At 45.4% G+C, this 53,532-nt stretch carries 48 protein-coding genes, 1 tRNA gene and 1 riboswitch; of the genes, 19 read left to right on the top strand and 30 right to left on the bottom strand.

What is annotated here, in order from left to right; all coding sequences use genetic code 11:
• The first annotated feature begins 744 nt into the window (after positions 1 to 744).
• Positions 745 to 1,011 carry a helix-turn-helix domain-containing protein gene (locus tag A4R26_RS27985; protein ID WP_081169837.1) on the top strand — a complete coding sequence of 89 codons (267 nt, stop codon included), beginning with the start codon at positions 745 to 747 and terminating at the stop codon, positions 1,009 to 1,011.
• A 66-nt stretch (positions 1,012 to 1,077) separates the two neighbouring features.
• On the opposite strand, the gene A4R26_RS27980 is transcribed toward A4R26_RS27985, so the two are convergent.
• Positions 1,078 to 1,785, bottom strand: a complete 708-nt coding sequence (locus A4R26_RS27980) for a head GIN domain-containing protein (protein WP_165760439.1) — start codon at positions 1,783 to 1,785, stop codon at positions 1,078 to 1,080.
• 101 nt (positions 1,786 to 1,886) lie between these two features.
• A riboswitch (TPP riboswitch) is annotated at positions 1,887 to 1,993 on the top strand.
• A 115-nt stretch (positions 1,994 to 2,108) separates the two neighbouring features.
• Between A4R26_RS27980 and A4R26_RS27975 the strand changes: the two genes are divergently transcribed.
• Positions 2,109 to 4,535 (top strand): TonB-dependent receptor, encoded by a 2,427-nt coding sequence (locus A4R26_RS27975; protein WP_081169835.1) that lies wholly within the window; start codon positions 2,109 to 2,111, stop codon positions 4,533 to 4,535.
• A 62-nt stretch (positions 4,536 to 4,597) separates the two neighbouring features.
• Here A4R26_RS27975 and A4R26_RS27970 read toward each other — a convergent pair whose 3' ends face one another.
• The 5 genes from A4R26_RS27970 to A4R26_RS27950 form a co-directional block, all read right to left on the bottom strand.
• Complete coding sequence (locus A4R26_RS27970) at positions 4,598 to 5,395, bottom strand: PASTA domain-containing protein (RefSeq protein WP_081169834.1); 798 nt, start codon at positions 5,393 to 5,395, stop codon at positions 4,598 to 4,600.
• Between the two features lie 118 nt (positions 5,396 to 5,513).
• A complete protein-coding gene (locus tag A4R26_RS27965) occupies positions 5,514 to 5,822 on the bottom strand; it encodes a rhodanese-like domain-containing protein (protein WP_081169833.1) in 309 nt (102 codons plus the stop codon).
• Between the two features lie 20 nt (positions 5,823 to 5,842).
• Positions 5,843 to 6,586 (bottom strand): PASTA domain-containing protein, encoded by a 744-nt coding sequence (locus tag A4R26_RS27960; RefSeq protein WP_242675040.1) that lies wholly within the window; start codon positions 6,584 to 6,586, stop codon positions 5,843 to 5,845.
• Positions 6,587 to 6,791: 205 nt separating this feature from the next.
• Entirely contained in the window at positions 6,792 to 7,778 is a 987-nt protein-coding gene (locus A4R26_RS27955) for a D-alanine--D-alanine ligase (RefSeq protein ID WP_081169831.1), read from the bottom strand.
• A 305-nt stretch (positions 7,779 to 8,083) separates the two neighbouring features.
• Entirely contained in the window at positions 8,084 to 8,431 is a 348-nt protein-coding gene (locus tag A4R26_RS27950; protein WP_081169830.1) for a 4Fe-4S dicluster domain-containing protein, read from the bottom strand.
• Positions 8,432 to 8,512: 81 nt separating this feature from the next.
• On the opposite strand from A4R26_RS27950, the gene A4R26_RS27945 reads away from it, so the two are divergent.
• Complete coding sequence (locus A4R26_RS27945) at positions 8,513 to 9,511, top strand: acyl-CoA reductase (RefSeq protein WP_081169829.1); 999 nt, start codon at positions 8,513 to 8,515, stop codon at positions 9,509 to 9,511.
• A 270-nt stretch (positions 9,512 to 9,781) separates the two neighbouring features.
• Positions 9,782 to 11,275 (top strand): trypsin-like peptidase domain-containing protein, encoded by a 1,494-nt coding sequence (locus A4R26_RS27940; protein WP_081169828.1) that lies wholly within the window; start codon positions 9,782 to 9,784, stop codon positions 11,273 to 11,275.
• Between the two features lie 164 nt (positions 11,276 to 11,439).
• Here A4R26_RS27940 and A4R26_RS27935 read toward each other — a convergent pair whose 3' ends face one another.
• Positions 11,440 to 12,720, bottom strand: a complete 1,281-nt coding sequence (locus A4R26_RS27935) for an alpha-amylase family glycosyl hydrolase (protein ID WP_242675039.1) — start codon at positions 12,718 to 12,720, stop codon at positions 11,440 to 11,442.
• A 238-nt stretch (positions 12,721 to 12,958) separates the two neighbouring features.
• On the opposite strand from A4R26_RS27935, the gene A4R26_RS27930 reads away from it, so the two are divergent.
• Both A4R26_RS27930 and A4R26_RS27925 read left to right on the top strand, forming a co-directional pair.
• Entirely contained in the window at positions 12,959 to 14,188 is a 1,230-nt protein-coding gene (locus A4R26_RS27930; protein WP_081169827.1) for a 4-hydroxy-3-methylbut-2-enyl diphosphate reductase, read from the top strand.
• Between the two features lie 189 nt (positions 14,189 to 14,377).
• The gene (locus A4R26_RS27925; protein WP_081169826.1) at positions 14,378 to 14,689 is read left to right on the top strand and encodes a hypothetical protein; all 312 of its coding nucleotides are present in this window, start codon (positions 14,378 to 14,380) and stop codon (positions 14,687 to 14,689) included.
• A gap of 104 nt (positions 14,690 to 14,793) precedes the next feature.
• Here A4R26_RS27925 and accC read toward each other — a convergent pair whose 3' ends face one another.
• The 5 genes from accC to A4R26_RS27900 all read right to left on the bottom strand — a co-directional run bounded on the left by accC (position 14,794) and on the right by A4R26_RS27900 (position 20,058).
• Entirely contained in the window at positions 14,794 to 16,131 is a 1,338-nt protein-coding gene (gene accC, locus A4R26_RS27920; protein ID WP_081169825.1) for an acetyl-CoA carboxylase biotin carboxylase subunit, read from the bottom strand.
• A 133-nt stretch (positions 16,132 to 16,264) separates the two neighbouring features.
• Positions 16,265 to 16,762, bottom strand: coding sequence for an acetyl-CoA carboxylase biotin carboxyl carrier protein (accB, locus tag A4R26_RS27915; RefSeq protein ID WP_081169824.1), 498 nt, complete (start codon positions 16,760 to 16,762; stop codon positions 16,265 to 16,267).
• Positions 16,763 to 16,933: 171 nt separating this feature from the next.
• Positions 16,934 to 17,500: an elongation factor P gene (efp, locus tag A4R26_RS27910; protein WP_081169823.1), complete on the bottom strand. Its 567-nt coding sequence runs from the start codon at positions 17,498 to 17,500 to the stop codon at positions 16,934 to 16,936.
• A gap of 166 nt (positions 17,501 to 17,666) precedes the next feature.
• Positions 17,667 to 19,625 carry a M56 family metallopeptidase gene (locus A4R26_RS27905; RefSeq protein WP_081169822.1) on the bottom strand — a complete coding sequence of 653 codons (1,959 nt, stop codon included), beginning with the start codon at positions 19,623 to 19,625 and terminating at the stop codon, positions 17,667 to 17,669.
• Positions 19,626 to 19,695: 70 nt separating this feature from the next.
• The gene (locus A4R26_RS27900; protein WP_081169821.1) at positions 19,696 to 20,058 is read right to left on the bottom strand and encodes a BlaI/MecI/CopY family transcriptional regulator; all 363 of its coding nucleotides are present in this window, start codon (positions 20,056 to 20,058) and stop codon (positions 19,696 to 19,698) included.
• Between the two features lie 233 nt (positions 20,059 to 20,291).
• Between A4R26_RS27900 and A4R26_RS27895 the strand changes: the two genes are divergently transcribed.
• From A4R26_RS27895 to A4R26_RS27880, 4 genes are all read left to right on the top strand, one after another.
• Entirely contained in the window at positions 20,292 to 20,795 is a 504-nt protein-coding gene (locus A4R26_RS27895; RefSeq protein WP_081169820.1) for a TlpA family protein disulfide reductase, read from the top strand.
• Between the two features lie 111 nt (positions 20,796 to 20,906).
• Entirely contained in the window at positions 20,907 to 21,836 is a 930-nt protein-coding gene (mdh, locus tag A4R26_RS27890; protein WP_081169819.1) for a malate dehydrogenase, read from the top strand.
• 346 nt (positions 21,837 to 22,182) lie between these two features.
• Positions 22,183 to 22,896 (top strand): discoidin domain-containing protein, encoded by a 714-nt coding sequence (locus A4R26_RS27885; RefSeq protein ID WP_133054803.1) that lies wholly within the window; start codon positions 22,183 to 22,185, stop codon positions 22,894 to 22,896.
• A gap of 305 nt (positions 22,897 to 23,201) precedes the next feature.
• On the top strand, positions 23,202 to 23,705 hold the full coding sequence (locus A4R26_RS27880) for a hypothetical protein (RefSeq protein ID WP_081169817.1): 504 nt from the start codon (positions 23,202 to 23,204) through the stop codon (positions 23,703 to 23,705).
• 82 nt (positions 23,706 to 23,787) lie between these two features.
• On the opposite strand, the gene A4R26_RS27875 is transcribed toward A4R26_RS27880, so the two are convergent.
• The 4 genes from A4R26_RS27875 to A4R26_RS27860 all read right to left on the bottom strand — a co-directional run bounded on the left by A4R26_RS27875 (position 23,788) and on the right by A4R26_RS27860 (position 28,692).
• Positions 23,788 to 24,798, bottom strand: a complete 1,011-nt coding sequence (locus tag A4R26_RS27875; RefSeq protein WP_081169816.1) for a glycosyltransferase family 9 protein — start codon at positions 24,796 to 24,798, stop codon at positions 23,788 to 23,790.
• Between the two features lie 17 nt (positions 24,799 to 24,815).
• A complete protein-coding gene (locus A4R26_RS27870) occupies positions 24,816 to 26,036 on the bottom strand; it encodes an MFS transporter (RefSeq protein ID WP_081169815.1) in 1,221 nt (406 codons plus the stop codon).
• Between the two features lie 3 nt (positions 26,037 to 26,039).
• Complete coding sequence (locus tag A4R26_RS27865; RefSeq protein WP_207625837.1) at positions 26,040 to 27,014, bottom strand: DedA family protein; 975 nt, start codon at positions 27,012 to 27,014, stop codon at positions 26,040 to 26,042.
• A gap of 166 nt (positions 27,015 to 27,180) precedes the next feature.
• Positions 27,181 to 28,692 (bottom strand): dicarboxylate/amino acid:cation symporter, encoded by a 1,512-nt coding sequence (locus A4R26_RS27860; RefSeq protein WP_081169814.1) that lies wholly within the window; start codon positions 28,690 to 28,692, stop codon positions 27,181 to 27,183.
• Positions 28,693 to 28,893: 201 nt separating this feature from the next.
• Between A4R26_RS27860 and A4R26_RS27855 the strand changes: the two genes are divergently transcribed.
• From A4R26_RS27855 to A4R26_RS27845, 3 genes are all read left to right on the top strand, one after another.
• Complete coding sequence (locus tag A4R26_RS27855) at positions 28,894 to 30,537, top strand: amino acid permease (protein ID WP_081169813.1); 1,644 nt, start codon at positions 28,894 to 28,896, stop codon at positions 30,535 to 30,537.
• Positions 30,538 to 30,727: 190 nt separating this feature from the next.
• Positions 30,728 to 31,450: a YebC/PmpR family DNA-binding transcriptional regulator gene (locus tag A4R26_RS27850; RefSeq protein ID WP_081169812.1), complete on the top strand. Its 723-nt coding sequence runs from the start codon at positions 30,728 to 30,730 to the stop codon at positions 31,448 to 31,450.
• Positions 31,451 to 31,947: 497 nt separating this feature from the next.
• Positions 31,948 to 32,358: a thiol-disulfide oxidoreductase DCC family protein gene (locus A4R26_RS27845; protein WP_081169811.1), complete on the top strand. Its 411-nt coding sequence runs from the start codon at positions 31,948 to 31,950 to the stop codon at positions 32,356 to 32,358.
• Positions 32,359 to 32,518: 160 nt separating this feature from the next.
• Here the strand turns inward: A4R26_RS27845 and A4R26_RS27840 are convergent, their stop codons facing one another.
• The 4 genes from A4R26_RS27840 to A4R26_RS27825 form a co-directional block, all read right to left on the bottom strand.
• On the bottom strand, positions 32,519 to 32,815 hold the full coding sequence (locus A4R26_RS27840) for a hypothetical protein (RefSeq protein ID WP_081169810.1): 297 nt from the start codon (positions 32,813 to 32,815) through the stop codon (positions 32,519 to 32,521).
• Between the two features lie 11 nt (positions 32,816 to 32,826).
• Positions 32,827 to 33,618, bottom strand: coding sequence for a PhzF family phenazine biosynthesis protein (locus A4R26_RS27835; RefSeq protein ID WP_081169809.1), 792 nt, complete (start codon positions 33,616 to 33,618; stop codon positions 32,827 to 32,829).
• A 132-nt stretch (positions 33,619 to 33,750) separates the two neighbouring features.
• Positions 33,751 to 33,969, bottom strand: coding sequence for a four helix bundle protein (locus A4R26_RS36155; protein ID WP_369332944.1), 219 nt, complete (start codon positions 33,967 to 33,969; stop codon positions 33,751 to 33,753).
• A 150-nt stretch (positions 33,970 to 34,119) separates the two neighbouring features.
• On the bottom strand, positions 34,120 to 36,513 hold the full coding sequence (locus A4R26_RS27825) for an alpha-ketoacid dehydrogenase subunit alpha/beta (RefSeq protein ID WP_081169808.1): 2,394 nt from the start codon (positions 36,511 to 36,513) through the stop codon (positions 34,120 to 34,122).
• Positions 36,514 to 36,739: 226 nt separating this feature from the next.
• On the opposite strand from A4R26_RS27825, the gene A4R26_RS27820 reads away from it, so the two are divergent.
• The 4 genes from A4R26_RS27820 (at position 36,740) to A4R26_RS27805 (ending at position 40,262) form a co-directional block, all read left to right on the top strand.
• Positions 36,740 to 37,189, top strand: coding sequence for a DUF1573 domain-containing protein (locus A4R26_RS27820; RefSeq protein ID WP_081169807.1), 450 nt, complete (start codon positions 36,740 to 36,742; stop codon positions 37,187 to 37,189).
• 13 nt (positions 37,190 to 37,202) lie between these two features.
• Positions 37,203 to 37,649: a DUF1573 domain-containing protein gene (locus A4R26_RS27815; RefSeq protein WP_081169806.1), complete on the top strand. Its 447-nt coding sequence runs from the start codon at positions 37,203 to 37,205 to the stop codon at positions 37,647 to 37,649.
• A 234-nt stretch (positions 37,650 to 37,883) separates the two neighbouring features.
• The gene (locus A4R26_RS27810) at positions 37,884 to 39,077 is read left to right on the top strand and encodes a pyridoxal phosphate-dependent aminotransferase (protein ID WP_081169805.1); all 1,194 of its coding nucleotides are present in this window, start codon (positions 37,884 to 37,886) and stop codon (positions 39,075 to 39,077) included.
• Positions 39,078 to 39,281: 204 nt separating this feature from the next.
• Positions 39,282 to 40,262 carry a phosphatidylinositol-specific phospholipase C gene (locus A4R26_RS27805; RefSeq protein ID WP_081169804.1) on the top strand — a complete coding sequence of 327 codons (981 nt, stop codon included), beginning with the start codon at positions 39,282 to 39,284 and terminating at the stop codon, positions 40,260 to 40,262.
• A gap of 60 nt (positions 40,263 to 40,322) precedes the next feature.
• On the opposite strand, the gene A4R26_RS27800 is transcribed toward A4R26_RS27805, so the two are convergent.
• The gene (locus tag A4R26_RS27800; RefSeq protein WP_081169803.1) at positions 40,323 to 40,553 is read right to left on the bottom strand and encodes a hypothetical protein; all 231 of its coding nucleotides are present in this window, start codon (positions 40,551 to 40,553) and stop codon (positions 40,323 to 40,325) included.
• A 591-nt stretch (positions 40,554 to 41,144) separates the two neighbouring features.
• On the opposite strand from A4R26_RS27800, the gene A4R26_RS27795 reads away from it, so the two are divergent.
• A complete protein-coding gene (locus A4R26_RS27795; RefSeq protein ID WP_081169802.1) occupies positions 41,145 to 42,152 on the top strand; it encodes an ARPP-1 family domain-containing protein in 1,008 nt (335 codons plus the stop codon).
• A gap of 83 nt (positions 42,153 to 42,235) precedes the next feature.
• Here the strand turns inward: A4R26_RS27795 and A4R26_RS27790 are convergent, their stop codons facing one another.
• The 7 genes from A4R26_RS27790 to A4R26_RS27760 all read right to left on the bottom strand — a co-directional run bounded on the left by A4R26_RS27790 (position 42,236) and on the right by A4R26_RS27760 (position 51,283).
• Complete coding sequence (locus A4R26_RS27790; RefSeq protein ID WP_081169801.1) at positions 42,236 to 44,755, bottom strand: lamin tail domain-containing protein; 2,520 nt, start codon at positions 44,753 to 44,755, stop codon at positions 42,236 to 42,238.
• An 87-nt stretch (positions 44,756 to 44,842) separates the two neighbouring features.
• A complete protein-coding gene (locus tag A4R26_RS27785) occupies positions 44,843 to 46,030 on the bottom strand; it encodes an exo-beta-N-acetylmuramidase NamZ family protein (protein ID WP_081169800.1) in 1,188 nt (395 codons plus the stop codon).
• 97 nt (positions 46,031 to 46,127) lie between these two features.
• Complete coding sequence (locus tag A4R26_RS27780; RefSeq protein WP_081169799.1) at positions 46,128 to 46,925, bottom strand: helix-turn-helix domain-containing protein; 798 nt, start codon at positions 46,923 to 46,925, stop codon at positions 46,128 to 46,130.
• Positions 46,926 to 46,955: 30 nt separating this feature from the next.
• On the bottom strand, positions 46,956 to 47,840 hold the full coding sequence (locus A4R26_RS27775; RefSeq protein ID WP_081169839.1) for an oxidoreductase: 885 nt from the start codon (positions 47,838 to 47,840) through the stop codon (positions 46,956 to 46,958).
• 99 nt (positions 47,841 to 47,939) lie between these two features.
• Positions 47,940 to 48,686 carry an SDR family oxidoreductase gene (locus A4R26_RS27770; protein WP_081169798.1) on the bottom strand — a complete coding sequence of 249 codons (747 nt, stop codon included), beginning with the start codon at positions 48,684 to 48,686 and terminating at the stop codon, positions 47,940 to 47,942.
• Between the two features lie 72 nt (positions 48,687 to 48,758).
• Positions 48,759 to 49,346 carry a TetR/AcrR family transcriptional regulator gene (locus A4R26_RS27765; protein ID WP_165760438.1) on the bottom strand — a complete coding sequence of 196 codons (588 nt, stop codon included), beginning with the start codon at positions 49,344 to 49,346 and terminating at the stop codon, positions 48,759 to 48,761.
• A gap of 83 nt (positions 49,347 to 49,429) precedes the next feature.
• Positions 49,430 to 51,283, bottom strand: coding sequence for a UvrD-helicase domain-containing protein (locus A4R26_RS27760; protein WP_165760437.1), 1,854 nt, complete (start codon positions 51,281 to 51,283; stop codon positions 49,430 to 49,432).
• An 813-nt stretch (positions 51,284 to 52,096) separates the two neighbouring features.
• Here A4R26_RS27760 and A4R26_RS27755 point away from each other — a divergent pair.
• Positions 52,097 to 52,170 (top strand) — tRNA-Met (locus A4R26_RS27755).
• 150 nt (positions 52,171 to 52,320) lie between these two features.
• On the opposite strand, the gene A4R26_RS27750 is transcribed toward A4R26_RS27755, so the two are convergent.
• Entirely contained in the window at positions 52,321 to 52,545 is a 225-nt protein-coding gene (locus A4R26_RS27750) for a hypothetical protein (RefSeq protein ID WP_081169796.1), read from the bottom strand.
• A gap of 103 nt (positions 52,546 to 52,648) precedes the next feature.
• A partial coding sequence (locus A4R26_RS35210) for a hypothetical protein (RefSeq protein WP_165760436.1) occupies positions 52,649 to 53,532 on the bottom strand: 884 nt, incomplete at its 5' end.

Below are 53,532 nucleotides of genomic sequence, written 5' to 3'. Positions count from 1 at the left end.
AAAAGGCTTCTGTAACAGGGAGCCTTTTTTTATTGGCCATATATCATACCTCCTGTAAAATAAAAATCCCCGACAAATCTGTCAGGGCTTATACAGAATAATATTATCTCCTGCTCTCCGGCCTACCCATGAAGGAACTTATTGATGCCTTCCTTATTGACTAATGCAAAATCAATGGCGGTCTTTACAAAATCGTTTAGTGAAATATTATGCATGGCTGCATATAAAGCAGTTTATGAAGTATGATCACATTACAATGATGATAACATAGCTATGATATGCCCAAGAATAAGGCCGCTATATCTGCAACCATATTTCAGTTGCGATTTAAGACTTTAATCCATTCCATCAAATTCTTATTGAAACTCTTTGTAACCCCTTGATTAAAAGCCGGCACCCCCAAAAATAAAAAGACCCGCCCCACTAAGAGACAGGTCATCATCGCCTTTTCCTTTTTTAATCGAACATTATCAGGGAAGGAAGCCCTGTCGCCTTTCTGGTTAAAAGTGCCGTGTATTGTCTGGTAAAATTGATTGTACGTGGAGGTAAGGTATCTATCGCAAACAGTATAGTATAAATGATATTAAATATTTCAATCATTACTTAGCCTGCGGTTATCCGTTATTGAAGTTACTGTTTTTTTTTCTTCACTGTACTTTTTTAAGGACATTAATTATAAGACACATAACTTAGCGCCCCTTTTCAAGGGTTTTAAAATAAGGGAATCCTATCTTAATTGCGTACATGCGAAAACGTAGAACGTCAGCAAAAAGACCTGTAGCCCAGGAACTGTCTGCTGCCGAAACCGAGAAGATGTTGAATAAAATTGGAAAACTATTGAAGAACAAACGCCAGGCAAGAACAACACTGGAGAGCTTTTCGTATGAAATCAATATCTCAAGAAGCGCCATGACCCGCTATGAAGCCGGCGGAGATATGTATTTAAGTACCTTCCTGAAACTATTGCACGGGCTCGATATAAAACCCGAAGACTTCTTTAAAGATATATAAACAATTATAGCAATAAATACATTTGCAATGTTGTTTCCCGGGTAATGATCCCGGTTTGGTTTCGTGTCAATCCCGCTTCGAAATACTTCCACCCCCACTGGCCGACCGGTATTTTATCACCGGATTGCCTTTATAGTTCACATCACCGCCGCCACTGGCAGTAGCCGCCATTTCTTTCAATACCGTTATCGACGCATCACTGCCGCCGCTGGTTTGCAAAATGGCATACTCCGCAATGAGGCCATATCCCCTGAAATCGCTGCCGCCACTGACCCCTACCTTTGCATTCACCGCATTGCCAGTCACATTTGCATCGGAACCACCGCTCTGTTCAACGGTTAAAAAGTTTGCCGTTATCCTTCCCGAAAAATCGCTGCCTCCCGATAATACAATATGCAGTTGATCGCATTTCAATGAATCTTTTACCACTATATCAGAACCGCCCGAAGCCCTGAGCTTTTTAATTTCCTTTACCGATACATATGCCCGCAGTTTTTTGAACTTCCAGTTCCATCCCTGTTCAAGAAAGATCTTCAACACGCCTTTTTCAACAACCGTTTTTATTTTATCGCGATGGCTGGTCTCATTGGCGCTTACCGCCAGCACTTCTTCACCGCCCTGCGACAGGTACAGGTCGATGCCATCCGAAACGGTAATGGCCTGAAAACTCTCCACCGGGCGCTTCACCACATTAGGGTCATAGATCACCTTCCCCTGGCTATATCCCATGAGGTTGATTAATAATAATATAGAAGTTAAAAGGCGACTGAACATAATGCTCATTTGATGTGAAACGGCCAAAGCGGCCAATATGTTACAATATCCCTAAAAAATATGTTCGTATCTTTGCCGCCTCTTTCAAAAAACAGAGAATTTCAGATTCCCCGGGGTGCTCCCCCGCCGTGTTGGCGGGGATGCTGAGAAAATACCCGTAGAACCTGATCAGGGTAATGCCTGCGCAGGGAAGGTAGTTCCGTCATTCGCCTACGCTTCACTTTCGCAGCATTTCTCTCAAACCATTTTTTCAACACAAGTGCACCAGGATAAATGTACCGCAAGGTCATTTTTATGTGGCGCTAAACAATGATGATCATCAAATGAAAAAAATGTTTTTGGGGATTTGCTACCTGTTATTCGTTCAGTACCTGTCTGCCCAGATAAGCGGAAAGGTAACAGATGCATCCTCTGCTCCCATTGCCTCCGCCACCGTAGAACTAAGCAATGGATTGTCGACACTTACCAATGAAAACGGCGCTTTTGAATTCGGGAAAGTGAAACCGGGTAACTATACCCTGCATGTTACATCCATAGGTTTTCGGGCCGCCGATCGGCCCGTAATAACCGGTACACCGGTTGAAATTACACTCGAACGCCTGAACCTCTTTTTACAACCTGTTGAGATCAAAGCCACCCGCGCCGACGACAAAGCACCTTTCACGAAGAACAACCTGTCGAAAAAAGAGATTGAAAAACTCAACCTTGGCCAGGACCTGCCGTTTATCTTAAATCAAACACCTTCGGTGATCGTGAATTCCGACGCCGGCAATGGCGTGGGTTATACCGGCATCCGCATCCGCGGCAGCGACGCATCCCGAACCAACGTTACCCTCAATGGCATTCCGTTTAACGATGCTGAATCACAGGGCACCTTCTTCGTTAACCTGCCCGATTTCACGTCATCGGTAAACAGTATCCAGGTTCAACGTGGTGTGGGCACATCCTCTAACGGGGCCAGCGCATTTGGTGCTACCATAAACCTCAGCACCAATGAAACCAATACCACGCCGTATGCTGAAATAAATAACACCTACGGCTCCTTCAACACCTGGAAACATACGGTTAAAGCCGGGAGTGGACTGATCAACGATCACTTTACACTCGACGCGCGGGTATCCAAAATATCCAGCGATGGATATATCGACCGTGCCTCCAGTTCGCTCAAATCGTTTTATTTGTCTGGCGCTTACCTGAATAAGAATACATCTATCCGCCTGAATGTGTTCTCAGGCAGTGAAAAAACATACCAGGCCTGGAATGGTATTCCCGAGGCCAAACTACGCGGTAACAACGACAAACTCCTTGAGCATTATTACAACAACCTGGGTACATTATATTTTACTCAGCGCGACTCCGTTAACCTGTTCAGCTCCGACCCGCGGAAGTATAACTATTTCACCTACGACAATCAAACCGATAATTACCAGCAGGACCATTACCAGTTGTTCGTCAATCATAATTTTAACGAGCGGTTGGCCGTGAACACCGCCTTCTTTTTAACACGGGGAAGAGGGTATTATGAAGATTACAAACCCGTACGCTCGTATAGTGATTATGGTTTGAATGATGTTATTGTTGGAACGGATACCATTCGCGAAACCGACCTTATTCAACAACAATGGCTCGATAATTATTTCTACGGACAAATATTCTCCGTTCAATATAAAGACGATATCGGTCAACTGATCGTTGGCGGTGGCTGGAACCGCTACGATGGCAAACACTTCGGCAATGTGAACTGGGCCGCTCAGGGCGGCATACCCAATGGCTATCGCTGGTACAATACCGATGCATATAAAACAGATATCAATGCGTATGTAAAATACCAGATCGATCTATTGGGCAGCCTGCGCGCATTTGCCGATCTGCAATACCGCCGCGTACTGTATTATATCGGCGGCTTCAAAAACAATCCCGATCTGTTCAGACGCAATACCTGGGATTTCATAAACCCCAAAGTCGGTTTGTCGTATTCAAAGAACAATTACCTGGCATACGCATCCTATTCGTTGGGCAGAAAAGAACCCAACCGCGATGATTTTGAAGCGGGCGCCGGCCAGCAACCCAAACCAGAAGTATTGCACGACTTTGAACTGGGCGCAGAAAAGAAAACGAGAGATTACAACTGGGCAGCTACATTGTATTATATGTCGTACAAAGATCAACTGGTGCTTACCGGCAAGATCAATGACGTTGGCTCCTATACCCGCAGCAATGTGCCCGACAGTTATCGCATGGGTATAGAATTGCAGGGCGGTGTGCACTGCACCAACTGGTTCAATATTGCTGCCAATCTTACCCTTAGCCAAAACAAGATCAAAGACTTTACAGAATACTTCGACGATTATGATAATGGCGGACAAAAAGAAACGCCTCATGGCAATACCGACATCGCTTTTTCACCCACTGCCGTTGGTTCCGCCGTATTGAACTTCACCCCCGTCAACAACCTGGAGATCGGGTTGATCGGTAAATATGTAAGCCGTCAGTACCTCGACAATACCTCAGACAAAGCGCGCAGCCTCGACCCATATTACGTACAGGATGCGCGTATCGGTTATACCCTGCGGAAAGTACTGTTCAAAGAGATAGCGATAACTGCCCAGGTGAATAATGTATTCGATAAAAAGTATACACCGAATGGTTATACGTACAGCTACCAGTATAACCAAAACGTGATCACCGAAAACTTTTATTACCCCATGGCGGGCACCAACTTTATGATCGGGTTGAATGTAAAACTGTAGTTCAACCGGCAAAAAAAAAGGATCGCGATCGCGATCCTTTTTTTATAATACGTTTTAATTATCTACGGCTGCGTAACTGTACTATCTGCCGGGCGAACCGGTTTTTCGACCTGCACCCAAAGATCGATCACCTCACCCTGACGTAAGCGGTTAACATTTCCCGTTGATGTTAAATGATTGTGTGATTGTTTGTATACATACATGCTGGTGGCATCGGCGCCCTGAGGCAGAATGGTTCCAACATTAAATCCATTTGATTCAATAATTACTTTCGCTTCAGCCAGGGTAAGTCCGATCAGGTCTGGCACATCCAGCAGTTCCGTGCCCGTACCTATTCCAATAACCAGCACAATGCCGCTGCCCATGGGAATTTTTGTTCCGGGTTTTATAGGCTGTCCCTTAAATTGCTGATCGAGCACCATGCGGGTAAGATGGGGCTGATAAATAGTATCTTCCAGTTTCAGTTTCTGTTGCTGCAACGTGATCTCGGCACTCCGGAAGCTCATTCCCAGCAAATTAGGCATGTCGATATCAGGCGCCGCATCGCGGTTAATGACCAAATAAACCGTGCGGTTCATTTTAACCTTTGTATCGGCATTGGGAAATTGTTTTACAACCGATAACAAAGCGGCTGTATCGCTATATACAGTGTCCTGGATCTCTACTTCGAAACCCTGCCCTTCGAGGATCTTTTTGGCTTCTTCAAACGATTTGCCGGTCACAGAAGGCACGGCCAGCGATTTATCGTGCCGGGTGATCCACGATAAAGACTGGAAGAAGATAAAAGACAATAACAATAAGATGCCGATACCCAGCAGGATATTCGCCCAAAGCGGTTTTCCGGTAATGAATTTGAACACAGGTGATATGGATTGAGTTTAATAAATCAGGCTGTACCTAAGGTGCATGGTCAATAACCCGCAATATTTCAGGAGTATGAACATAAGGAAGCCCTTTCACGTTTGCCGTTTCGCGCTGCTACTGCCCAAACTTCGACTGCCAGGCCAGCATACCACCCGAAAGGTTCTTGGTATTCGTAAACCCAAGCGTTTCGAGGATCATAGCTGCCTGTCCGCTCCGGTTGCCGCTGCGGCAATACACGATCACTTCTTCATTCTTCAGGTTCTCCAACTGATCAACCTGCATCATTTGCACCTGTCCGAGGGGAACATGTTCGCCGCCGATATTGAATTCGGCACGCTCATGCGGTTCCCTTACATCTACCAGGTTTAACTGCTCGCCTCTGTCAAGACGTTCTTTTACTTCTTCAGGAGTTATGTTTTGCATAAAATGCTATTTAAGTTATTTTATTGTTCATGTGTTGGAACTTCCGGTACGGTTGGTTTTACCGGCTTGTCGGGCTGCAGCCAAAGGTCAACGCTCTGACCCTGCCTTATCCGGTTCACGCGGCCATCCATCGTCAGGGGTTCGGGAGCCTGGCGGCCTACAAATGCATTGGGATCAATATCTGGTATAACCGCACCCACGTTCAGGCCATTCGACTCAAGCAGCACTTTTGCATCGTTATACGTTAAGCCCACCAGGTCGGGCACGCTGAAATCTTCATGTCCCAACCCGCTGCCCAGCACCAGCACGATCTTGCTTCCCTGCGGAATTTTAGCGCCTGCTTTTATGCGCTCGCCATCGAATTGTTGTTCCAGTACAGAGTTCTTGGCAAAATCGGTGCGATAAAAAGTATCTTCCAGCTTCAACCCATATTGCGTCATCGTTATTTCGGCACTGCGAAAGCTCATCCCTTCGAGGTTGGGCATTTCAATCAGCGGCGCTACCGCTTTGTTAACGGTAAGGTATACGGTACGGTTCACCTTCACCAAAGCTTCCGCTTCGGGGAACTGGCGTAATACCGATAACGGCTTTGCTGTATCGTTGTAAATCGAATCCTGCAGCTCTACTTCAAAACCTTTGCTTTCCAGTATTTTACGGGCATCCTCATACGATTTACCAGTTACGGCAGGAATGGTAAGGGTTTTATCATGCCTGGTAATCCAGTGAAGCGATTGCAGGAACACAACTACCGCTAATATAACCAAAATGATCCCGGTTAGGATGTGTACCCAAAGGGGTTTCCCTGTCATGAATTTAAACAAGGTAGTATCTGTTTGTTTTAAGTTCGTCAATCGTATATAATCTGTTCGTGAAACGGCAATCGTGAATCGGCAATCGTGAAACGGCTCGCGAAGGTTATGGCTTTACTTCATCTGGCCGGCCCGCTTATCCCATTATCCCATTATCAAATTACCCTCTCCTCGTCAACGCATCTTCGATCAGTGCCGAATAAAACTCCTTTAACGTCCAGCCCATGGCACGTACCTGCTGCGGTACTATGCTTGCTTCACTTTGTCCCGGTACGGTATTGATCTCCAGCATATACGGCGCCTGTCTGGCTTCGTTATAAATAAAATCGATCCGTATTACGCCACCGCAATTAAAAAGCTCATATATTCTTTTTGCCGTACTGCGCACTTTTTCTGCAATGGCTTCATCAACCCGGGCCGGGGTAATTTCTTCACTTAGTCCCTTATATTTCGCTTCAAAATCGAAGAAATCTTTCTTCGTTATCACTTCAGTGATCGGCAGCGTAATAATGCCTTTGGGCGATTTAAATACGCCGATCGTGAACTCACGGCCTTCAATAAACTCTTCAACCAATACCTGGTCATCTTCCTTAAACGCTTTTTCCAGGGCGCCGGCCAGATCTTTCGCCTCATTCACCTTGCTCATGCCAATGCTTGAACCGCCGTTATTTGGCTTTACAAACACAGGCAATGTCAACTGGCTCAGGATCTCATCGGGGCTAACCGGGCTGTGTTTAAAAATATGAACAGATTTGGCAACATTTATGCCAGCAAAGGCCGCTATGGCCACGGTATATCTTTTATTGAAAGTTAATGCAGAAGTAGCTGAATCACAAGAGGTATAAGGCAATCCAACCAGGTCGAAATAGCCCTGTAAACGGCCATCTTCGCCGGGTGTGCCATGAATGCCGATCAATACCGCATCAAATGTTAATTTTTTGCCATCTATGGTCAGTGAGAAGTCATTCCGGTCAACGGTGATCTTCTGGCCATTTGCCTCATAAAACCAGCCGCGGGGGGTAATATCTATTTTGTATACGTTGAACTTGTCGGTATCAACATTCTTTTCAATTGTGATCGCACTTTTATAGGAGATTTCTGCTTCACCGGAGTACCCGCCGGTTACAAAGGCTATATTGGGCTTCATGTAAGGTTGGAAAATTTTTAGCAAATAAACGAAAAAGGAAGGGAAGCCCGAAACTTACCAGGCAGGTTTGTAGGGGTTAAGTTATCCTTAAAGCCATTTCCGGAAGATTTTATAGTTTCCCCGCCACCAGGCGGTCAGGGGAGGCCCAAACAAAAAAGGTGAAGGTCGTTAATCCTTCACCTCAATACGGCAGGAAATATCACCCGCCACTTACAAGTAGCACAAAGGCTACATTACTATTCTGATAGAAAGTTAAGAAATATGCAGGCGTTTATCAAAATTTTTTTGCCTGTTTCTTTACTTTCCTAGATGTGCAGTTTTTCTTTTTTTGCCATCAGCTCTTCCACTGTTTCAACATACATTTCATCCGGAACACAGCAGTCAACCGGGCAAACGGCTGCACATTGCGGCTCTTCATGAAAACCCTGGCACTCGGTGCATTTATTCGGAACAATGTAATATGTATCAACACTGACAGGCGCATTTGGCGCGTCGGCATCAACTACCGATCCATCCTTTAAAACAAAAGATCCTTTTACAGTAGTGCCATCTGCTACTCTCCATTCTACCCCACCTTCATATATAGCATTATTCGGGCACTCGGGTTCACAGGCGCCGCAGTTAATACATTCTTCGGTGATTTTTATAGCCATAACTTGCTGAATTTTAAACCGGCCCAATTACAGGTCCGTGAATTGAATACATCTATTTTTGCACGACAAATATAAGGTGGAATGAATTTACAACAACGAATCGTTTTATTGAACCGGTTAGGTGAATATATTTTACAGGATAACGATAACTGGCAGGCAACCAAACAGAAAGCCAGCCATCAGAACAGCTGGTTCACCCCCGAATTCATTGACCTGGCTACCCGGAATATAGCCCTCGCCTTTTTACAAAAAGACAAACTGACCGCCTGGGCCGATCAGTACAGTTTCCAGGCCGATAATACCGCTCCCAAAAATGTGGGCATCGTAATGGCCGGAAATATTCCCCTTGTCGGATTTCATGACTTTTTATGTGTTTTTATCTCCGGTCACCGCCAAACCATAAAACTTTCGTCAAAAGACGATGTGCTTTTAAAACACCTGGTTCAACAACTACACGACTGGGATGAACGCACCCGCCACCTCATTTCATTTGCCGAAATGTTAAAGAACTGTGATGCTTATATAGCTACCGGAAGCAATAATTCTGCCCGGTATTTCGATTACTATTTCAGCAAATACCCGCACATCATTCGCCGCAACCGCACCTCAGTTGCCATTTTAACCGGAGAAGAAAGTCCCGAGGAACTGAACCAGCTGGCCGATGATGTATACCAGTATTTCGGTTTAGGCTGCCGTAACGTTACCAAACTATATGTTCCCGAACAGTACGACTTCATTCCCCTTTTGAATGCGTTCAAAAAATACGATCACCTCACCGATCTGCACAAATACAAACACAATTACGACTATATTCTGGCAGTACTGCTATTGAACAGGCAATACTATATGGCCAACCAGAGCATTTTGCTTACCGAAAGCAAAGAACTGTTCTCCCCCATCAGCCAGCTGAATTTTGAATATTACAAACCGGGCGAACAACCGGAAGCAATACTTACCAATAATGAAGATGTGCAATGTATAGTGGGTAAGAACCACATACCTTTTGGCAAAGCGCAGTCGCCATCGCTTACCGATTACGCCGATGGGGTTGACGTCATGAAATTTTTGCGGGATATATGAAAAACTGTCAAAATCAACTGAAAATATTGCACTTACCCGCAGCGGACGTACAGGTTAAAATTTTTTAACTTTCCTGCTTCTGAACGTGCATATTCAGTCATTACTCCTTACTTTTCAGTAAATTTGGAGTGAGCAAGTACGAAGACTTTAGTAAATTAATTGTTAAACCGGAACTACAACGCTGGTTTACTATATTTCCTGACGTTAATTTGTTGTTGTCAGGCATATATTTTGAAACTAGTAAAATCTCATAAAAAATTTATAACGATTATGAAGTGGAAACAAATACTGGCTATTGTACTTATCAGTGCCTCCACTACAGGTGTAACGATGTGGGGAGTTAATCATTTCAGCCATGATACATATGTATATCAGAAGGAAGGCGATACGGGAAAGATCCCGGCTAACTATGCCGGTTTTAATGGCGTTGCCGGCGTAGGCCCGGTAGACTTTTCTGCAGCGGCAGATGCTACTATTCCTGCTACCGTACACATTAAAACAAAAGCTACGCGTACCGTAAGCAATAACCTGCCCCGGAACAATCCGTTCGGCGACCTGTTCCCCGACCTGGATGATTTCTTTGGCGACAGATACCGTTCTATTCCGCAAATGGCTTCCGGTTCAGGCGCCATTATCAGTGAAGACGGTTACATTGTTACCAACAACCACGTGGTTGACGGAGCTGATGATATAACAGTAACCCTTACCAATAAAAAATCTTTTAAAGCCAAACTCATTGCTTCTGACCCAAGCAGTGACCTGGCCGTTATCAAGATCGAGGCAAAGAGTTTACCCTTCCTGTTATATGGCAATTCAGACGACGTGAAAGTTGGCCAATGGGTACTGGCTGTAGGTTATCCGTTAACGCTTGAAACTACCGTTACCGCCGGTATCGTTAGCGCTAAAGGCAGAACACTGGAGATCAACCGCCGCCAAAGCGATACTCCTGTTGAATCGTTCATTCAGACAGATGCTGCGGTGAACCCCGGCAACAGTGGCGGGCCGCTGGTAAGCACCGATGGTAAACTTATCGGTATCAACTCGGCCATTGCTTCACCTACAGGCGCTTATGCAGGTTATTCATTCACCATTCCGGTTAATATCGTAAAGAAGATCGTTTCTGACCTTATTAAGTTCGGAACCGTGCAAAGAGCTTACCTGGGTATTGAATATCCGAAAGATAACCTGAGCGATGAGGACAAAAAGCAAAACGGTATCAAAGACGACGGTGGTGTATACGTTATGACCGTTCGTGAAGGTGGTGCAGCTATTGCCGCAGGTATCAAAAAAGGCGACGTTATCACCAAAATCAACAATATGCCTGTAGTAAGCGGCGCCGATCTTATTGGTCAGATCGCTACTTACCGTCCTGGCGACAAGATCACGCTTACCTATCAACGTGCCGGTAAAGAGTATACAACTGCCATTACTTTGAAAAATAAAACCGGCAGCACCGATATCGTAAAGAATTCAGTGCTCGATAAATTAGGCGCCGACCTTGAAAATGTGAGCAAGGCAGATGCAAAGGAATTTAACATCAAGGGTGGTGTATTGGTTAAATCCATCAGCCAGCGTGGTTTGTTCAGCAAGGTTAGAATTCAGGAAGGCTATGTGATCGTAAAAGCGAACAACAAAGACGTTGCCAGTGTTGAAGAACTGAAAAAGGTACTTGAAGGAGCGTCGGGCAGTGTTAAACTGGAAGGTATCTATCCTGGTTATGAAGGTGTTTACCCCATCGTCATCAACCTCGACAGCGCCCAGTAATTCAATAAGCGTTTTTTAACTTCCATATTAAGGGAGCAAAAGGTGAAGATCTTTTGCTCCCTTTTCTTTTATCTTTACTTAACCCGCTTGCCATTCAGCGTTCTGCGTTAAGCGTTAAGCGTTCTGCGTTAAGCGTTAAGCGTTCTGCGTTCAGCGTTTGGCGTTCATCGTACCAACACCAGGTAATCCCACCCTTTCAACTGTGCAGAAAAGGAACCATTAACGGTCACAGGCTGTTGGGTGAACACATTGGTGAACTTACCCTGGATCTGGGCGCCCGGTAATTGCAGTGACACGTCGTTGCCGGTAAAGTTCACAATAACCAGCAGTTCCTTTCCTTCGGCCCTGCGAATAAAGGCCAGCGCCCGCTCATTATCGGTGGTATTCAGCAACTGTGGTTTGGCAGCCTCGCCAATTTGCAGGGCCGGGTGTTGTTTGCGTAGCTGTAATAATGTTTTATAGAAGTCGTGAAGCTGTGGCTTGCCGTTCCAGCTTATTTCATCCTTATCGAAAAATGGCAACCGTTTGTGCAGGGGTAGTTCCTGTGCGGTATAAACCAGCGGAATGGCATTCCAGGTACAATTGAACACTGCCAGCGGCGCGGCCATATCGCCATATTTTTCATACTCGGTACCGTTCCAGGTATTTTCATCGTGGTTGCTGGTGAACAGCATAGGCACCGTACCCGCGGGCAGGTCGAACTGGTAATGGTTCAGCACATCTTTCAACTGGGTGAGCGTAATTTCCTGCCGGAAATACTTTTGGGTGGCCGACATCCAGCGCCAGCCATATAAACAATCGAACACCTGTAAATAAATAACATCCTGGGTTTCACCCAGCCAGAACAATGGTTTTATGGCATCCAGTTCTACCCGGGCGCGGTTCCAGAAATCGAGGGGCACCAGGTGGCACATATCGCACCGGAAACCGTCTATATCACATTGTTTTACCCAAAATGACATGGCATCTAACATCGCTGTGCGCATGCCATGGTCGTAGTAATTGAGGTCAATTACATCGTGCCAGTTATTGGTATCGTAAAATTTGCCTTCCGCGTCCCTTTTATAATATTCGGGGTGCGATTTGGTCCAGATGTGATCGCAGCCGGTATGGTTGGCTACCCAGTCAATGATCACTTTCATCCCCAGTTCGTGGGCTTTTTTCACCAGTGCGGTAAAATGCTCTATTGTCCCAAACTCGGGATTGATGGCCTTATAATCTGAACAGGCATAATAACTGCCGAGCATTCCCTGCCGTTTTTCTTTGGCAATTGGGGTAATGGGCATAAACCACAAAATATCGATCCCCATATCTTTCAGCCGCGGCAGGTGTTCGGCAAAAGCGTTAAAAGTTCCTTCGGGTGTATACTGACGAACATTTACTTCATATATACTGCTGTCAATGCTCCATGCTACCGGTGTAAATCGTCGCTGCATAAATCTCATTCCTGGTTGGTTTAAGTAAAATTACGGTCAACTTATCAATAATAATAAATAGGTTTCAGTGTTGGTATAAAGTATTAAGAATCAGTTACAGGAAATACAGTTTCAGGTTACCGGTATTCCGGGTACCTGGTAAAAAAACCTGAGAACCGGCCAGGAGCGGTTCGCTCTTCATGCAAGGCGCCGGAAACTGGCAACAGGCGCCCGGTAACCGGCAACTTCTTCGTACCTTCGTTTCGGCATGAAGACATTTAATGTACCTGTTACCTACCGTAGCCCGCTGATCTCGGCCATCAAAAACAGCCGTAAACAGCAGGACAAAATGAAGAAGGATTTTACGCCTACCCTGCTGTCGCTCGATCCGTTGCATATTTACCTGGCCCGCCATTTCGGTTTTTGCTACGGGGTTGAAAATGCCATCGAGATCTCTTTCCGCACTATAGAATCGAATCCCGGCAAACGCATCTTCCTGTTAAGCGAAATGATCCACAACCCGCAGGTGAATGCCGATCTGCAAAGCCGCGGCGTTCAGTTTCTGCAGGACAACTACGGTCATCAGCTGATCCCATTCTCAGCACTGACAGCCGATGACGTGGTGATCATTCCGGCTTTTGGTACAACGCTCGAAATAGAATCAAAATTGAACGCGCTGGGTATTCCGGTAGAAAAATATAATACAACCTGCCCTTTTGTTGAGAAAGTGTGGAACCGCAGCGAACAGATAGCGAAGAAAGGTTACACCATCGTTATTCATGGCAAACCCAAACATGAAGAAACCAGGGCAACGTTCTCGCATGCCGCCAGCAATGCACCTTCTGTAATTGTGAACGATATGCAGGAGGCGGAAAACCTGGCAAAATACATTACCGGCGAAAAACCCGTTGAGCAATTCTATTCTGAATTTGCCGGCAGGTTCTCTGCAGGATTCAATGCGGCGCAACACCTGCAACGCATTGGGGTGGTAAACCAAACTACCCAGCTGGCTACCGATACACAGGCCATTGCCGAATACCTGAAGCAAACCATTCAACAGCATTATGGTTTAACGCCCGAAACTATTGAAAGCCGTTTTGCCGATACCCGCGATACCCTGTGTTACGCCACCAACGATAACCAAACCGCGGTTACCGGCATGTTGCAAACACCGGCCGATATGGCCATTGTAGTAGGCGGTTATAATTCAAGCAACACCACGCACCTCGCCGAATTGTGCGAATTGCAGCTGCCAACCTGGTTTATCAGCTCGCCCGATAAACTGCTTTCCGAAAAAAATATTCTGCATTATAATTTTCACACCAGGGAAGAACACATAGCAACCGGTTACCTGCCCACCGGCAACCCTGCCCGCATTCTTATCACCAGCGGCGCCAGTTGTCCCGATGCGGTGGTTGAAAGCGTGATCCGCAAACTGGCCGTGTTTTATGGAGTGGAGAACAAACTCGACGCCATGACAAAAGAACTGGCCGGCTGATCGCTTCCATTGTTATATTCATCTGTAAAATGTAGTCATATACCGGTTTCACGGTTATGCGTTTTGCCCATAGTTAAACTCCTTCTATTCAACGAGGTCAAAACAAAAGGCGGAACGTATAATGCCAAACGCTACAAAAACGTGTTTTGGCGTTAAGCATTAAGCGTTCAGCGTATAAATGCTTTAGCTATGAAGTGGGTTTTGATTTTATTGCCTGTATTATTGCTCGGCCGGGGTATTGCAGCCAATGCACAGCAACGCTTTTTCGACTTAAATGGAAAGGAGCGTTTGCGGCTGCGACTAAATGAACTGAAGTTATCGGATGATCAAAAAAGAAGGATTGCCATTATCATCAGGCGGCAGCGAATGCAGGAGCTGAAGAACCAACAGGAGCTGGATGAAATTCTTACCGGGGAGCAGAAGGCCCTGCTTCAGGATTGGCGCAAACGGCGGTTCGAAACAAATAGTAAAGACAGCGTGGCAAAAAAGCAGAAAAGTTGACGGAGCTTGCCCCGCTTTGCGGGGTTAACAAGTTGACAAGCGGTTTAACACCTGTCAACCTATCAACCCGTCAACTTTTCAACCGTTCCGATTTATCGGAACGCCTACACCATCTTAAACGTTTCTAAGAATTTGGTGTTGAAATTGCCTTTTATAAAGTCTTCGTTCTTCATCAGTTGCTGATGGAACGGAATCGTTGTTTTTACACCTTCAATCACATACTCGCTCAATGCGCGGCTCATGGTATTGATGGCCTCTTCGCGGGTACGTGCTACTGCGATGATCTTGGCGATCATTGAATCGTAGTACGGCGGAATTACATAGCCTGCATATACATGCGAATCGATGCGGATACCGTGGCCGCCGGGTTGATGCAGCGTTGTGATCTTGCCCGGGCTGGGACGAAAATCGTTATACGGATCTTCGGCATTGATGCGGCATTCTATAGCGTGTAACTGCGGCTCGTAGTTCAAACCACTGATGGCTTCGCCCTGTGCGATCTTGATCTGTTCTTTAATAAGATCGAAGTTCGTTACTTCTTCGGTTACGCAATGTTCTACCTGAATACGGGTATTCATTTCCATGAAGTAGAAATTGCGGTGTTTGTCAACCAGGAACTCGATGGTACCCACGCTTTCGTAACCAATGGCAGAGGCGGCTTTGATTGCGGCTTCACCCATGCGCTTACGCAGTTCGGGCGTCATGAATGGTGAAGGAGATTCTTCAACCAGTTTCTGGTGACGGCGCTGGATCGAGCAGTCTCTTTCGCTAAGATGGCATACTTTACCATAGCGATCGCCGGCTACCTGTATTTCAATGTGGCGTGGTTCTTCCACAAACTTTTCCATGTAAATACCGTCGTTCTTGAATGCGGCGCCGGCTTCGGCTTTGGCGGTATTGTAGTTCTTTTCCAGTTCCTCTTCGCTCCATACAACACGCATCCCTTTACCACCACCACCTGCGGTGGCTTTCAGGATAATGGGATAACCTACTTCTTTTGCCAGTGTCTGGGCCTCTTCAAGGCTTTCCAATAAACCTTCACCACCGGGTACCACGGGCACACCGGCTTTGATCATGGTTTCCTTGGCGGTTATTTTATCACCCATCGACCTGATCTGGTCGGGTGTGGGTCCAATAAATTTGATATTATGTTCCCCGCAGATTTCCGCAAAACGGGCGTTTTCGGCCATGAAGCCATAACCCGGGTGAATACCGTCGGCATTGGTGATCTCAGCCGCGGCCATAATGTGAGGGATATTCAGGTAAGAGTCGGAACTTGCCGCCTTTCCAATACAAACAGCTTCATCGGCAAAGCGCACGTGCAGGCTGTCCTTATCGGCGGTTGAATAAACAGCAACCGTTTTGATGCCCATTTCTTTACAGGTACGAATGACCCGCAGGGCAATTTCTCCACGATTGGCAATTAATATTTTCTTGAACATTGAATTTGATTGATAATCCCGACTTCCTCGGGACAAGTTATGCTAATATGCCAATTTGCCAATGTGCTAATGTTAATGCGATTCGAAATGTATTCATTAGCACATTAGCTAATTATCACACCAGCTAATTAGTTTAAGCAGGTTCTACCAGAAACAATGGCTGATCGTATTCTACCGGTGAAGCATCTTCTACCAGTACTTTTACAATACGGCCTTTTACTTCGCTTTCAATTTCATTAAACAGTTTCATGGCTTCTATGATGCAAACTACTTTGCCGGGAGTGATCTCATCGCCTATTTCAATAAACGCCGGTTTTCCGGGTGCAGAGCTACGGTAGAAAGTACCGATCATCGGGCTTTTGATAGTAATAAAATTGTCAGCAACTGCATCTGCTGTTTTTGGTTTGTCACCGGCAGGCGAGGTAACTTGTGCGGCAGTTTGGGCAGCCGGAGCCTGTTGAGGCATAGCGGTCATCATAGGAGCGGTATGTACAGGAGCTGCAATGACATTCTGAACCGGTTCTTCTTTTTGTTTGATGGTTAATTTAAATCCCTTTTCTTCAATCGTCACTTCCCCGATATTTGATTTGTTGATCATTTTGATCAACTCCTGAATTTGTTTAAAATCCATCTGGTAAAATTTTAGTTTGTCGTTTAAGTCCTGTAGAACAGGCGGCTAAGATAAGGATTACACACTAAATATATCCAAAACCCTTTTTAAAAAGGCACCCGGGCATTTGCCCCAAAAAAAGAGGACAATGGAATTTTGTTCCATTGTCCCGTTATAACGTAAGTTCCTGTATTATTCTTTTACGCGTTCAACATATTCACCGGTCTTCGTATTAATACGAATCAGCTCGCCTTCGTTAACAAACAGCGGTACGTTAACGGTAGCGCCGGTTTCAACTGTGGCAGGTTTTAATGTACGGGTAGCCGTATCGCCTTTCAAACCCGGCTCACTATAAGTTACTTTCAATACAATTTTATCGGGCAGTTCTACACTCATCGGTTGTTCGGTTTCGGTATTGATGAGTACAGATACTTCCTGGGCTTCTTTCAGGAACTGGGGCGCATCAACCAGGGTTTCTGCAAGCGCAACCTGTTCAAACGTTTCATTGTCCATGAAATTGTAACCTGAATCGTCCTTATACAGGAACTGGTATGTTTTGCGCTCAACGCGAACCGGGTGAATGGAATCGCCGCTGTTCCAGGTCTTTTCAATACTGCGGTTATTGTCAACTCCTTTCAATTTTGCCCATACCTTGGCTGCAGCCCGGGCAGTTTTATTTTCACCAAATTCAACCACTGTGTATAAACTTCCATCCAGTTTAATAATCATGCCGCGGCTGATATCTGAGGTATTTGCCATAAATAATTAATATTTCAAAAGTCAAAAAACATCCCGATAGCTATCGGGACAATTTCAAAAAGTGGCAGCAAAATTATGGCAAAATTGTCAGGTGGCAAAATGGACAGTTTATACTTAGATCTGCATTGTTTTTTTTTGGGGGGTGAATATTAGGTAGGTATCCTGCTTACTGTTCCTGGCGGGGTTCGGCGGGCGTAGCTTTTTTTGGTTCGGCAGCCGCTTTCGCCTTTGCCGATTCTACGATCTTTACATTTATAAGCTTTTCGGTCTTTTCAACCGGCTTTGCAGGTTTCACGTTTGTTGCCGGTTTGCCTTCTATTTTATCGATTATGATCACCCCGTTCACGGCTTCCTTTGCGCCTATCGGTTTGCCCACAATAGCTCCGGCAGGGGCCGATGCAACCGGCAACGTTGCGCTGCGGTCAGTGGCTAATTTTGTGGCTTTTGCAATTTTTACCTCCATCGGTTTGCTTATAACCACTACCTCCCCGGATTCAGCTTTTACCGCAGCGATTGCTTTGGGGTCGGCTGTAGCCTTTACAGCGATCACTTTTTTTACCTCCACCGGTCTGCCGATCACCACTACTTCTTTATCGGCCGCTATTCCGGCAACCGGTTTTGTTGTTTTCACCGGCTGCCCCGTTTTGTATTTGGGCATGAGCTGTATTTGCCGGGGCGGAATTTCACCGTATTTCTCTGTATACTTTTTGTCCTTATCCCAATCGGTAAGCACCACGGCTTCAACGATCTTGTTGTTTTTGTCTTTCACGATCACCACACATTCGCCATAATTATCGGCCACCGTAATACAATATCCCTTTCTATTCAGGCAATCCTGCAGGTTAATAGTATATGGGGCTTTCTCCGTTACTTCAGGCGCCTCCGGTGGTTCGGGGGCTTCGGGGGCTTCGGCCCGCTCAGGCGCTTCGGGTGCTTCCATTTTTTCAGGCGCTTCCGGTCTTTCCGGTCTTTCGGGGGCTTCAGGATTTTCGGGCCGTTCGTTGTTGTCGGGCATTACGGGCATCGGCGGCGTTGGCGGTTCGGGCAAAGCGCCATATTTTTTCTCAAACGCCTCCCTTTCTTTTGTATTTATCAGGTCATACTTCTCCGTTTTACCGTTCTTTAAACGGATGGTCACCTTTTGATAGTCAGTGACATCAATTGTATTGATGTCTTTCCAGCCGGCTGGTGTTTTTGGAGCTGCCGGTATGGTATCGGTCTTCGCTCCCTTTAACGGCTGTTGTTGCCCCTGGGTTGAATTTCTAAATGCTAACAATACTACCACCAGCAGCGGTAGCAGAAACAGGAACCTGATCAGGTGCACACGGGCACTCTTTGCTTTGTTCATCATGGCTATTCTTCTTTTTAAAGATGAAAAATTGAAATTGGTGGCTATACTAAATGAATTAACTCCTATAACTTTTAAAAGCAGGTACTGGTATTGTTTACGATCGAGGCCTGTTTGCAACACCTGCTGGTCGGCAATGAATTCGAGGTTCTGGCGAATGTCGTGTCGCAGCAGCCAGGCAAAAGGGTTATACCAGTTAAGGATGCACAATATTTCGCTCCAGAGAATATCAAGCGAATGCCGTTGCTTTACATGAATGAATTCATGGCGGATGATCTCTTTCAACTCATGTTCGCTATGCTGGTGCTGGTTTACATAAATGCCGCGGCCAAAAGAGAAAGGCATTACCGGTTCATCGATATGGTACAGCTTTACTTTTTCGTCATACAGCAATACCGCCTTCGACCGCATTTTATACAATGAATAATATTGCACCAGCAGGCGCATCAGCATGAATAACACGCCGGCAATGAAAACAATAACTGCTACCTGTACCCAGCCAACCGCTGAAGATGTTACCGGAACGCCGGCTTCAGCAGCTGCGGGCGAAATTTGTGTAATGGCGGGTATATAGTTTACGATGGCCGATTCGCGCAGGGCAGGCCGTTCTACTATAATTGTAAAAACATTTACAAAAGGTATTACAAAACACACCATGGAATAGATCAGCAGGTACCAGCGGTTCCAACAGTAGAAGGTCAGTCTTCTCAGAAATAACTGATAGAATAAGTAAACGATGGAGAGGCCGATCGATAGTTTAATTAGGTAAAGTAGCATATTGCTAAATTGGGAGTAATGTGAATTTGTTGTGACCGAATTAAGAAGTAAGATGGTAATTTCTTACATTCTATTTCTTTCCCTCATTCTCAATCATATCTATTATATCCTTTAGCTCCTTCGGACTCAACTTCTTCTGCTCCACAAAAAAATTCACCAGCTGTTTGTACGAATTGTCGAAGTAATCCTTCACCACCCCGTTCATAAAATGCTTTTTATATTCCTCTTCCGAAACCGCCGGCCGGTATAAATAGGCGTTGCCTACGAGCCGGCTTTCAACCAGTCCTTTTTTTTCGAGGTTCTTAACGGTGGAGGCCAGCGTGGTATAAGGCGGCTTTTCTTCCATATTATCTAGAAACAGTTTTATGTTGCCCTCGCCTGTTTTCCATATTACCTGCATGGCCTGTTCCTCCTGTATACTTAGTTTTTCCATTATCTACGAACTTTTCGTAAACCTACGAATTATTCGTAACACTATCCAAATCTTTTTTGTTAAATGGCCAACCCGGGTTTATATCCTGTTCATTTACTGTTATTTTTGAAAAAAAATAAATGTGAGGGGAATACAGCTGAAAGCTTAAAGCCGAAAGCTTAAAGCAAATACAAAATACAGCTGGCAAGCACCGGGCAGCGCCTGGAAAACACTCATCCTAAATAACATACGCTATGATAAACCGGTTATTCCTTTTTATCCTGTTACTTGTGGCAAAATTGGCATCAGCCCAAACATTACCACCCGACAGTCCGGCCTACAAACGGTTCCCCACGGTACCGCCATTTACTATTTTACAGGCCGACAGTACCAACCTTACAAAGGACAATCTTAAAAACCAGCCTACTATTATTATGTATTTCAGTCCCGACTGCGACCATTGCAAACACCAGTGGGCCGATATGGCAAAGCGGATGAAGGACCTGAAGAAGTACCAGATCATAATGATCACCTACCAGCCTTTTGAAGAAATGGTGGCGTTTTACAAATCGCAAAAGATCGCCAGCTACCCCAATATTAAAATGGGCCGCGATACAAAATTTTTTCTGCCCCCTTTTTATAAGATCCAAAGCCTGCCCTACCAGGCATTATACGACAAAAACGGCGAGCTGGTCACCACTTTCGAGGGCAATGTAAAGATCGATAAGCTGCTGGCCGCTTTTGGGAAAAAGGAGTAGCTATTTCGAATTTGGGAACAATTGCTACCGAAGCGATAAATAAAAATTAATATTCTTTATTCGCGCCCTATTTTTGCGCAAAAATTAGCTCAACACCTTAAATTTTTTCTGATGAAAGTAACTGTTGTAGGCGCCGGTGCAGTGGGTGCTACCTGCGCTGATAATATCGCCCGCGCCGAACTGGTTGAAGAACTGGTATTGTTGGACATTAAAGAAGGTTTTGCAGAAGGTAAGGCCCAGGACATGATGCAAACTGCTGCCTTACTGGGATTTGACACCCGTATTACCGGTAGTACCAATGATTACAGCAAAACAGCCGGAAGCGATGTAGTGGTGATCACATCAGGCTTGCCCCGCAAACCGGGTATGACGCGTGAGGAACTGATTGGAGTAAATGCCGGTATTGTGAGAGGCGTTGCCGAAAATATTCTGAAACACTCACCCAATGCCATCATTATCGTTATCAGTAACCCAATGGATACCATGACCTACCTGGCGCTTACCGCTACCGGTTTGCCAAAGAACAGGATCATTGGTATGGGTGGTACACTCGATAGCGCCCGCTTTAAATATCAACTGAGCCAGCACCTGGGTTGCAGCCCTGCCGATCTGAATGCGGTTGTAGTAGGTGGTCACGGCGATACAACGATGATCCCACTGATTCGCCTTGCTACCTGGAACAGCGTACCGGTTACAAATTTCCTGAGCGAAGAAAAACAAAAACAAATAGTTGCCGATACCATGGTAGGCGGTGCTACCCTTACCAAACTGATTGGTACCAGCGCATGGTATGCACCCGGAGCAGCCGGAGCAGCCCTTGTAGAAAGCATCGTACGCGATCAGAAGAAATTGTTCACCTGCTGCGTTAGCCTGAATGGCGAATACGGTCAGAAAGATATTTGTCTGGGCGTTCCCGTTACCATCGGTAAAAACGGTTGGGAAAAGATCCTCGACTTCGGTTTGAATGCTGAAGAACAAGCGCTCTTCAACAAAAGCGCCGATGCGGTAAGAAATATGAACGATGTATTGAAGACTTTATAAATAATGTGATAATTGGCTAATTTGATAATGTGATAATGTAAAATACAGCCCTTTGTATTCATTATCACATTATCAAATTATCACATCAGCTAGTTAATTTTTTACTTCCCCCCCTGCTTTTCCAACTTCAACACTGAACAGTTCCTACTTTAGTCAATATTGTTCATAACATCCCACTCTCCCACCCGGCACCGGATTTGATATATCTATAATACCACCTGCCACACGTTATTTCATGCAAACCATTTTTATACTTCTAAAAAAGTATGGTATGAAATACATTTACGATTGGAGTTGCAGAACAGCCTGCATTACAGCAGTTTTAGTGCTTGGAAATATAACGGAAATGAACCGTGCTTTCGCGCAAACCCCCACCGTTCGGTCAAATGCAGGTTACATTCCTGTAAATGTGGGGAAGATAATGCCCAACGACAATTACCCCGATAACAGCATCAATCCCAGAGATAAGACGCGATATGTTTATGACGGCAACAACAGCATGACCCGGCTGCCCCATGCGGTAACCCTGCGTGACCTGTACCTGACAGCAACTGCCAACGACGGCATTGTTATACGCTGGCGCACCAACTGGGAGCCCGAAAACCTCAAGTTATATGAAATCGAATACAGCACAGACGGTATCCATTTTCAACAGGCCGGTGTGCTGCCTGCCGGTAACTATCTCAACGGCAGAATTTACGAGTTCAGGCATTTCCCGGTAAATGTGCGCGACCGCATGTTTTATCGCGTAAGGATCATGGCACAGGATGGCCGGTTCAATTATTCGCCCATGCTGTCCCAGGCCGCTAACACATCAACCCAGAATTATATCTTTCCAACGATTGTAAATAGCGGTATGGTAAGCCTGTACCTGAACGATTCGTTTAGAACCCTGCAGATCGTAAATATGGAAGGCCGCATTTTACAAACACAGATATTGAACGGCAATACAGGCAGAATAGATATTCCGCTGAATACAGCCGCCAGGGGAATTTGCTTTGTGCGCGTGTTGGGCGATAACCGGCAGCGGGATATTGTACAGAAGATATTTATACAGTAACTCCATGCAAACAGGTTCCCTGGAACCGCGTTGCTTTGGGTCATGAAACGCCCCATTACTTCTGCAAGCCGGAAGGCATTACCTAAACAATATTTTTCCATGATAAGTTCCGTGAAAACCCGGTCAGGCGGGCACCTGGCAATTTTTACCTTCAAATGAATTAAGCGAAAAACACATATACAATACCATCAAAATAAAGGGCATATATAGCCGATTACGCTCCACTTTTATTATGTTTCCCTTAACATGGGAAACTTATTTTTTCTGTGTATTTTGTTTGTCAACACCCTTAAATCAAACAAAATATGCTAACGTTAACCAGGGTCCTAACTATCGTAGGCCTTATTGCGATCTCTTCTTCATGTGCATCCATTGTAAGCAAAACAAAGTATCCGGTAACAATTGACACAGAACCACGCGACGCCAAAGTAACCATTTATGACAGACGTGGCCGCGAGGTATTCACAGGCACAACACCGGCACTGGCAACATTAAAATCGGGGGCCGGATTTTTCACAAGCGCTATATATGAAATACAGATCAGCAAGGAGGGTTTTGCCTCTAAATCTGTATCACTACGCGCCACGCTCAATGGCTGGTATTTAGGTAACTTTTTGTTCGGCGGACTGATAGGTTTACTGATCGTTGACCCGGCCACCGGCGCCATGTTCAAACTGAAACAAACCGCGGTGATCGAAAAACTCGAAAGCACCGCTAAAACAGCAGCCGCCCCCACCCATCAATTACGCATTTATAACATTAACGATATTCCCGAGTCGTGGAAGAAGAACCTGGTAGCTATTAAATAACAAAGGTGTGCCACACTTGTCTTTCGATGCAGAGGAAGTGTGGCACACCTTTATGCTTACAAAGCCGGCGGCCATTGAAATCTTACTTACTGATCCGCAGATTCACATTAGTAACTATGTCGGTTATTTTAATCTTCTCCATACATTTAAAATGCCCGAGCGGACATTTATCATACCCTATTTTGGAACAGGGCCGGCAGTACAATGGCCTAACTTCCATAATGTCGTAAGGCAGTTGTTGTTTAGGCAACTGCGACGACAGGGTGCCGTAATAAGGATACATGCCGAACTGCGGTACGGTATTTCCCCAAATGGAAATAACAGGCTTTTTAAATGCGGAAGCAATATGCATCAACCCGGTATCGTGGGTAATGATCAGTTTGGCGCGGCGCACCAGATCGGCCGACTCGTTGATATTGAACTTACCGCATGAGTTATAGATCTTGTGCGGGTCGGCACGGGCTATCAGTTCGCCGTTCTCCCGGTCATCCTTTCCACCCAGTAAGATAACCGGGTGGTCAATAGCGGCACACAGCTCTTTCAGTTTATGCACCGGCAGCTTTTTGGTATTATGCGCTGCACCGATCACCACGCCAATATAACCGGCCAGGTGGCCCGCCGGAATATCGCTTTCTTTAACCTTATCTTTTTCTGGAATGAAATAATCCAGTCCACGCCCGTCATTCTTAACGCCCAGTGATTTTACCGTGTCGAGGTAACGGTCAACGATATGCACATCGGGCAGCACATTCAGTTTGATGGTAGTGTATATGAACTTCTGAATATTGAGCTTGTTGAAGGAGAACGATTTCTTGCCCAGGGCTTTTTTCACCCGCATGGTGCGCAGGTTATGGTGCAGGTCGATCACATAATCGAAATGCTCATCCTGCAGCTGCGGAATAACTGCCTGCAGGTCATCGTGCAGGTAATGCAGTTTATCTATGTAGGGGTTAGCTTCCAGCACCGCTTTGAAGCTGGCCTTGGTGAGGTAATGCACCTCCGCTTCCGGCAGCTGTTTTTTCAGGCAACGGATAACAGGTGTTGTTAAAACAATATCCCCAATGGAACTAAATCTGATGATTAAGATTTTCATATTGCTATGCGTCAAACTCACTCTTCTACGTAATTAAGGTCCTTATGGAATGTTTCCTCTGTCAGTAACGCAGCTACAATGCCAATAACCATTACGGTTATACCGGTGATCCAGCCGCTTTGCACATACCCGGCGGTGTTCTGCAGCGAGGTGAACAAAATAGAGATCGGGATCAATGCGCCCCTTACCATATTAGGTACAGTAGTAGCGGCGGTTGCCCGTATATTGGTACCGAACTGCTCGGCAGCCATTGTTACGAAGATGGCCCAGAAGCCGGTGCCGAAACCAAGCAATGCACAGGCGGCATACAGGCTGTCAACCGGTTGCCCGGCCAGGTTAAAGAACCACACAATACCAATAGTGGTTAACCCATAAAAAATGAACAGGGCCTTTTTACGGCTTTTCAGCGCCTGGCTTAACAAACCTACCGCAATATCGCCTATGGAAATGGCGGCATAAGAGAACATGACCGCCTTTCCAGGATCAACTTTTCCCTGCACACCCATTTTTTCGCCAAACTCTTTTGAAAAGGTAACCAGAATACCGATCACATACCAGGTAGGCAACCCGATCAAAATACTGCAAAGGTATTTTTTCAACCGTTTGGCATTGGTGATCAACATAAAAAAGTTTCCTTTCGATACGTTGCTGTGCTGTATTGAATTGAACATGCCCGATTCAAGTACACCCACCCGCAAAAACAACAGCGCGAAGCCAAGGCCACCGCCAATAAAGTAACAGGTACGCCAGTGAAAGTTCTCTTTAAAAAAGAAGGCCACTACTGCACCTGTTAAACCAATACCGGCCACCAGCGAAGTACCGATACCTCTTTTTTCTTTTGGCAAAAGCTCGCTTACGAGTGTAATACCCGCGCCCAGTTCGCCTGCCAGCCCGATACCGGTTAAGAACCGTACGGCGGCATATTGATTTACCGTTTGCACAAAACCGTTGGCTATATTACCGAGAGAGTATAAAATGATAGATGCGTATAATACTTTTAACCGGCCTTTTTTATCGCCGAGAATTCCCCACAGGATACCACCGATCAGCAAACCGGCCATCTGAATATTGATGATGAACAAACCATCGGAAGCTATCTGGTCTTTATTGAGCCCCAGATCGGTCAGTGAACTTACACGAATAATGCTAAAGAGTAACAGATCATAGATATCAACAAAATAGCCTAAGGCAGCTACCAACACTGCCAGGCTGAAAACAGAAGCTTGTTTCGATTGCATTCGTTAGTTTGTTGGAGGTTGAGAAACTTTCTTTTTACCAAAAAACAGTTTTACAAGTACCGGGGCGGTAGTTACGATAACGATACCCAGTACTATTACTTCCAGATGTTTCTTCAGGTCGAAATCGAATTGTGTAAAGATCCATTTTTGGAGAAAGTGCCCCGCTATGATCATACTGAACACCCAGGCAATACTTCCTATCATATTATAGAAAGAGAATTTCTTTTTATCCATTTCAACAATACCGGCAACAATCGGCGCAAAGGTTCTTACGATGGGCAGAAAGCGGGCGAAGATGATAGCGCCGCCGCCATGCTTTTCATAGAACTCATGTGCATCGTACAAATATTTTTTCTTGAACAGGAAGCGGTCGCGCCAGTGAAACATGGTGGGGCCTATTTTTCTTCCCGTCCAGTACCCAATGGTATTACCCAAAATACCGGCAATGGAAATAAGCGCTATCAGAACGAGCAAATCGAGCCATTCGGGGCGTATGCCCGTCATACCGAATTTTCTGAACAGGTCATCTGCCAGGTTGGTGCTGTAAATACCGGCCACGAACAGCAGGCTATCGCCCGGTAAAAAGAAACCTACGAACAATCCGGTTTCAGCAAAAACGATGAACAGCAACAGGAAGAAACCGCCATACACGATATAGAACATGGGGTTCAGCAGGTCTTTCCAGGAAAATTGTTTTTCCATGTTGATGATCTCAGTTTCCCGCAATGATGCGATGGCCATTTTATGCGGTTTATGATGGGCACTGGTGATCGTAAGGGTATCGCCGGCAGGAACCGTTATAGTGGCAAACCCGGCTTTATCGGGGGTATACTCGGTAGTTTGGCCTGCAACCGTTACGCTTATTTTTGAAAGCGGCGTCTCGTACTGATTGGTACATTGAATTCTTATTTGCTGTTGTGCCATTGCTGCGGATACTGCCAACACATTCAACAATAAAAATATCAGTCGTTTTAACATAAAGTCTAATGAGTTTTTTATCTCTGTTTGATTCAAGTTGACAATTTGTAACTGTTGCCAGTTTCCGTTTACCTGTTTCCGGGGTTCTCCTCAGGGACAACCGCTTTAATGGGCACCTCGCTGATCAGGTAGCCATAACTGGTATCCGGTACCTGGCAACCGGTAACTAGCTTTCAGCCATTACCGGTTCGCTTTGAACAGCACCATCTGGTTTTAATTCGCCTTCCCATTTGCTTACCACACTTGTTGCAAGGGCATTGCCCACTACATTGGTCATGGTACGGAACATATCGCAAAAATGATCGATGGGCAATATTAATGCAATGCCTTCCGGTGGTATTTTAAACATGGCGCAGGTAGCTGTTACAACCACCAGCGATGCGCGGGGTACCCCGGCAATGCCTTTACTGGTCAACATCAACACCAGTAGCATCGTTAACTGTGTACCCAGGTCGAGATGTATACCGGAAGCCTGGGCAATGGCCAAACTGGCAAAGGTCATGTACATCATACTGCCATCGAGATTGAAACTGTAACCCAATGGCAAAATGAATGAAACAATTTTATCCTTACAGCCGAAACGCTCCAGCTCTTCGGTAAGTTTGGGAAAAACCGCTTCACTGCTGGTGGTGCTGAAGGCAACCAGCATGGGCGATGCAATTCTTTTCAATAAAGCGCCTACCCGTTTTCCAAGGATCAGGAAACCGACAGATAACAATACCGCCCACAGCACAGCAATACCTACCAGAAAGAAGAACAGGTACTGGCCATAGAAATTAAACACTTCCAGCCCACGGGCCGCTATCACAGCGGCTATTGCGCCAAAAACGCCTAGTGGTGCAAAGTTCATTACATAACCCACCATTTTTAAAATAACATGGGCTACGGCATCCAGCGCATGCAACACCGGTTTTGTATAGGACCCTATGGCCGACATAGCCACACCAAAAAAAATACTGAAGATGACGATCTGCAGTATTTCATTGGTAGCCATAGCTTCAATAACGCTTTTCGGGAACACGTGCTCCACAAATTTGGCCATCGAAAATTCCTGTGTTTTACCAATGAGATCCTGGGCTCCGGCTGTATCTGCCATTCCCTGAATGGCGTTGCCGGGTTTTGAAAGATTCACGATCACCATGCCGATCAGCAGGCTCACCAGCGATGCTGAAATAAACCAAAGCAGGGCTTTACCGCCTACCCGGCCCACTGTTTTCAGATCGCCGAGTTTGGCGATCCCAACTACCAGTGTACAAAATACAAGCGGCGCAATGATCATTTGAACCAGCCTCAGGAAAATAGTAGTCAATAATTTAATATTATCACTAAACTTCTGAATGGCTGTAACGGTGGCCGTTCCGTGTTTTGGCGACGTTTTGATCTTGTTAAGCGCCAGGTCTTTATTGGTTTCGTATGCCTCGCTGGAATTGGCTACTACCACCCAGGTGCCGGGCGCAGCGGCCGTTGCGCGAAAAGCGGCAGAATCCTTAACAACCTCAATGGGTTGCACTACTTCGTTACCGCCCAAAACCAACGTAATCGTATCTTTTCCCGTATAATCCTTAACAGGCGAATAGGTTATTTTATGACCTGTTCCTACCTGGTGCATCAGATAACCCACAATTATACCCGCTACCATTGCAATCAGAATATAGAGCGTGAGCCTGTTTTTCTTCATGTAGTTCTATTAAAAGTAATAGGGTGCAATATAATATTAAATGTATAAACCAATTTGTTAGATCATTTTATCTTTTGCCCCGGTTTGTGGGTACTATTTAGGATATCTTTTCACCGCTAATTTTAATAAATCCTTATCTTTCCGACCTTATACATGATTTAAAGAAATACTATTCATTCAAAAAACTTCTAACTAACTCTTATGAGTTTATTTGTTAAAAAGCCATTGGATTCATTATTAAATGAAGCAAAGGACAGCAGTGGACACTCCCTTAAAAGAACCCTGGGTAAAGGGTCTCTTATAGCGCTGGGTATTGGCGCTATCATCGGCGCCGGTCTTTTTTCCATCACCGGCGGCGCCGCCGCCAACCAGGCCGGTCCTGCCATTACCATCTCCTTCATTGTTGCTGCCCTGGGTTGTGCTTTTGCCGGTTTATGTTATGCAGAATTTTCATCTATGATCCCCGTTGCGGGGAGCGCTTATACATATTCATATGCTACCATGGGTGAGTTTGTGGCCTGGATCATTGGCTGGGACCTGGTGCTTGAATACGCCGTGGGCGCCGCCACTGTGAGCATCAGCTGGAGCCGCTACCTGGTAAAGTTCCTTGCCGATTTCAATATTCATTTATCGCCGGCCATTACGGCCGGGCCATGGGATGGGGGCGTTGTCAACGTTCCTGCGGTTTTCGTGGTGATCTTAATGAGCCTGTTACTGGTAAAAGGCTCTAAAGAAAGCGCAACCGTAAATTCAATAATCGTTGCCCTGAAAGTAACCGTTGTTTTGATCTTTATCTTCATGGGTTGGAAATATATCAACAACGACAACTACACTCCATACATCCCTGACAATACCGGCAATTTCGGTGAGTTTGGTTTCAGTGGTATCATTCGTGCCGCGGCCATCGTGTTCTTTGCCTACATCGGGTTCGATGCGGTGAGCACCGCCGCCCAGGAAGCAAAGAACCCCAAACGGGATATGCCCTGGGGTATTCTCGGTTCACTGGCCATTTGTACCGTTCTTTATATTTTGTTTGCGCACGTTATGACGGGTGTAACCAACTATACTTCGTTCAGAGGCCAGGATGGTATTGCCCCGGTAAAAGTAGCCATCGATCATATGGGAACAACGGACGCCGCCGGTGTAATTCACCCCGATTATCCCTGGTTGAACAAAGCGATCGTACTGGCAATTCTGGCTGGTTATATGTCGGTGATCCTGGTAATGCTGATGGGCCAAAGCCGGGTATTCTTCAGTATGAGTAAAGATGGTTTGTTGCCAAAAGTGTTCTCTGAAGTACACCCAAAATTCCGCACTCCGGCCAAGAACAACCTGCTGTTCCTGCTTTTTGTGAGCCTGTTCGCAGCGTTTGTACCGGCCCGCGTGGTTGGGGAAATGACCAGTATCGGAACCCTGTTCGCGTTCATCCTGGTTTGTATTGGTGTTATCATCATGCGTAAAACAATGCCTAATGCGCCCCGCGCTTTCGTAACACCGCTGGTGCCATTAGTGCCCATTTTAGGCGTGTTCACCTGTTTGTTCATGATGGTGTTCTTACCGCTCGATACCTGGATAAGGCTGATCGTTTGGATGATCCTTGGCCTTGATATTTACCTGGCTTACGGCGTACGTAACAGTTTATTATCGGCCAACAGCCCGCAAACAATACCACAGGGTAACAAAGTGGGCGGGTTGAGCGGATTGATACTTTCCGCCGCACTGGCCATCGTTGCCATCGTTCACCATATGCTTACGCCCGATGACGCCGGCATTTTCTACTTTTCACTGGCATTTGCCGCGCTCCATATCATTTTATTCGGAGCTAAAATGATGAAAAAGAAGTAATCATAAATAAGTGCATATAACAACCCCGACGAAACCCGTCGGGGTTTTGTTTTTCAGCTAAGTTGGCTACGTGCGCCAGTTATTTTATTTTTGCAGCCCGGAAAACCGCTGCAAGCTGCAAGCCCCAGGCTTCACGCCGACGCGGCAACCAGAAATATAAAAACAAGGAACATAAACCATAAACTAATATATGGGTCGAATATTTGAAGTACGTAAATCAACCATGTTTGCCCGGTGGGACCGGATGGCGAAACAGTTTAGCCGGATTGGAAAAGAAATTGCCATTGCGGTAAAAGCAGGTGGCCCCGACCCCAATACCAACCCGGCCCTGCGGCGTTGTATGCAGAACGCCAAAAGCGTAAACATGCCCAAAGACCGTGTAGAAGCGGCCATTAAACGCGCACAGGGTAAGGAGATGGAGAACTATGAAGAGATCCTGTACGAAGGTTACGGCCCCAACGGCGTTGCCATTCTGGTAGAAACCGCTACCGATAACCACGTACGTACCGTAGCCAACGTAAAAGCTATTTTCAATAAAGGCAATGGCACCCTCGGTAACAGCGGCAGCGTAAGCTTCCAGTTCAAAAAAATGGGTGTGTTCAAACTGAAACCCGAAGGCTTAAACCAGGAAGAGCTGGAACTGGAACTGATTGATGCCGGCTTGGAAGAAATGGGCGAAGGCACCGGTGAGAATGGCGAAAACGTGCTGGTATTACGTGTGGCGTTCAATGATTTCGGCAGCATGCAAAAAGCGCTGGAAGAAAAGCACATTACCCCTATCAGCGCAGAGGTAGAATGGATTCCCGGCACTACAGTGCAATTGGGCGAAGAAGCAGCCCAGGAAGTACTGAAACTGGTTGATAAACTGGAACAGGACGAGGATGTGCAGAAGGTGTTCCATAACCTGCAATAACAATGGATCAATTGGCAATCGACAATTGGCAATTGGCAGCAATACATAATCAAAATCCCGCTTTTAGCGGGATTTCTTGTTTACCGATTGGCAGCATCCGTTTTTTTACCTGAGCACCAGTTGATTAAGCGGAAATAGTCCCGGCCGTTTCACCCCATTTTAATGAGGTTTTTCATATGATTTCACCCCATTTTCATATGAAAATGGTACTCCGTCATATGATAACACCCCATTTTCATATGAAAATGGTACTCCGTCATATGATAACACCCTATTTTCATATGAAAATGGTACTCCGTCATATGATAACACTATATTTTCATATGAAAATGATACGCTATCATATGATTTTACTATGTTTTCATATGAAAATGGAGCTCTACCATATTATTTCACCCCATTTCCGTATGAAAATCAGACGGAAATAATTACTCTTGCCCCTTTCTATTTCTTATCGACCTTCACTAATTGCCTAACCGGGCCGTAATTTTGTTGTAATGGGCAGCAGGAGTTCGAAATACATTGTTTTGTTCGATGGGGTATGTAACCTGTGCAATGGTACCGTTCAATTCATTTTGAAAAGAGACAGGAAGAAGCAATTCCTGTTTGGGTCGCTGCAGGGAAAAACCGGACAGGAATACCTGCGCAAGTACCGGCAGCCTACAGATACCTTCCATTCATTTATGCTTATTGAGGCGAATGTTTTATACACCCGGTCAACGGCTGTGTTGCGGGTACTGAAACACCTCGGCCGCGGCTGGCAATTATTGTATGTGTTTATTTATGTGCCCCGGTTTTTGCGCGATGGACTGTATAAACTAATATCCGCGAACCGGTACCGGTTGTTTGGGAAGAAAGAAATTTGCCGGGTACCGACAGTTGAAGAGCGGGAAAGTTTTTTGGAATAGCATTTCCCTGTATTCACTTCGACATTGAAAATTGGACATGCCGGCGCTTCGGTCGGCATCTCTGACGGAGTCTGATACTCGTCAGAGTCGTCAGACCCGACAGGCAGCGCTTCGTCGGGATTCGATATTCATCTGTTTTCTGCCTTTCCTTTTTCATTTGTCATTTCTCATTTTCATCCCGCTCCATGCCTTCCTTTATTTCTCTTTGAATAATTTTCCTGAACTTCTTCTCATTCGCCGCCCAGGAGCGCACGGTAGCTATTGTAACTATAACAAAACTTAAAGAAATGGTCAACCAGAGCTTGTTAAACCATCCGAACATGGATGCCAGGAAGGAGAGCACCAGAATAGCAGGAAAAGTACCCACTATAATATACAGCAGGTAATATTTCGTTTTGCCGCCCTGGCGCTGTTCTTCCCAACTTTTTATAAATCGTTTTTCAGCAGCTGTAAGCACTATAATTGTTTTTATAAATCAATCTCACCCTTCATAAAGAATACGCATTGTCCGGCTATAGTTACCCGGTCTGTTCCAAGCTCACACCACAACTCGCCGCCGCGTTTCGATAGCTGCCGGGCAAACATCGTCTTCTTACCCAGCTTTCCGGCCCAATAAGGGATGAGCTGTGAATGGGCAGAACCTGTTACCGGATCTTCATTTATGCCTACGGATGGCGCAAAGAAACGCGAAACAAAATCAGCTTTACTGCCTTTTGCCGTAAGGATCACTTTATGCCCGATCCTTTTCAAAATGGTAAAGTCTGGCTGACAAAGCTGCACCATGCTTTCATCGGCTACCTCTACCAGGTAGTCGCGGTGTTTGTGCACGCTGGTTATAGTAATATTTCCAAGGCCGTTAACCAGTTCGGCAGGCCAGTCGGTTACGGGTTCCGGCTTCCAGGCGGGAAAATCCATACTGATCTTGTCGAAGTTCTTGGTTACCGTCAGTATGCCGCTTTTTGACTGAAAGCGAATGGCGGGATACCCATAGCCCATTACGTGGAATAGTACAAAGGCGGAAGCCAGGGTGGCATGCCCGCACAGGTTGACTTCCGATTCAGGTGTAAACCAACGGATCTCATAATCGGCATCCGGGCCCACTGCGGGTACAAAGAAAACGGTTTCACTGAGGTTATTCTCCATCGCCAGCCGCTGCATAAGGCTGTCACTGATCCATTGATCGAGTGGTATTACGGCTGCCGGGTTGCCTCCAAACAAGTGATTGGTGAAGGCATCGATTTGGTAAAGGGTCAGTTTCATAACAAAGGGACGTTGTACAATGGGCAATAGGCAATAGACAATAGACAAAAAATACAATTAGTATTTATCGGGATTGTTGATCATGTGACCTAATAGCCTGCCTGTTTCCTTATTTTTATTTGATAAAGCTTTCTATTTTTCTTCATTAATATATTTACACGCTATTGAAAAATCAAGCCACATACCTGTTTCGCTATTCTCCGTATCGGCGTCTGATGCTTTTGAAACAAAATGTGCCGGATAAAGTTTTTTTCTATATGCTTCAGCAATGTTTGCACAAACACTACGGGAAGCTCTTCTGATTTGATCTGTTAGCGAATACGTTTCTTCCTTTGGAAATGATTTTGAAATCTCGAATATTCCATCGCTGACTCAAAAGCCAGTTTATAACTTTTGTTTCCTTATAATTTCTTACTCCCATGATTAATTGCTTTAAGAGTTTAAAATCAATTAATCAGAGCCCCTATTCTTGCATATTGCCAATTGCCTATTGCATATTGGCTACTCCGACATCATTTCCTGAATTACATCTATGATTTGTTCCAAATTAGGTTTGCTGAAGTAGTCGCCATCGCTGCCGTAACTGGGACGGTGCGCCTGACCGGTAATGGTGCGGGGCGACACATCGAGCCAGCGGTAACCGCCCTGCTCTTCCAGCACTTTGTTATACATATACCCAGCCGCGCCACCGGGCACATCTTCATCGATAAACACAATGCGATTGGTTTTCTTCAATGAATCGAGAATAACATGGTTCACATCGAACGGCAACAGCGTTTGCACGTCAACGATCTCGCAGCTGATATCCGATCTTTCAAGGATAGCCGCCGCTTCACCGATGATCCGCAACACACTTCCATATGAAACGATGGTGATATCGGTTCCTTCACGCAATATTTCAGGAACACCCAGCGCTACTTTATAATCGACAATATTGGAAGGTAATTTTTCTTTAAGGCGGTAGCCGTTCAAACATTCTACTACGATACCGGGGTCGTTGCCATGCAATAATGTATTGTACATACCGGCAGCCTGCACCATGTTACGTGGTACGCAAATGTGCATACCGCGCAGCGAATGCAGCATCATGCCCATGGGCGAACCGCTGTGCCAGATGCCTTCGAGCCGGTGCCCGCGGGTGCGTACGATGATGGGACAACTTTGCCGTCCCTTGGTGCGCCAGTACAACGTTGAGGCGTTATCGCTCAACTGTTGCAGGCCGTATAACATATAATCGATGTACTGGATCTCTGCAATGGGACGTAACCCGCGGTAGGCCATACCGATCGCCTGCCCAATGATGGTGAGCTCGCGAATGGAGGTATCGAAGATCCGGTTCTCGCCATATTTATTCTGTAACCCGGCAAAACCCTGGTTCACATCGCCGATCTTTCCAACATCTTCACCAAAGGCCAGCACTTTCGGATTCGCTGTAAACAGCTCATCGAAGTAATGATTCAAGATTTCATAGCCATTGATAACCGGTGCATCACCTGCATACTGCAAAGGCGTGGTGCTTACCTTCATCGGGCTCTTTGGGCTTTCATCGTACAGGTAGCTGCCGTAAGTTTTATAACCTTCCTGGCGCAGCTGCTGATACATTTCTTTTACTTCCCCTATCAGGGGCGAATGCCGCGCAGCCTGAATCGTTTTATGTAAAGCCTGTAAAACGTCTTTACGCAAAGGTTCGCGGTTCATGGCGAGGGCATTCTTTGCAGCGGTGATCTCACCCGTAGTATCTGCACCCTGGGCAATCACTGCATCGAGCACTTCAAGCCCTTTTGCCACCAGTTGTTTTAACGGAACGATGAATTTCTCCCAGGCCCTTTGTTTGCTTTCGCGCACCAGTTCCTTGGCCTTTGTTTCAATATCTTCCAGCTCTTCTTCACTGGCCAGGGTATTTTCGAGGATCCATTCCCGCATTTTTTTATTGCCATCCCACTCGCGTTCCCAGGCAAGGCGTTCGGGTGTTTTGTATCTTTCGTGGCTGCCCGAAGTGGAGTGCCCCTGCGGTTGCGTTACTTCTTCAACATGGAAAAGGGCGGGGATATGTGTTTCGCGCATGCGCGTGATAGCCGATTCAAACACTTCACACATACCGGCGTAATCCCATGCCTTCACTTTATATATATCGAAACCATTGGTATTGTCTTTTTTCTGCATGCCCCGCATGGCTTCAGAAATGGAGCCCTTGATGGTTTGCACACGGCGGGGAACGGAAATTCCATACCCATCGTCCCATACAAAAACAGCCAGGGGTATCTGCATAACGCCGGCAGCATTCAGTGCTTCCCAGAAATGACCTTCAGAGGTAGAAGCGTCACCGATAGTGCAGAAACAGATCTCATTACCGTTATTGCTGAGGTGGTTCAAATGTTGCAGCACATCTGAATTGCGGAACAGTTTTGATGCCAGGGCCATTCCCAGGGCACGCGGCATTTGTCCGGCCGTAGGCGCCAGTCCGGCCGCAATGTTCTTGCGGTTCACCAGATCGAGCCATTCCCCCTGTGCGTCGACGATAGGGGTGGCAAAGTGAGAGTTCATCTGCCGGCCACCGCTATGCGGGTCATTGGCCGTATCGGGATCGGCGTACAGTTGAGAGAAGAACTCTTCAACAGAGGCCGTGCCCGTGGCAAAAGCAATTGTTTGATCGCGATAGTAACCCGACAAAAAATCACCGGGCTGGAAAAACTTGGAAGCAGCGATCTGTGCCACCTCCTTGCCATCACCAAAAATGCCAAACTTGGCTTTACCGGTGAGGACCTCTTTTCGACCCAGTAAACTGGCCTCCCGGCTTTCGCAAGCCAGGCGGTAATCTTTTAATACCGCTTCGCGAAATTTATCGAAAGACAGCTTCTCGCCGGCAAGCGATTGATTGTGAGTGCTATTTTCCATGCGACAAAAATATTAATATTAATGCCATTTTGCGGGGTTGTTAAAAAAATGTCATTAGCATGAAAATTAATTGGCTTCTAGGCCGTTAAAAATGTAATTTTGAACAAGTTAGGCATAGATACGTTATACCCACTGATGTGAGTTGTGACCAGTTTACACCTCGGAAATTCGCGGGATATTATGTAGCTTAGCTTACGATAACCTAAAACCTTAATTTTTGTACGATATGAAAAAATTATTGTTCCTGGCCTGTTTCGCCGCCTTTGGATCTATTGCAAAGGCCCAAACCGCTGCAAATACACCTACAGCTAAACCTGCAGAAGTATTGCAGTTAAAGGAAACCTCTTACAATTTTGGAAAAATTCAGCAGGGACGCCCGGTAACCCATAATTTTGAGATCGTGAATATTGGTTCAGCACCTTTAATGCTGGAAAACGTGCAGGCATCATGCGGTTGTACCACACCCGAATGGACGAAAGAGCCTATTCAACCAGGCGCTTCCACAACCATAAAGGTCGGCTACAATGCAGCAGCCGAAGGTGATTTTACAAAAACGATAACCATTAATTATAATCACTTACAAGCCAAAGTATTGACCATTTCAGGATCAGTTTATAAAGCGCCTACAACCTCAGCACCTGTAAATGCGTCTTTATCAATATTGAAAAACAATTAAAAAACATAAACACATGAAAAGTTTTGTACTAGCATTTGCAGCATTGCTCGTGACTGCCGGTGTATTTGCCCAGACTGCTCCTGCTGCAACCGTTGTAAAGGCCTCCAGCTATGTTAAATTCAAAGAGTTATCACACGATTTTGGAAAAATTAAACAAAACTCGCCCGTAACATACAATTTCGTATTCACCAACATCAGCGATAAACCCGTTGTTATTGAATCAGCTACTGCTTCATGTGGTTGCACTACTCCTGTTAAACCCGAAGCTCCTGTAGGAAAAGGTAAAGAAGACAAGATCACTGCTGGTTTCAATGCGGCGGCCGCCGGCCCCTTCAATAAGATAATATATATAAAAGTAGCCGGGGTAGATCAGCCTATGGAATTGAAAATTACTGGTGAAGTGCTGAATGCTGAGGATTATGCCAAATTCGAAAAAGAAAAAGGTAACAAAAAAGGATAATCCAACACGATCTGAAGTAATGATCAATGAAAATAATGGTCCTCACGGCGAAAGCTGTGAGGATTTTTTTTTGAACCCATTGTTGTTTATGCATTGTTTTGCTGGTTATAAACTATTGACTTTCATGTGCCCTTAAACAAACCAGTCTACCAGAGCAGTATTTTATGTAAATACCACATTCTCAATCAGAAACAAAGCATTTAGAACATAAAACCAGTACCCTATATTTGCGAAATGCTAACACTTAGTAGTCGCGGCCAGTTGATGCCGCCATCACCTATTCGTAAGCTGGTGCCTTATGCTGAAGCCGCCAAAAAGAAGGGTTTAAAGGTATATCATCTTAATATCGGCCAGCCCGATATTGAAACGCCAGAGCCAATTCTGAATGCCGTGCGTCATGCCGATTTCAAGGTGCTTGAATACAGTCACAGCGCGGGGAATGAAAGTTATCGCCGTAAACTCGTTCAGTATTATAAAAAATCAGGTATTGAAGTAGACCATACCCAGATCATAGTAACCACCGGTGGTTCCGAGGCCATTTTATTTGGCTTTATGGCCTGCCTCGATGCGGGTGATGAAGTTATTATACCCGAGCCTTTTTACGCCAATTATAATGGTTTTGCCGTTGCTGCCGGCGTTAAGGTAGTGCCGGTTACCTCACACATTGAAAGTGGTTTTGCGTTGCCGCCTATTTCCGCCTTCGAGGAACTGGTAACTCCCAGAACCAAAGCGATCCTCATTTGCAATCCCAATAACCCTACCGGTTATTTATATAGCCGGGAAGAAATGGAAACGCTGAAACAGATCGTTCAAAAACACAACCTGTACCTGTTCTCCGATGAAGCGTACCGCGAGTTTTGCTATAACGGCGACCCCATCAGCGCCATGCAACTGGCCGGCATCGAAGACCATGTTGTTTTGATGGATACCATATCCAAAAGATACAGCGCCTGTGGCGGCCGCATTGGCGCACTGGTAACAAAGAATAAACAGGTGCTCGATAGCGTATTGAAATTTGCACAGGCCAGGCTGAGCCCGCCTTCATTTGCTCAAATACTGGGTGAAGCAGCGGTAGACCTGCCCGACAATTATTTCGATGCAACAAAAGCGGAATACAAAAAACGCCGCGACGTGCTGGTAAAACGGTTGAATGAAATGGAAGGGGTTACCTGTCCGAACCCCGGTGGCGCTTTTTATGCCATAGCGCGTTTACCCATCGATGATGCCGATAAGTTCTGCCAGTGGCTGCTTGAATCGTTTTCCTGGAACGGCCAAACGGTGATGCTTGCCCCGGCAACCGGTTTTTATGGAACACCGGGACTGGGCAAAAACGAAGTTCGGTTAGCGTATGTGCTGAATGTAAATGACCTCAACAATGCCATGGACTGTTTGCGGGAAGCATTGAAGGTATACCCAGGAAAGAAGTAATTGAATTGATATATGTTGAGTCCCGTTTCGGTTAAGCTGAAACGGGACTTTCTTTTGTTACCAGTTATTTGTCGAAGATCAAGAGGTTGAATATTATCATACACTTTATTTATTCAACCTGATTAAAATATTATCTAATTATTAATCGGCTCCCTGCAATAGTTATATTGATCCGGCCATTCGTCTTTATTCATAAACCTAATTATGAAAAAACAATTCCGGTATTTATTACTTTTTATTTCAACATGTTCACTTTCATTGATCGGTTGTAAAAAAGACCTGCAGCATGAACCTGTTACAAGCGACGATCAGGTTTCAGCTGCCCCACAGGCCAGGATCGCTGCAACCGCCTTCAGCGCTACCAGCTGGATGCAATCACTGCCCGACAGTTACCTGCTTTCTCAATTATCAATTCCCGGGTCGCACGATGCAGGCGCCAGTTATGAACCAATTTCGGGTACAGCCCGGTGTCAGTCACTGACCATCGCCGAACAATTAAATGCAGGGATCCGTTTTCTCGATATCAGGTGCCGGCATATCGACAATGCCTTTGCCATTCATCATGGATCAATATATCAAAACCTGAACTTTGATGATGTAATAAATGCCTGCATTTCTTTTTTAACCAGCAACCCCGGCGAATGCATTATCATGTGTGTTAAAGAAGAATACGATCCATCCAATAACACCCGCAGTTTTGAACAAACCTTTAACACCTACACACAAAAAAATCCATCACGCTGGTATCTCGGCGCCACCATCCCGGCCCTGGGCGCTGTAAGGGGTAAGATTGTTTTAGTAAGAAGATTCGGCGCCACAAGCACTCCCAAAGGTATTGCTGCTACCAACTGGGCCGATAATACCACCTTTACGATCAATAACAGCGAATCGCAGTTGCGGGTGCAGGACAATTATGTTGTTCCGGATAATAATAATAAATGGACGAACGTAACCAACCTTTTAACGGAAGCCAAAAACGGTAACAGCACAACCCTGTTTATAAACTTTACCAGCGGATATAGATCACTTATATTTAATATCCCCAGTATTACAACCGTATCAAATAATATAAACCCACGGATCACTTCTTACTTTACAACAAATACACAAGGGAGGTTTGGCATCATCCCAATGGATTTCTCAGATGCAAATAAAGCGGCCCTTATTGCACAAACGAACTTTTAAGTTATCAAAATTTAAAGAAGGGATCCCACCGGTACGGATTCCTTCTTTACCTGAGCTTTCTCATGCCGCCGGTTTGTTAACCCGCCGCCCCAGCAAGGTTCCTACAATTTTAAAATACCGGTTACCGCTGATCTCACTTACCGTTTTATAATCAGGCGTAAACCCTGTTCCGCGGCACAAGTCCTGAATGGAGATCATTGCCTGGGGTTTGTTTTTTGAAGTAACCACCAGCTTTCTGCGCCGTTTGGCGCCTGTTTTACTCTCTTTCACCGTTACGATAAAATAAGCCATGGCATAGGTTTAACCGTTATAAAAAACAATTACACCTAAATTATTTAATCAACAGCGGCCGGTGTGCCGAAGCCTTTTTATTTTTATTACAATAAGAGCATTTCTGTAGCAGTATTTAAATAATATGGAAATTCCGCTGCGGGGATTGTTTAGCGTGAGAATATACTAAAATAGCAATTTCATGGGAATAGATCCCATGTTGCCTTTTGCATTGCCGATAATAAAAAAACGGTTCTTACATCATACATTAAGTTAACCAGGGTGTATGCATGATGCGGGTACGGATCCAGGAAGTAAGCATGTATATATTTTGAAAGGATAATGAGTTTTAAAAGAGGGGGCTGATAAAAATAACGCCCCCGGTTAAATCCAATATCCTTTGAATATCCTGCACCTTACTATACAAATTACATTCCAACTGTAATGCATTTCTACTCTTTCTTTACAGTAAATTTTTACACCTGTAATTTCTTACTCTACGCGACTTACCATCATCGTATAATTACGAATCCGGTTCCTTTAACAAAACATTTACGGCTTCTTTTATGCAGTGCCCGCCGGCCGGGCATCCTATAACAAACCTCCTGAAATATGAAACAGCTTTACCTGGCCATATTACTGGCCCAGCCCTGTATTGCCTTTTCGCAATACACCTACAAGAACCTGCAGGTTAATTACCTGGAAACAGTTCCCTCCGCTCAAAGCTTTACTTATGATAACCTTCGACTGTATCCCATTCACGCCAAACAAAGCTTTACCAATGAGTTCAAAGGCATCGGCAGGTACATGACCCTGCAGGATGCCATTGCCAAGAAAAAGGTGAAGATCACCGAGAACAGCAACAGCGGCGAAGTAAACTCACTTAAGATCGAAAACGTTTCGAACGATACCATTATAGTTATTACCGGTGATGTGGTTAAAGGCGGTAAGCAGGACAGGATCATCAACAAAGACCTGCTGCTTAACCCTAAAAGCGGCAAGAAAGACCTGCCCGTATTTTGCGTTGAAGCCGGCCGCTGGTCAGCGGGCAGCAGCAGCGCTCACTATTCAAACCGCAATTACGCACCCGCCGCTCAAAGCCGGTCAGCCGCCCCGGCCGCATTCAACGGCTATTATAACAAAGGCAGTATGGGCCTGAGAAAAGTGGTGGAAAAAGAAAAAGACCAGAGCAAGGTATGGCAGAAGGTTGACGAAATAAATACCAGCAATAAAACCACCACCAGCACGAAAACATATACTGCATTGACCACCTCTGCAGCGTTCACCCAAAAGCTGAATAAATACCTGGCATTCTTTAAAACGAAATTCGCCACAGATGCTTCAGTGATCGGTGTGGTAGTAGTTTCAGGTAACAAAGTACTTGGCTGCGATATGTTTGCCACCCACGACCTGTTCATACAGCAATACGAAAGCCTGCTGCACTCTTATGCAACTGAAGCCATTCTCAACGGCAAACCGGTTACCGCCTCCCCTGCCGTTGTAAATGCATACATGGATAAACTCATGAGCGATGAGCAAACACAACAACGAACCCTCAATGAAAAAGGGAACTCTTTTACCGATAAGGGAAAGAAACTGCGTGTTTCAAGCTTTGACTGATCGCCCGCGTTACGCTATCATAAAAAAAGGTCCTCCCGAACAACCGGGAGGACCTTTTTCATAAACTTATCAATTATCAACAGTTACCGGGGTACGATCAGTTTATAAGTTGCAGCAGCTCCGGCTGCGGTTTTTATATTGACGAGGTACCAGCCTGCAGGCCAGCCCGAAGTTGAAATATCAGTTACCTGTTCGTTCAGATTGAATTGGCGGAACAGGTTTCCATTACTGCCAAATACCTTGATGGTTTTTGCCCCTGCACTATTCACTACTACCGAAAACCTGTTGCCGGCAACCGGGTTCGGATAGATAGTTATCAATGGCAGCAATGAGCCGAAGTCGACATAACGTACAGTGGTTAAAGTAGTGGCTCCGCCATGCTCAATGGCGCGGATGCGATAGTATAATTTACCACTACCGGTAATGGTATTATCGGTAAAAGCATACATTGTTTGCGCGGTTGCCGCAGATACAGAACCGATAGAAGAGAAATCGCTGCCATTGGCAGAACGAAGGATCTCGAACCGCTCCACCATATCACTTTGTGCATTCTTCCAGTTAAGCACAACTGCTTTTCCGTGTTTGTTGGCAACAAAGTATTCAAACGTTACAGGCAGCACACTGCCGGCAGAAGAAATGATAATATCCGAGCTAAACTTTTTGAAATTATCCTGCGGCAGGTCTTTCGCAACGGTAGCATCGGCATAATACATATTGTCGCCATTATCGCTGATCACCTGCAACCTGTCTGTAGCCAGCGCCCCGCTGATATTCACCGGCAACACGCCTTCCACATTCAGCGTGCCGATATTGAACGAGGGAATAAGATCAGGAGCGGTAGCGGCAGCGCCGTTCCAGGAATATATTGCCCCCATTGCCGCATCATCATAACTGCCGGCAATTATTATATACATACCATTCGACAAACGGATCATATCCCTGATACCGCGGCCGCCAAGGTCCAGTTCTATAGGAGCGCCTATAGAAGGGTTACCGGCCGGCGCGCCATTGTTGAACCAGGTTTCAAAGTCTGAAACAGGCGCAATAACCGCTTTTGTGCGGCTGCCGGTGGGAACCAATGGCGCACGAAAGCCTATGTACAAAGTTGAATTATCCGGACCGAACACCATTCCTTCCACATTGAACCCGTCGATGGTTTTGGCATCCTTCCCATCGGCAGCAGCAGCAGAGAAGTTATATCCGTTGGCGTCGCCCCAATTGATCAGCTGCTGGCGAAGATTGTTATAATTACCTGAATGGGAAAAAGCAGTAGCGCTGCCGGTTCCGCTCACAGTAACGGCAAACAGGCGGTCGCGGTTGGGTTTATGGTTAAAGCCGGAACTGTTGCTCATAGAGCCCAGCCAGTATATTTTTCCGGCGGTAGCCATACTTTTTACCCCGGCTTCCACATCAACCTCTTTCCAGTTACCGGCAGAACCATCGGTAAGCGATAATAAATTGCCCTGGTTGAAATCGAAGGTTGTAACAGGCAGGCCGCTTTTTTTACGATCGTAAACATAGAACAGGTTGCTTTCATCATTTACAACGATCATATAGTCGTCATCGAGTGCAATTGCAGCCGACGCATCAGCAATGCCGGTATGCCAGTAACTGACAGGTGTTGCACCGGGCGACTGAGAAGCGGCATATGAAATAACATAAGAGGTATTATTAGTTCCATCATTTACGGTAAGTGTAATGTTTGAATAACCAACGGCAGCCGGTGTTATCTTCAGATTCCGGTCTGCGCCAGTACCGGTAAGCACCAGGTTGGCAGAAGGAACAACGGTCTGGTTACTGCTTTGAACAGAAACGATCAGACTGCCCACAGGTGTAACGTCGTCACCAATGGTAAAATCAACCCCAATTGTACCGGCCGGATCGCCTGCATCGCCAATAACACCGCTAACCGCAAAAGGACTAACCGGTGAACTACTTACACCGCCATCGATAAAATTGGTTGTGCCGGTAGTATTTATAACGATGGTAGGTGCGCCGGCTATTACGGTGCAGGGATCAAAGACCACTGTGGCTTTGGTGCTTTTACCCGGGCTGCCAATATCGCCATTGAGCGAGGTAAATGAGGCTTCTGCATCAGCTGCGGCCGACAATGTCCAGGATGCAATGGTATTGGCGCCAAGGCCTGCAAGGTTCACCCAACCGCTTTTATTTTGGGTGCGAATGGTTCCCGGAAAATTCTGATCGCCAAAAGTAAGGCGGTCAACAAGCGTATTGCTGCCATCGAATAAATTGATCTCATCGTTACGGCCGAGGTTGGTAGCTAACCCGCCAATGATCTTTACGCCGCTGCATAAACCCCAGGCAGTACGAAAAGCAGCGGCAGCATTTTCAGTAAGGATAACCGACTCGCCGGGCTGAACGATACCGAAAGCGCTCAGGGAAACAGTGCCTGCCAGCCTCGAATCATCGTCAAAGCTCCAGCCGGTCATATCTACAGCGATACTTCCGACGTTGGTAAATTCAATAAACTCTTTATCAACGGCATCATACATAAACTCTGTAATGCGCATCTGCGCCCGGGAAGAGAAGAAAAAGACCAAAAGCACTCCCGACAGGAAGGTGACGCGTAACGTTTTAATCATGCCTTAATTTAATTTGCGGCAAAGATTCCGTTGGCGTATGATGATCGTATTAAGGAAATATGAAATTACTGTTATGAATTCCCGGTCTTACGAATAAATGAGGAAGGGTTGAATACACTGCGGCCAGTTGCCCGAGGCGGTATATGTTCGTAATTTTTTAGCGAAATCATCCAGGTCGGTTTCAAAAAGAACTTCAGCATTTTGAATACCGGCAAGCAACCCGAGGTGCTTTTGGCCCGAAGGGTTTACATGAGTAGGATATGCGGCCCAGGCGAATTCAACGGGATGCAGTTCTTTTATAAGGCGGATAAGCAACCAGCCGGCAGCTACCGGTAAAAATGAATGGTAGTCATCGACATGCAGCATTACTCCATTACACGACTGCCCGGCATACTTCCCTTCAGTTGGCGTAAATACAACCGGCCGCGCATGTACATTGCCGCTAATGCCTGCGATCATCATATTGAATAGCTGTGCGGTTGTACCGGCCTGTAACCAGGGCGCGCCGGCCACGCGAAAAGGAACAGCGGTTCCCCTGCCCTCGCTTATATTCGTTGCCTCGAGGAAACAAAGGCCCGGATATAAAAGCGCTGATTCAAAACCGGGGATAGCAGGAGAAAGCGGAACAAAGGAATTCGCGTAACCGGGAAAGAACTGATCTCTTTGCCAACGCGCGCAGGGAATTACTTCAAGTGAACAATTGATTGACCTCGACTCATTGAAAAAGCGGGCCAATTCACCCAGGGTACAGCTATGCCTTACAGGCATCGACCAGCGCCCGATAAAACTGCTGCAATTGGTTTCATCGAGTATAGGCCCCTCGGCAAGCTGCAGGTTACCTGAAAGCGGATTGGGCCTGTCGGCAATGATCAATGGAATATTATAGGCAGCACAAGCCTGCATAACATGCGAAAGGGTCCATAAATAAGTATAAAAGCGGCTGCCAACATCGGGTATGTCAAAAAGCATCAGGTCGATGCCGGCCACATCGGCCTGTGTTGGCGCCAGTTTATCGCCATACAAACTGGTTACGGGCAACCTGGTAAGCGGGTCAACCTGGTTACTCATTGCATGCCCATCGGCGCCGGTAGTATCGAGGCCATGTTCGGGCGAGAATAACTGCACAATGGTAAAACCCTGTTGCAGTAAAGCCACCCGCGATGGAACAAAGCGGTTGGTGGTAGCGGCATGATTGGTGACCAGCCCAATGTTTCGGCTCTTCCATGCCGGCTCCTTTGCCAACAGCACATCTATACCATATTGAATGCGATGCATGGAGGAAAAGTAATGAAAAAACTATAACGCCGTATATAGCGGTGCTAGGAATACGCGAAACAGGCCGGTGTAGTATATAAAGGAAGTTGAAGCTTCCCTATATCTTTGAAGGCGATATCCCATAGGCATTTTTAAATGCATATGAAAAATGCGACAGGTCTTCAAAGCCTACCTCAAGGTATACATCAGAGGGTTTGTTTCCTTTTTGTTTGATAAGATAATAAGCCTCCTCCAGCCGTTTTTGCAATAACCAGTTGCCCGGCGAGGTATGAAATGTTTTTTCAAAATCTCGTTTAAAGGTAGCCAGGCTTCGTCCCGTTAAATATGCAAACCGGTTCAACCCTACATTGAATTGATAATGCTGCAACATGAACGCTTCCAGGTCGATCTTGCCCGGCACGGTAAAATCGAACAGGATTTCTTTTAAAGAAGGTTCGTTACGCAGCAGCAATAACACCGCCTCTTTTACCTTTAAGGATAATAATGCTTTATTCGCGTCGGGCGACAGGTTGCCATACGGAAGAATGGAATCCATAAAGCTTTTGTACAGGGGATCGGGTTTCAGTACCACAAAATTTGGTGACGTATGTGTTTTATCTGCCGTATAACCATGCTCAATGCTTAAACTCTTCAGGGTTTCCTGATCGAGTATAACAGACAGGGTCCTGAACTCACCACCGGGCGGCGGTTGTTTCAGGAACTTCGCCAGTTGATTTCTTTTCACGAACCTGAAATCGCCTTCTTTGAAAACATGTTCTTTGTTACCATCATTCACCACCAATGTACCTGAAATGTGATAACTGAAAACGTGGTCCTGAATAAATTGTTCACCCCCGCGACTCACCTCGTAGTAGCAGGAGTAAACAATTTCTGGTTTCGACGGTTGATGCGCCATAATAATTCAGATTATGCGTTAAGGCAAAGTTCAATTTTTTTGTCCAAGTAATTGTTTGCCGTAAGGAGTTTCCAGGAAATTAACCGCATCGTCATGATCTGTGGAAAGCGTTACGGGCATCCATTTTTCAAACTCCGCCTTTCTTACATTATCTGTGTACTGCAATATAGCCGCGGCCTCGCTGCCCAGTATGAGGTGTACGGGTGGCTCGGGGTGGTCGGTTAAACTGATCATTACCTGTGCCGCTTTTGCCGGGTCGCCTATAGGAACATTGGCGCCGCTTTTAAAATAATCGATCCGCACATCAACTGTTGTTTCATAACCTTCTACAGCCGGGGCGTAGGACATGCTGGCGCCGGCCCAATCGGTACGGAAGCCGCCGGGTTCTACCGAAGTAACTTTAATGCCCAGGGGCGCAACTTCTTTTGCCACAACTTCTGTAAATCCGCTTACGCCAAACTTAGCGGCCTGATAAATGGCAATACCTGCACTGCCAACGCGGCCGCCAATGGAGCTGAGCTGCAAAATGCGGCCGCTTCTTTGCTTACGCATATAGGGCAACACAACCCGTGTTACTTCAATAACGGCATAGAGATTCGTTTCGAGCTGGGTGCGCACCTGTTCGTCGGTAAATGCTTCTGCAGCACCGATAATGCCAAAGCCGGCATTGTTAACGAGCACATCTATACGGCCAAAATGCGCCACCGTTTGTTCAACCGCTTTGATGATCTCTTCTTTTTTAGTTACGTCTAACTGAAGTGGAAGAATTTGACCAGGATATTTGGTAACAAGGTCATTCAATTGTTGAGGCTGGCGGGCAGTAGCCGCCACTTTATCGCCTTTTGCCAGTACGGCTTCTGTAAGTGACCTTCCCAATCCGCGGGAGCTGCCTGTGATAAACCAAACTTTTGTCATGGTATTATTTGTTTTTTTGATACCACAAAGTTGGGTCATTCACGCGCTGGCTGGTTTGTTTAACAGCTCAATGATAGTTTGTTCAAAAGCTCACTTATTTCAGGCTTCAACCCCATTGAATGCCTTCAATGTAACCTCGGGCGATTGCAGGAATGACTGGTATACTTCATTTGTTCTTCCCGGTCTTATTGCATAGTTGTTCTTCTGCAGCGCATTGTAAATATCCCGGGCCACTTCATCGGGCGATAACTTATCTGCATCGAACCCTTTGGCCATATCGGTATCAACAAACGGAGGAAATACTTCAAAAACCTTTACCGGTGCGTTTGCTTTTTCAAGTACCAGCCGTAACGATTGAGAATAGGAATGTAATGCCGCTTTTGTAGCGCTGTACGTCGCCAAGACCATTGAAGGCAAATACGAAACGACTGATTGAATATTGATGATCGCAGCTTCTTTACTGGCTTTCAGCGATGGTAACAACTTTTCAGTGAGTCTTACTACCGACAGGTAGTTCAGGTCCATTTCGAATTTCGCTTTTTCGTATACGCCGTTTTCACTGTCGAGCGGATAAGCAGTTGCCACACCGGCATTGTTCACCAAAATATCAAGGCCACCGAATTGTTGCTTCACCTGCTTAACCAGGTTTTCCACATCGGCTTCGCTGGTAACATCGGCAACAGCATAAGATGTGTTGGGCAATTGGGCTGCGGCTTCTTTTAGTTTGTCTTCCCTTCTGCCGACAAGAATGATCTGGTTTCCATTTCCGGATAACTTTTTGGCTATAGAAAAGCCAATGCCAGTACCGCCTCCTGTAACCAGGATGGTTTTGTTTTCAATGTTCATATTTGTATGTTTTATGTGAGTATGCTTTCCTGTTTTATACCAAACGGTATATTTTTTTTCAAAAAAAAGGGGCTATGGGCAATAGCCTTTGATTTCCTGCTTCAGCTGGTCGATAATTACCTGTAACTGTTTCGTGCTGCCCTGTAAACGGGCCATCCACAAACCGCCTTCGATCATGGCGAAAGCTTTTATAGAAAAAGATTCAGCGTCGAATATTTTTTGAAACTCGCCGGCTTCTATGCCGGCACGAATAACCTTTGCCACGAGGTTCTGGGTTGCCAGAATTGCCTTGTTCACTTTATGTTTTACAATGGGATTGGTATCATCTGCTTCTGTACCAAAATTCATGAGCGGGCAGCCATAATTATGTTCCTCTTTTAGGGTGCTGAGATAATAATCGAACAATGCATATAATTTCTCTTCATTGGTAGCTGCGCGTGACATATGTACAGCCATATCGGCACTCAACCTTTTAACCAGGTAATCAAAAGCTTCGTGGCATATTTCATCCTTGTTCTCGAAATTGCCATAGATACTTCCCTTCGTAAGCTGCGTAGCATCTACTATATCATTGATAGAGGTGGCGGCCATTCCCTTTTTATTGATGATGGGAGCTGCTTTCTCTACAATAAAATGCCTTGTGCGCTCTGCTTTTGTCATAACACCACAAAAATATACCGAATGGTACATTTTTCAAAATATTTCTTTGCTAACCTTTTGTTAAGGGTGTAAGAGGCTGATAATTACTCATCGAGGTAATAGCTCAATTTCTTAAGGCGGGAAATAACGGCGCCCTTGGTGCGGCCGAGGTGAGCGGCTATTTTACCGATGGAGGTTCCATTATCATAGTGCATCTTCAGTTCTTCGTCAAGCTCATCGGTCCAGGGTTTATAGGCATCTTTGTTAACCTCTCTTTTATTCCAAACGGTATAGCTCTTTTCTTTGGCCCCGGTGGCAACAGTTTTCTTTTTGGCGGGAGTAGTTTTTGTTTTAGCCGCTTTCTCTGCAAAGTAGCTATTGTAATCAAAACTGGCTTCCCGCGCTTTTACTTTTATAATATAGGGGGAAGCGGGAAAATCTTTCGGCAGCAGGTTTTCAGGAATATGCAGTTTGTTTTTGGTACGGGTAACCGCAACATATAACAAATTGATCTCTTCATTGAGGCGGGCGTTGTCGGCGATGGCGGTTTTGTCGGTCTTTTGCTTTTCTTTCAGTTCCTTCAATTTGCTTTCTGAGAGAAAATCGTTTACTAAGTGCACGACATCATATTCCATTCCCTTGGCGCGGTGCACGGTAGAGAAGATCATTTCGGCCCTGCCTCTTTCTTCATCGGTTGTTTGCAGTTCCTTGAGCGATTTAAGGATACCGTGAATTTCATTGCCGTATTCACGCACGATCTCGATCATGGTAGCCAGCTGATGGTCTTCCGTTTTTTCAACGTATTCTTCCAGTTCCTCCATGTCTTTCATGGCGCCAACCAACTGATCGCGGATGCGGTCGCGGTTATTATTATACAAACTCAGCACATCGTACAAAGAAGTGCCGTCATCGGCGTAGGTGTATGAGCTGATGTTGCCTTCAAAATAAATATGTTTAACCTTATTGTCGGTGATATAGTTAATGGCATTCAACAGCAAGCCGAGGTTGGTGCGGGCAATGGTTGCTTTTGACGCTTCTTTTTTGCCATCGCCTATTCCTGAAATGGCCACCGGGTTGCATTCGAACAAATGGTTCTTCCAGGAGAGGATGTTGGTGGCGAGGTTAGCGATGTCTTGCGTAAAGCGAAAACTGGTGGAAAGATGGAGTGTATTGAAATCGACTTTATCCAGTGAGTTTACTGCATGCCGCCAGCCATAGATCTGCTGATGGGTATCGCCTACAATTATCTTAGTGGCTTTTTGTTTTTTAAAAACATCGAGCATGGCAGCGGATGCATCCTGCGCTTCATCGAAAAGAATATAATCATAGGGAAGTATGGGGTTCGACAGCTGAAATTTCTTCAGGTAGAAGTCGTGCGTGATCTCAATTTCTCCCTTATCCATTTTAGCGAGAAAGAGGCGGGTGCCATCTTCAATGAATTTATAGTAGGAATTAACGAAGGCCCGGGCATTGACATCAACAATCGTATCGAGGTAATTCAGGTCCTGCACCCTGGCTTTATCGCTGTTGCAGAAGTAAGCGGCGAATTTGGCAATGTGGTTGGCAACAACGAATTCAGCATGTTTTTCGCCATTGCCCCGGATGCCGAGCACCTGGCAAATTTCACTATTCCTGTAACCCTGCGCTTTTATTTTATAGTTGTGTTTGAAAACAATATGCTTGTAGGCCAGCGAGTGGGCGGTTTCCACTTTCGTATTGGTAAGTCCGCAGGCTTCAAACTTCCGCGCTGCTTCCAGTTTTACACTTTTATTGAATGCGAGGTACAGGATGCGGGCATTAGCCGAACGGGAAGCCGCATATGCAATGATGGTAGTTGTTTTACCGGAACCGGCCACGGCATTGATGCGAAGATCGCCGCCTGAGTTTATGATAGCGGTTTGCTGTTTTGTAAGCGCCTGTTTACCCACTTGTGCGGAAGTTTTACCTGCAGCAGTCATAACACGGATTTAAATAATAAAAGGCTCCTTCACCGAAGCCTTTAACCAAAACGCGAAGATGGATGTTTTTTGGAATTTGAGCAAGAATTAGTGGGGGTTGCTGGTTGTGTTGGCGGGTGGTATTTTAAAGGACAAATTGGAACCGGGCAGGGTGAAATGGAAAAGCCGGGCAAAGATGAAACGGCCAGTTCGTGTTTGACAGTCTTCAGGTGGTGAGGATCTACGGTCTATTTTAGAACGAAACAACTTCAGGATTATCACTTCTCTTGTCTGGTTGTTCAGGATTTATTCTTCACATGTATAGCTATTTTAGGACGAGACATTAGGACGAGACAGGGACGAGACAGGGTGTCAGATTGCAGGGGTATTGTCTGGGATAGCTCTTAGATAGCTCTGGATATGCTCTTGCGCCTGTGTATTCCTGTAGTGTCCGTAGAGTATCCCGGTACAGTACCCAGGCCATATCTCTACTACTCCACTACTATTCCCTACCATTAAACTACCGGTTTGGTACTATTCCGGTACAGTTCAGCATCTATCCGGTATTTACTATTGGGCATTGCTCTTGTTCCGGGGAGATGTTTGATTGAAAACCTCTTTTGGGAAGGTTTTTTACAGGTGGCGGGAGCATTTTTTGAGCTCAGCTGCCGGGATGGGGCGAAAAAACCGGTTTTCCCTTAAATAATTGTCCATTAAGGCCTAATAAAATTTTCCGGAAACCTATTTTTTTCTATTTTTGCACCCCATAATTTAAGGGGCCAGGAAAATCGGGCCCGGAGATCCGGCTACAGTGCGGATCGATATAAATAAAATGGCGGGATAGCTCAGGTGGTTAGAGCGTTGGATTCATAACCCAAAGGTCTCGGGTTCAACTCCCGATCCCGCTACACGGACAAAATGGCTTCACTTATTGTGAGGCCATTTGCATTATGATTTATTGAGATTGCGATTTCCATACTTGACAGACTATAAGGCAGGAGTTCGGAATTTAATATTACTTCTATGCAATAGTTACTTAAGCCGATACTACTTCGGGTCTATTTTTGGGATTGGCCTTTAAGTTTTAGAATATTACCAATTGATGCTCCACTTATCCCTTTTAAAGCTAATGCAGGAATACTCCACTCTCTTAAAGCATAAACAACACCCAACCAAAATATCGCAGTAACAACGTAAATCACTAGTCTAAACCATAACTTTTCAGTTGTAAACTGAAATTTACCGCGGAGATCATAAATAGAGGGTTGCTTCTGTTGTGGCATATAATTTAATTAAACAACGGGACGCTCAAGCCATAGGTAATCTCTGGATTAGTTTGTTGTTATTCATACAAAATAGTTGGATATTTTATACTCCTTCATATCACTACAGATCTTCTGGTTTAATATAAAAGATTGGACTATCGTCATCATCACTTATAGAAACACTTTCCCATTCATCCGATTGATCAAATTCATATTCACAATACTCATCAAAACAAGTTTCCGCATCAAATATTTCTAACATAGTGATTACGGACAGAGGGTATAGACGCATGTCATCATCAATTTCATAAGCCAGCGTTATAATATCCCCAGCATCGTTATAGCACTCCATGAAAACCTGGAGAGCACGCCATGAACTGGCCTTCATTTCATCTAAATGACTTGTCTTGCCAACTAGCTCTAAAATATCTTGATATTTTGTTATCCAATAGCTTTCCCAGTTCGCCCAAATGTGAGGCATAAATTTATGCTTCTTTATGCCTGCATCTAAATAGATATCTCGCCATATCCAAGACTTTGTTTGAATGTAAATCTCCTCATAGCTTTTTCTTTCGATATAGCCTTTTAACCTTGCATGTAATCCTTGGTATGTATCCATTTCATACACCTCGCCCTCAGTATGAAAATGAATTAACTCATCCAATGTTTGAATTTTATATTCCCCCTTTTTTAACCCACTATATTTTTCAAAAGCTTTTATGAATTCATCATATGACGGAACTCCCTTCTCCTTATTTTCAATATCGAATAATGATCTCGCGATTCCTTCAAGACCGTTACCATTCATCAAACTTTCGGCTTCATTCTTTAATAAAGTCAATACATTTACTTTTCCCTCTGTTTTTAGAAGGTGATATTTATTATTTAGTCGATCCTTTAGTGCACGAAGCGTAAAATATTGAACATCTCCATTATCTAACATTTCTTTTCTAGAGTCCCATTCTTTTATATCAACTGCGTATTCCAGAGAAAAGGTTACCCTTT

It is taken from the genome of Niastella populi (assembly GCF_002078015.1).
Taxonomy (GTDB): domain Bacteria; phylum Bacteroidota; class Bacteroidia; order Chitinophagales; family Chitinophagaceae; genus Niastella; species Niastella populi.
Note: the sequence above shows the minus strand (reverse complement) of the source record. Positions and strands in the feature narration are given on the sequence as shown.

Bases quoted from the DNA above. Each gene is read 5' to 3' on its own strand.
- A4R26_RS27985 (WP_081169837.1), top strand. From the start codon at position 745: ATGCGAAAACGTAGAACGTCAGCAAAAAGACCTGTAGCCCAGGAACTG.
- A4R26_RS27980 (WP_165760439.1), bottom strand. From the start codon at position 1,785: ATGTTCAGTCGCCTTTTAACTTCTATATTATTATTAATCAACCTCATG.
- A4R26_RS27975 (WP_081169835.1), top strand. From the start codon at position 2,109: ATGAAAAAAATGTTTTTGGGGATTTGCTACCTGTTATTCGTTCAGTAC.
- A4R26_RS27965 (WP_081169833.1), bottom strand. From the start codon at position 5,822: ATGCAAAACATAACTCCTGAAGAAGTAAAAGAACGTCTTGACAGAGGC.
- A4R26_RS27955 (WP_081169831.1), bottom strand. From the start codon at position 7,778: ATGAAGCCCAATATAGCCTTTGTAACCGGCGGGTACTCCGGTGAAGCA.
- A4R26_RS27950 (WP_081169830.1), bottom strand. From the start codon at position 8,431: ATGGCTATAAAAATCACCGAAGAATGTATTAACTGCGGCGCCTGTGAA.
- A4R26_RS27945 (WP_081169829.1), top strand. From the start codon at position 8,513: ATGAATTTACAACAACGAATCGTTTTATTGAACCGGTTAGGTGAATAT.
- A4R26_RS27940 (WP_081169828.1), top strand. From the start codon at position 9,782: ATGAAGTGGAAACAAATACTGGCTATTGTACTTATCAGTGCCTCCACT.
- A4R26_RS27935 (WP_242675039.1), bottom strand. From the start codon at position 12,720: ATGAGATTTATGCAGCGACGATTTACACCGGTAGCATGGAGCATTGAC.
- A4R26_RS27930 (WP_081169827.1), top strand. From the start codon at position 12,959: ATGAAGACATTTAATGTACCTGTTACCTACCGTAGCCCGCTGATCTCG.
- A4R26_RS27925 (WP_081169826.1), top strand. From the start codon at position 14,378: ATGAAGTGGGTTTTGATTTTATTGCCTGTATTATTGCTCGGCCGGGGT.
- accC (WP_081169825.1), bottom strand. From the start codon at position 16,131: ATGTTCAAGAAAATATTAATTGCCAATCGTGGAGAAATTGCCCTGCGG.
- accB (WP_081169824.1), bottom strand. From the start codon at position 16,762: ATGGATTTTAAACAAATTCAGGAGTTGATCAAAATGATCAACAAATCA.
- efp (WP_081169823.1), bottom strand. From the start codon at position 17,500: ATGGCAAATACCTCAGATATCAGCCGCGGCATGATTATTAAACTGGAT.
- A4R26_RS27905 (WP_081169822.1), bottom strand. From the start codon at position 19,625: ATGCTACTTTACCTAATTAAACTATCGATCGGCCTCTCCATCGTTTAC.
- A4R26_RS27900 (WP_081169821.1), bottom strand. From the start codon at position 20,058: ATGGAAAAACTAAGTATACAGGAGGAACAGGCCATGCAGGTAATATGG.
- A4R26_RS27895 (WP_081169820.1), top strand. From the start codon at position 20,292: ATGATAAACCGGTTATTCCTTTTTATCCTGTTACTTGTGGCAAAATTG.
- mdh (WP_081169819.1), top strand. From the start codon at position 20,907: ATGAAAGTAACTGTTGTAGGCGCCGGTGCAGTGGGTGCTACCTGCGCT.
- A4R26_RS27885 (WP_133054803.1), top strand. From the start codon at position 22,183: ATGAACCGTGCTTTCGCGCAAACCCCCACCGTTCGGTCAAATGCAGGT.
- A4R26_RS27880 (WP_081169817.1), top strand. From the start codon at position 23,202: ATGCTAACGTTAACCAGGGTCCTAACTATCGTAGGCCTTATTGCGATC.
- A4R26_RS27875 (WP_081169816.1), bottom strand. From the start codon at position 24,798: ATGAAAATCTTAATCATCAGATTTAGTTCCATTGGGGATATTGTTTTA.
- A4R26_RS27870 (WP_081169815.1), bottom strand. From the start codon at position 26,036: ATGCAATCGAAACAAGCTTCTGTTTTCAGCCTGGCAGTGTTGGTAGCT.
- A4R26_RS27865 (WP_207625837.1), bottom strand. From the start codon at position 27,014: ATGTTAAAACGACTGATATTTTTATTGTTGAATGTGTTGGCAGTATCC.
- A4R26_RS27860 (WP_081169814.1), bottom strand. From the start codon at position 28,692: ATGAAGAAAAACAGGCTCACGCTCTATATTCTGATTGCAATGGTAGCG.
- A4R26_RS27855 (WP_081169813.1), top strand. From the start codon at position 28,894: ATGAGTTTATTTGTTAAAAAGCCATTGGATTCATTATTAAATGAAGCA.
- A4R26_RS27850 (WP_081169812.1), top strand. From the start codon at position 30,728: ATGGGTCGAATATTTGAAGTACGTAAATCAACCATGTTTGCCCGGTGG.
- A4R26_RS27845 (WP_081169811.1), top strand. From the start codon at position 31,948: ATGGGCAGCAGGAGTTCGAAATACATTGTTTTGTTCGATGGGGTATGT.
- A4R26_RS27835 (WP_081169809.1), bottom strand. From the start codon at position 33,618: ATGAAACTGACCCTTTACCAAATCGATGCCTTCACCAATCACTTGTTT.
- A4R26_RS27825 (WP_081169808.1), bottom strand. From the start codon at position 36,513: ATGGAAAATAGCACTCACAATCAATCGCTTGCCGGCGAGAAGCTGTCT.
- A4R26_RS27820 (WP_081169807.1), top strand. From the start codon at position 36,740: ATGAAAAAATTATTGTTCCTGGCCTGTTTCGCCGCCTTTGGATCTATT.
- A4R26_RS27815 (WP_081169806.1), top strand. From the start codon at position 37,203: ATGAAAAGTTTTGTACTAGCATTTGCAGCATTGCTCGTGACTGCCGGT.
- A4R26_RS27810 (WP_081169805.1), top strand. From the start codon at position 37,884: ATGCTAACACTTAGTAGTCGCGGCCAGTTGATGCCGCCATCACCTATT.
- A4R26_RS27805 (WP_081169804.1), top strand. From the start codon at position 39,282: ATGAAAAAACAATTCCGGTATTTATTACTTTTTATTTCAACATGTTCA.
- A4R26_RS27800 (WP_081169803.1), bottom strand. From the start codon at position 40,553: ATGGCTTATTTTATCGTAACGGTGAAAGAGAGTAAAACAGGCGCCAAA.
- A4R26_RS27795 (WP_081169802.1), top strand. From the start codon at position 41,145: ATGAAACAGCTTTACCTGGCCATATTACTGGCCCAGCCCTGTATTGCC.
- A4R26_RS27790 (WP_081169801.1), bottom strand. From the start codon at position 44,755: ATGATTAAAACGTTACGCGTCACCTTCCTGTCGGGAGTGCTTTTGGTC.
- A4R26_RS27785 (WP_081169800.1), bottom strand. From the start codon at position 46,030: ATGCATCGCATTCAATATGGTATAGATGTGCTGTTGGCAAAGGAGCCG.
- A4R26_RS27780 (WP_081169799.1), bottom strand. From the start codon at position 46,925: ATGGCGCATCAACCGTCGAAACCAGAAATTGTTTACTCCTGCTACTAC.
- A4R26_RS27775 (WP_081169839.1), bottom strand. From the start codon at position 47,840: ATGACAAAAGTTTGGTTTATCACAGGCAGCTCCCGCGGATTGGGAAGG.
- A4R26_RS27770 (WP_081169798.1), bottom strand. From the start codon at position 48,686: ATGAACATTGAAAACAAAACCATCCTGGTTACAGGAGGCGGTACTGGC.
- A4R26_RS27765 (WP_165760438.1), bottom strand. From the start codon at position 49,346: ATGACAAAAGCAGAGCGCACAAGGCATTTTATTGTAGAGAAAGCAGCT.
- A4R26_RS27760 (WP_165760437.1), bottom strand. From the start codon at position 51,283: ATGACTGCTGCAGGTAAAACTTCCGCACAAGTGGGTAAACAGGCGCTT.
- A4R26_RS27750 (WP_081169796.1), bottom strand. From the start codon at position 52,545: ATGCCACAACAGAAGCAACCCTCTATTTATGATCTCCGCGGTAAATTT.